Genomic DNA, 53,997 nt, shown 5'->3' with positions numbered 1-53,997 from the left:
GAGGCCAAGAAGGACGCGCCTGTTCTCGCCGCGCTGCGCGCCAAGATGGCGCTGGCCGCGCAAGCGGCGGAACTGGGCAATCCGGCCGAGTTCGAGCGCCGCCTGGCCGAAAACCCCAAGGACCATCAGGCGCGTTTCGACCTGGCCATGATCCAGAATGCCAGGGGCGAACGCACGGCGGCAGCCGACAACCTGCTGGCCATCATCAAGGCCGACCGCGGCTGGAACGAGGATGGCGCCAGGACGCAATTGCTGCAGTTTTTCGAAGCCTGGGGCATGACCGACGAGGCGACGCTGGCCGCGCGGCGCAAATTGTCGGCGCTGCTGTTTTCCTGAGCCGGCGGCTGTTTCGTCGCACGGGCTTGTGGTCGGCGGCGGCTGCGCCAGATTAGGAAGCTGACTTCGGCCAAGCCGACGATCCCGGCGGCGGGCGGCGAATGAAGTCGATCGGAGGAATGTGGTGCAAGCGGGAAACGCGCATTACCGGCTGGCCAAGGATCTGCCGTCGACGATCCCGATCTTTCCGCTCGAGGGCGCGCTTTTGCTGCCGGGCGGGCGCATGCCGCTCAACATCTTCGAACCGCGCTATCTGCAGATGGTGGACGAAGCGGTCGCCGGCTCGCGGCTGATCGGCGTCATCCAGCCCCGTCTGGACGGCGCGCTGCGCGAGGATGGCGAGCCGGAACTGTGCAATGTCGGCTGCGCCGGCCGCATCATCGCCTTCTCCGAAACCGGCGACGGCCGTTACCTGATTTCTCTGCAAGGCGTTTTCCGCTTCCGCATCGCTCATGAACTGACGGTCAAGACGCCGTTTCGCCAGGCAAAGCCGGCGCCCTTCCTCGCCGATCTCGATGACGATCCGGCGGCGAACGAGATCGACCGGCCGGCACTGCTCAAGGCGTTCCGCGCCTATCTGCAGGCCAATGACCTCGAGGCCGACTGGGAAAGCGTCAGCCGCGCCGAAAATGCCATGCTGGTCAACGCGCTGTCGATGATGGCGCCCTACGGCCCGGCCGAGAAACAGGCGCTGCTCGAAGCCGCCGACCTGAAGACGCGCGCCGAAACGCTGATCGCCATCACCGAAATGGCGCTGGCGCGCGAGAATGAGGACTTTGGCTCGAGCCTACAGTAAGATGTGCCGATATTCAGGTGATGCCGGCCTGCAAATGGCGGCTTCCTGCGCTTCCGGTGCTCACGTACGGAAAGTACGCTCCGCTCCGGTTCTCGGAAGCCACCATTTTCGACTCGGCCTGACCTGAATCTCAACACATCTTCAGATAGTCGGTCAGGAGGCAATAGAGTGGCGGCTGATGGGCGTGACGGAAAGAAGATCAATGTTGATCCCAAGCTGCTGGAACTCCTGGCCTGCCCGCTGACCAAGGGGCCGCTGGCCTGGGATCCAGAGCGCGGCGAACTGATCTCGCGGGTCGCCAAGCTCGCCTATCCGGTGCGCGACGGCATCCCGATCATGCTGCCCTCCGAGGCGCGGACGCTGTCGGCGGAGGATGTGCTGGCGCCGCCGAAGCTGAGTGGGCCGTCTTAGGGTATATCGATATTCAGGTTATGCCGGCCTGCAAACAATGGGTTGCTGGGCTTGCGGCCTTCGCCGGCCGAAGCACTCATAAGTAGCTTGTCAGTCAAGGCTACGGCCGGCGTAGGCCGGTGCTCACGGGGCCGGTGTAGGGGCGGTACCATTCATCGCGTCGTTATCCCAGGGCGGAGCAGCCGCGCAGCGGCGTCGCGGAGACCCTGGGATCCATGCCGTGACTTATGCGACGCGCGAAAGCGGGCCAGAACCAGGTGCCTTTCTTCCCACGGTGTAGAGACGCAATTCTGGACCGTGGCACTCTTCGGTTGATGTCGCGGAATGGATCCCTTGGGCTGCGGAGCAGCTCCTCGGGTCTGCGCGACGGAGCTTCGCTCCTGCTCCGCCCATGGATGACGAAGGTGCGTGTGGCGCTGCCTACTGAAAATTACGCCCCTTGGGCATGACGCTTTCCGCCTCTTCCGACAGCATCGCAATATCCTGCCCGACCGGCGCGTTGCGTATCGCGGGTCGGCTGTCGCGAATGGGAGCCTCAGCTTTCGCTGCTGGAGGGGAAGCGCCCGGCGCTCCGGCCCCGCTGACCTTCTCCAGAAGCACGGTCAGCCAGGGCGTCAGATCCTCGATCTTTTCGGCGACGATATGGATGACACCGGATTCCGACTGCAATTTGCCGGTGACCTTGACGAAGCGCGCGCCCATGACGATCGGCCGGAAGCGGTTAAAGGTCCGCTCCCAGAAGATGACGTTGGCGACCGCCTTGTCGTCCTCCAGCGTCAGGAAGATCGCATTGCCCTTGCCGGGACGCTGCCGCACCAGGACGAGGCCGGCGACGGAAACCCGCCTGCCGTCGCGTACCGAAGGCAGGTTGGCATTGGGCGTGACCCCGGCGCGGTCGAGCCGCTCGCGCAGGAAGGCGACCGGATGCGCCTTCAGCGACAGGCCGAGCGAGCGGTAGTCGTGGATGACATGCTCGCCGAGCGGCATTTTCGGCAACTTCGTCTCCGGCTCCAGCTCGCGCAGGCGCAGCGCCGGCTGGTCGAACAGCGGCAGCTTTTCGGCCGCACTCCTGGCGCCCAGCGCGCGCACTTCCCACAGCGCGGCACGGCGGTCGAGGCCGACCGAACGAAAGGCATCGGCCTGCGCCAGCCGCTCGATCTCGTCGACATCGAGGCCGGAGCGCAGCCAGACGTCACGGACGGTTTCGTAACCTGAACCCCGCCGCTTTACGAAATCCTCCATGCGTTCCTTGGAAAGGCCCTTGATCTGCCGGAAGCCGAGCCGCACCGCATGGTTCGTCTCGATGACCCCGCGCATATCGGCATGGCGCGGCAGGATGCGGGCCGGATCGAACGGCGCTTTTTCCAGGGTGCAGTCCCAGACGGAATAATTGACGTCGACCTCGCGGATGTCGACGCCATGGTCGCGCGCGTCGCGCACCAGCTGCGCCGGCTGGTAAAACCCCATCGGCTGCGAATTCAGGATCGCGGCGCAGAACACGTCGGGATAGAAGGTCTTGAACCAGCAGGAGGCATAGACCAGCAAGGCAAAGGAGGCGGCGTGGCTTTCGGGAAAGCCATATTCGCCAAAACCCTCGATCTGCTTGAAGCAGCGCTCGGCGAAATCCTTGGTGTAGCCCTTGCCGACCATGCCGTCGATCATGCGCTGGCGGTAATTGCCGATGGTGCCGGTGCGCTTGAAGGTGGCCATGGCGCGGCGCAGTTCGTCGGCCTCGCCCGGCCTGAAGCCGCCGGCGACGATGGCGATCTTCATCGCCTGTTCCTGGAACAGCGGCACGCCCAGCGTCTTGCCGAGAATCGCCTCGAGCTCCGGTTTCTGATATTCGGGTTTTTCCTTGCCTTGCCGGCGGCGCAGATAGGGGTGCACCATATCGCCCTGGATCGGGCCCGGCCGCACGATCGCCACCTCGATGACAAGGTCATAGAAATCCTTTGGCTTGAGCCTTGGCAGCATCGACATCTGGGCGCGCGATTCGATCTGGAAGACGCCGAGCGTGTCGGCGCGGCCGATCATGTCGTAGACGCGCCTGTCTTCCGGCGGCAAGGTGGCCAGCACATAGGGTTGGCCATAGGGATCCCGGGCTTTTGGATAGTGGTCCGTAAGCAGAGTGAAGGCGCGCTGCAGGCAGGTCAGCATGCCGAGCGCCAGAATGTCCACCTTAAGGATCTTCACCGAGTCGAGATCGTCCTTGTCCCATTCGACCATCTTGCGTTCGTCCATCGCCGTCTTGACGATGGGGACGATCTCGTCGAGCCGGTCCCTGGTGATGACGAAGCCGCCGACATGCTGGGAGAGGTGGCGGGGGAAGCCCATGATCTCATTGGCCCGTTCCATCACATGGCGCGATGTGGGGTCGCTCCGGTCGAGGCCGCCGGCGCGGGCTTCCTTCTCGCCGACCTCGGAGGTCGACCAGCCCCAGATCGAGCCGGACAGGGACGCCCGGACATCCTCCGACAGGCCCATCGCCTTCGACACTTCGCCCAGCGCCGAACGGCCGCGATAGCTGATGACGGCGGCGGCGAGCGCGGTGCGCTTGGAGCTGTATTTCTCGTAGATGTACTGGATGACGGTCTCGCGCTTCTCATGCTCGAAGTCGACATCGATGTCGGGCGGCTCGTTCCTCTCCTCGGAAATGAAGCGTTCGAACAGCGTGTCGATCCGGTCCGGCCCGACTTCGGTGATGCCGATGCAGAAGCAGACGATCGAATTGGCGGCCGAACCGCGCCCCTGGCAGAGAATGTCCTGGCTGCGGGCGTATTTGACGATGTCGTAGACCGTCAGGAAGTAGCGGGCGTAGTTGAGGCGCTCGATCAGGGCGAGCTCTTCCTCGATGCGCTTGATCACCGAATGAGGCACGCCTGAGGGATAGCGCCTGGCCGCCCCCTCCCGCGCCAGTCTTTCCAGCTCTGCCTGCGGCCCGAGACCGGATTCCGTCGGCTCGTCGGGGTAATTGTACTGGAGGTCGCTGAGCGAGAAGGCCAGCTCTTGCGCGAACAGCAGCGTCTCGGCCAGCGCCTGCGGATGCCTGCGGAACAGGCGGGCCATTTCCAGCGGCGGCTTCATATGGCGTTCGGCATTGGCGCTGAGTTCCAGCCCGACCTCGGCGACCGGCGTGTTGAGGCGGATCGCGGTCAGCACGTCCTGCAGCGGGCGGCGTTCGGCGGTGTGGTAGAGGACATCGTTGGTCGCCATCAGCGGGATGCCGGTGCTCTGGGCAAGCGCCGCTGCCTGCTCGATCCGGAAACGGTCATTGCCCGCATAACAGGGCGAGACGCCAAGCCGCAGGGCCCTGCCGAAGCGGTCCTTGAGCTGGCCAAGCAAGGCAAGACTGTCCTGCGCGCCCGCCGCCAGATCGGGCATGACCGCCAGCGAAATCAGATCCCCCCATTCGAGCAGGTCGCCGCGCTGGAGAAGGGTGGCGCCCTTTTCGGTCTCGTCGCGCAGATTGGCCTGGGTGAGCATGCGGCACAGATGCCCCCAGCCTGCCCGGTTCCTGGGATAGGCGAGAATGTCCGGCGTGCCGTCGCCAAAAACCAGCCGGCAGCCAGGGTGATAGGCAAGCTTTTCGACCTTGGCCTGCTGCCAGGCGCGCACCACGCCGGCCACCGTGTTGCGGTCGGCAAGGCCGATTGCCGAGAAACCCATGAGCTTGGCCGCGACCACCAGCTCCTCCGGCTTGGAGGCGCCGCGCAGGAAGGAGAAGTTCGACTGGATGCCGAACTCGGCATAGGGAATGACGGTCAGCGCGTTCATGCGAAGACCCCGTGCATGAACCAGCGCGGCGCGGCTTGCGAGCCGCCGTAAAGCCCTTGCCGGTAGAGCCAGTAGCGGCGGCCGTCGGCATCCTCGATGCGGAAATAGTCGCGTGTCGATGCCGCGGCGTCGCCTGGCGCCTGGCGCCACCATTCGGCGGCGATGCGTTCGGGACCCTCGGCGCGGGCGACGCGGTAGAGCGCGCGCCGCCAGCGGAAATGCAGCGGCGGACCCTCCGGCATTTCGGTGGCCGGCACCTCGATGGGCTCGGGCGCGCGAAACAGCCGGATCGGCCGTTCCGGCGGAAAGATGGTTGTGGGCGCCCGCACCCTGTCCGGTCTCTTCGGCGGCGTGGTCCGGCGCGGCGCTTCGCTGAAGGGGACGATGGCGACGGCGCGCTCCGGCAGATGGCTTTCAACCGCGACCGGCTGCAGCACGGCGCCCTCGCCGAGCCGGGCGCGGATGCGGTCGGCGAACAGCGCGATGTCGGCGCCGTCATCGGTCACCTCGCCCGTCAGATCGGCCTGCGCCATGTCGAAGGCGGCGGCCGCCAGCACCGAAAGCCGCACCAGATCGAAGCCGTAGCCTGCGTCGATGTCCTGCTCGAGGGCGGCCAGCCTTTCATGGAACAGTTTCTGGATCAGCCGGGGATCGCGCATCGGCCGCGAGGTGCCGAGCGCGATGCGGCTGACGGCGCCGTCGACGCGGAAGAGCAGCAGCGCCAGCCTCCGCGCGCCCTCGCCGCGGCGTTCGAGATCGGTCTTCAAGGTCGTCGCCAGCAGGCCGACCAGCCGCTCGATGTCCTCGGTCAGGGTGACGGGTTCGGCGAGATGCCGCTCGACCGAAAGCGGCGCCACGGGAAGGCGCGGCGAGACCGCTTCGTCGAGACGGCCGAGCGCCTGGTCGAGGCGCAGCAGCAAGGTGGCTCCGAAGCGGCGGGCAAGCGGCGCGCGCGGTGCTGCCATGACGGCGCCCGCCGTGCGCAGGCCGACACTTTCCAGGCTGGCGCGGGTTTCCGGCGCTATGCGCAGTGCGGCGAGCGGCAGAGGCGCCAGCAGCGCTTCCTCCTCGCCTGAAACAACGATGCGGTCGCCGCAAAAGCGAGCCGCCGCCCAGGCCGCGCCCGGCGTCGGGGCAAGGCCGGCGCGGACATCGAACCCCTGATGGAAGAAGCGCGACAGGATGTCGTCCAGCATGGCGCGTTCGCCGCCGAACAGATGGGTGCAGCCGGTGACGTCGAGAAACAGTCCGTCCGCCCCATCCAGCGCCACCAGCGGGGTGTAGCGGTCGCACCAGTCGGCAAGGCCTTCGAGCAGGCGCCGGTCTGCCTCCGGATCGGCCTCGACGATGTCGATCGACGGATGCATGGCACGCGCGTCGGCAATGCCCATGTCGCGCTTCAGGTGCAGCGCCTCAGCCCGCTCGTCGAGGGCTGAGATGCGCTGCGCGTTGCCCTGGCGGTGGCTGATCACCAGTGGCGGATGAGATGGCGTAGGGTGATCTTGGGGCCGGGAACGCCAGGACCGCCCCAGGCGCTGCCGCAGGATCCTTTCGGCCGCCAGATAGGGAAACCACAGGGACAGGATTCTTTGCCCGGCCTGTCCGTCCTTCCTCGCCCCTTCTTTCGTCGAATACGCGTTCATCGGGGTTCCACTCCAGTGTGAATTGTCCAGGCAAGGCCGTGCGGCTCTTGCCGATGCTGATGGTGAAGGCCGGGCGGCCGATCGATCCGGCGAGCGGCCCGGCGACGGTTTCGCGCGGCACGGCCGGCGCCGGCGAGACGATGAGGCGGACGGGCGCCGCCGTCGGTTCCGGCTCGGCCGCCTGCCGCAGCAGGAATACGGGGCGGCCGGCACTTTGCGCCCTCGCATGCAGCCGGCGCGTCGCGGTCAGGTCGAGCCGCAGCGGGTTGCCGCGGATTTCGAGGATGACGGCGGCGAGCGCCGTCATCCGCGCTGCTTCCTCGGCGACCCATAGCGCATCGACGAGTTTCGGCGCCTCGGAAAACAGCAATTGCTCAGGCCCGATGCCGAAGCAGGCCTGCAGTCCCCTGGCATAGGGAAAGCCCGCCTCGCGGAAGATTTCCGTGGTGCCGATCCACAACACCGGCAGCCCTTGCGCCTGCTTGAGGATCAGGCTGGCGAGCGACAGGGCAAAGCCGGCGACGGCTCCGGCATCGCGGGTTTCCAGGCCATGGATTTCGCTGAGCGCCGCCTTCGGTAGCCCACCGCTCAGGGCGGCATCGAGAGGGTCGACGCCGATCGGCAGGAAGGCATCCGGCAAGGCCGCGGCAAGACCGCGCCGGACGATCGTGAGATCGGCGCTGGCGTCGGCATCAAGCGGCGCGCCAGCCGGCGCCTGCAGGCGCTCGGGCAGCGTTCCCTCGATCTTCGCGATCTGGCGGCGCAGGGCAAAAACAGTCTCCCGCGCCACGGCTGATATCGCCATGACGGTCAGTGTCCACTCACAATTGTTCCTGTTATGTTCCTATTGATTCCAGAGGGTGACGGAAGAGTCAAGCAGAGTCACAAGGAATTTATTCCTGCAAACGCGCTTCAGCGCTGGCCGCCGAAAGCCAGTCGTGCGGCCAGGCCCGCGAATACGGTTCCCAGCAGGATCTGCGGCGCCCGCCGGAACCGCGTGCGTTTTGATAAGGCGGCTCCGATCCGGCTGGCGGTCAGGATGACCAGGCCGTTGACCATCAGCCCGATCAGATTGAGCACGGTCGCCAGCAGCAGGATCTGGCCGGCGACGGAACCGGTCTCGGGGCGCACGAATTGCGGGAACAGCGCCAGCACGAACAGCGCCATCTTCGGGTTGAGCAGATTGGTCAGCAGGCCTTGCCGGAAAATCCGGCTTCGCGAATAGCGCGGCAGGCCGGCGACCGGGGCAAATGCCGTTCCGTCGGAACGGAACGCCTTCCAGGCGAGATAGGCAAGGTAGGCCGCGCCGGCATAGCGCACGATGTCGTAGGCGATGGGCGCTGCCAGGAACAGTTGCGACAGGCCGAAGGCGGCGGCCAGCGCGTGGCAATAGGTGCCGGCGGCGATGCCGGCATAGGTCGCCAGGCCCGAGGCGCGCCCCTGGCTGGCGCTGCGGGAGGCGATCAGCAGCATGTCCGGCCCTGGCGTCGCGGTCAAAGCGAGGCAGGCAATGGCGAAAAGTCCGATGGTGGAAAGGTCCGGCATGAGAACTCCCCAGGAGATGGCCGGAACCGACCCCTACGCGATTCCTCGGCATCGGCAAAGGTGCCGCGGCAGGAATTGCCGCTTCATTTGCCTCGCCCGGTGCGAAAGCCTATATGCCGGATCAAAGGACAAAGCATGGCCCGCATCTACAAGACCCGCACCTGGCATGGCGAACTCGCCCCCTCGATGGAGGAGATAGAGTTCCTGGCGCTGGAGGCCTACGCCCATCTGCCGGAAGATTTTCGCAAGCTGACGGGCGAGATAGTCATCCAGATTGCCGAGTTCCCGACCGACGAGATCATGGACGACCTGTCGCTGGAAACGCCGTTCGACCTGCTCGGCCTGTTCGAGGGCCGCGGCATCGCCGAGCGCTGGAACCCGCAGACCGGCGAAGGCCCGAACCGCGTCACGCTCTACCGCCGCGCAATGCTCGACTACTGGGCCGAAAACGAGGAGACGCTCGGCGACATCGTCACCCATGTGCTGATCCACGAGATCGGCCACCATTTCGGCCTGTCGGACGATGATATGGAGCGGATCGAAGAAGCGGCTGAGTAGAGCCCACACTTCGTCATCCTAGGGTCTGCGCCGCGTCGCTTCGCTCCTTGCTTCGCCCTAGGATGACGAAGAGAAGGAAGGCCTCAGCGCCTGGCCCTACCAGTCGCTGAGCTTGGTATCCGGCCCATATTCCTGGCCGTCGACATCCTTCACCACCGCCTGGCCGCAGCGCATGGTCTTGGCCTCCTTGTCATAGGCATAGGTCGGCGAGCCGAACAGGTGCCAGCCCTTGTTCAGCGCCGCCGTCACCTTGTGGCAGAAGCTGGCGTCGTCCGGGCCGGTGAGAAAGCGGTAGAGTTTCATGTCCCAAGTCCTGTCGTAAGTGCCCATAGCCCGCGAGCATGGGGCTATATCATGCGCCGATGGCGGCCGCCTTCGCCAGCAGTTTTTCGGCCTGTGCCAGATGCAACCGCTCGACCATCTTGCCGTTCAGCGCGATCACGCCTCTGTCTGTGTTTTCCGTGAGCGCAAAGGCATCTTTCACCGCGCGTGCCTCGGCGATCGCCTCCGGCGAGGGCGCGAAGGCGCGGTTCGCGGCGTCGATCTGGGCCGGATGGATCAGCGTCTTGCCGTCGAAGCCCATGGCGGCCCCCTCCGCGCACTCACGGGCAAAGGCGTCGAGGTCGCGAAAATCATTGGCGACGCCGTCGAGCATGTCGAGGCCTCCGGCGCGCGCGGCCAGCACCATCTGCATCAGCCATGGCACGAGGTAGCGCCGGTCCGGCGTCACGTGCACACCGGTGTCCTTGGCCAGATCATTCGTTCCGGCAACGAAACAAGTGAGCCGGGAGGCCGGGTCGCGGCCCAGTTCGGCAATGGCGCCGATGTTGAGCAGGGCCTTCGGCGTCTCGATCATCGCCCAGAGTTTCACGCTATCGGGGGCAAAATTGTCGTCGAGCACGTCGCCGACTTCGAGGATGTCGCGCGGCGTGGCGACCTTGGCCAGCAGGATGCCGTCGGGCTCGACTTTCGCCACGGCCAGGAGGTCGTCGTCGCCCCATTCGCTGGCCAGCGCATTGACGCGCACCACCATCTCGCAGCGGTGGCCGAGATGGTTGGCAGCCGGGCGGCCGGCGAAGATGGCGGGCAGCTTTTCGCGGGCGGCAATCTTGTCGGCCGGCGCGACGGCGTCCTCGAGGTCGATGATGATTGCGTCGCAGGACAGAAGCGTGATCTTGGCCAGCGCCTTGTCGTTGGAGGCCGGGACGTAGAGCACCGAGCGGCGCGGACGGTAGGATTCGGTCATATCCGATCTATGCCGCCTGGGGTCGGTCGAGGCAAGCGTTGGGGCTGTGCGGCCACCCTCTCCCTTGTGGGGAGGGTCGCTGCGAAGCAGCGGGGTGGGGTCCGGCGCCGCACCCCCACCCGGACCTTCGGTCCGACCTCCCCACAAAGGGAGGTAGAAGCTCAGCGCCCTTCCGCAACGGCTGCGGAAGCGGGCCTTTCCTCTCCCCCGTCGATCGGGCGAGAGGTGTCGAGCGAAGCTCGACGGAGTGGGGGTCGACCCTTGGGCGCAAGGCGAGGCAATGCTTGCGCCCTTCCTATGTCCGTTCGCGGCGGTTGCCAGGTGGTTCCTCCACTCCGTCTCGGCTTCGCCGAGCCACCTCTCCCCCCTCCGGAGGGAGAGGAAAGGAGCCTGGCTGGGGCGACACACCAGCCCTGGCGCGCGACCCTGCACGAAAACTGCACAGGCCTGCGGAAAAGCTCCTCGGATCCGCCCTGCCATCTCCCTGCCGGCCTGCGAAACAGGCGGCATGCACAAGCGAGCAAAACCCCGTTGGTCCGTGCCACAGCGCCTGCGCAGCGAAGGCTGGTGGCTGGTCGATCCGCCACGCGCGAATCCCATGGCGATTCTCATCCCTTTCGCCCGCAAGTGTCCGCCGACCTTCCGGCTGGACACCATCGGGAGGATCAGGTCGTGACAGCGTTCTTCTCTGCCGCGCCAAGTTATTGCAGCCGCTTCGGTGTTGCCGTGCTGCTGGTCGTGCTGGCGGATTTCCTGTTCTACGGCCAGCCCGCCGGCATCACCGCCTTCCTGTTCGCCATCCTGATCGCCGCCGCGGTCGTGGCCGTGCATCCCACGGCCTTCAGCGACATCAGGGTCTGGCTCAAGCCCGCCGCCTTGCTTGTCGCACTGCTGCCGCTCGCCGAGAATGTCAGCCTCCTGTCCGTCTCGATCGCGCTCGCGGCGCTGGTCGTGTTCGCGCTTTCGTTGAGCGGTCGCTTGCGGCACGGCATGGCGCGCATTGCCGGCCAGATCGCGTTGTTCGGGCTGGCGGCGCCGTTCCGCTTCGTCCGCGATTTCATCCGCTGGCGCAAGACTGCGCGCCGGTTTGACGGGCGACGTGTGCGGCTGGCGGCGATCGCCGTCTGGGTGATGCCGCTGACACTGGGCGCCGTGTTCCTGGCACTGTTCGGCGCCGCCAATCCGGTCATCGACTACTGGCTGTCGCTGATCGACCTGATGAAGCTGCTCGACCTCATCCAGCTGGCGCGCGTCGCCTTCTGGCTGTTCGCGCTCGCCGGCGTCTGGGCCTTTCTGCGGCCGCGCCTGCCGCGCTTTTCGCGGCGCGGCCCCCGGCCACCCCTTGCCGCGGCTCAACCGGCGATCAATCCGCAAAGCCACGTCGTCGAGGACATCGTGTTCGGCAAGGCCGCCATCCTGCGCGCCCTGATCGTCTTCAACGTGCTGTTTGCGCTGCAGACCGGGCTCGATGCCACCTATCTGTGGGGCGGGGCAGCCCTTCCCGACGGTCTGAGCTACGCGGCCTACGCGCATCGTGGCGCCTATCCCCTTGTTGTCACCGCACTGCTCGCCGCCGGGTTCGTGCTGGCGGCGCTCAGGCCGGGCAGCGAAACATCGGGGGATCCCGTCATCCGCCGGCTGGTCTATGCTTGGGTGGCGCAGAACATCATGCTGGTCATCTCTCGATCCTGCGGCTCGACCTCTATGTCGGCATCTATGCGCTGACCTACTGGCGCATCGCCGCCTTTGTCTGGATGGGGCTGGTGGCGGCAGGCCTTGCGCTGATCATCGCCCGCATCGCGCTCGGAAAATCCAATGAATGGCTCTCCTCCGCCAATCTTCTGACGTTATCCCTGACGCTTTATGCCTGCTGTTTCATCAATTTCGCCGCGACGATCGCCAATTACAATGTCGACCATTCCTTCGAAATGACCGGCCAGGGCATCCCCCTCGACGCCTGGTATCTGCGCTCGCTCGGCCCGGGCGCGTTTCCAGCACTCGACCGTTTCTTCGATCATCAGGGAAAGACCGCCGAGGCCGGCGCCGCACGCGAACTTGTGAGACTGCGTGGCATCGACGAGGGTTGGTACCGAACCGTCCAGGCAAACTGGCGGGCCTGGAGCTTTCGCGACTGGCGCCTGCTTGCCTATCTCGACAGCAAGGGGTCGCTCGTGCTTCCTCAGCCTTCGCAACCTTCCTTGCCGGGCCGCTGACCGATGCCGCATCACATCCTCGTCGCCGACGATGACCCGCATATCCGCGAAGTGATCTGCTTCGCGCTGGAAAAGGCCGGCATGAAGACGCTTGGGGTGGCCGACGGCGCCGCCGCCTTGCAGGAAATCGGACGCCGGGCGCCCGACCTGGTCGTGCTCGACATCGGCATGCCGGAGATGGACGGACTGGAGGTCTGCCGGCGGCTGCGCCACACATCGGATGTGCCGGTGCTGTTCCTGTCCGCGCGCGACGAGGAGATCGACCGCATACTCGGGCTCGAAATGGGCGGCGACGACTATGTGACGAAGCCGTTCAGCCCGCGCGAGCTGGTCGCCCGCGTCAACGTCATCCTGCGCCGCGCCCGCCCGGCGCCGGCCGCAGCGGCCGACGACCGGCAGTTTTCGCATGGCAAGCTCACTCTGGCGCCGGCCAGCCACGCTGCCGCCTTCGACGGCAAGCCGCTTGCCCTGACGGGGATAGAGTTCTCGATTCTGAAAGGGTTTTTGGCGCGGCCGGCGCATGTGCTCGACCGTGACGCGGTGATGGCAAACGCCTACGCCGGCAAGATCCATGTCGCCGACCGCACCGTCGACAGCCATATCCGCAACATCCGCGCCAAGCTGGCGGCGGTGGGCTGCCTGGACGCCATCGAGACCGTGCATGGCGTCGGCTTCCGGCTCGGCCGATGCGGCTGACGACGTCCAGCAAATGGATCGGCCGCAAATGGCGGCCAAGGCTTGCCACGGTCGTCGTCGCCATCCTGATCATGGTAATGGCCTTGCCGCTGGTCGGCCTGTTCTTCTTCCGCCTCTACGAGAACCAGCTGATCCGCCAGACCGAGGCGGAGCTGATCGCGCAAGGGGCGGCCATTGCCGCCATCTATGCGCAGGAGGTGCGCGACGCCGGCATTCCCCCGGACAAACTCGGCGCGCCGATGCCGCAGGCCAATGGCAGCGCCAGCCGAGCCGCCAATCCCGACGGACCGTACCGGCCGATCGAGCCGCGCCTCGATCTCGCCTCCGACGCCGTGCTTCCGACCCGGCCGGCCGCCATGTCCGTCACCGCCGATCCGGCCTTCGCCGCGATCGGCGCGCGCCTGTCCGGCATTCTCGACGCCACGCAGAAAACCACGCTGGCCGGCTTCCGGCTGCTCGATCCCCGGGGCGTCGTCATTGCCGGGCGCGGCGAGGTCGGGCAGTCGCTTGGCGAGGTCGATGAAGTGCGAACCGCCCTTGGTGGCCACTATGCCAGCACGCTCAGGCTGCGCATTCCCGACCAGCCGACGCCACCGCTCTATTCGGTCAGCCGCGGCACCAAGGTACGGGTCTTCGTCGCCCTGCCGGTGGCCGTCGATGGCAAGCTCGCCGGCGTGGTCTATGTCTCGCGGACACCCAACAACATCATCAAGCATCTCTATGGCGAACGCGGCAAGGTGACCCTGGCGGCGATCGCCATCCTCGGCGGCACGCTGCTCATCGGCCTGGTGTTCCTGCGCACCGTCAGCCGGCCGATCTATGCGCTGATCGACCGCACCCAGCGCATCGCCGCCGGCGAGCGCGACGCGATCCGGCCGCTCGACCATCATGGCACCTACGAAATGGCCGAGCTGTCCGCCGCTTTCCTCGACATGGCCGAAAGACTGCAGGCGCGATCGGACTCGATCCAGACCTTCGCCACCCATGTCTCGCACGAGCTCAAATCGCCGCTGACGGCGATCCAGGGCGCGGCCGAATTGCTGCGCGATTCCGGCAGCGCGATGGATGATGAGGAGCGGCGGCGCTTCTCCAACAACATCGTCACCGATGCCGGGCGGCTCAATCTGCTGGTGCGGCGGCTGCTCGATCTGGCCAAGGCCGAAAATCTTGCACCGAGCGGCGAAAGCACCTCGATCGGTGCCGCGCTGGCGCTGCTGCCCGCCGACACCAGGCTGATGGTCCGCGTCGAGGCGGGCGGCGATCTCGCCTTGCGCATCTCGGCCGAGAACGCGGCAATCGTGCTTGCCAATCTCATCGACAATTCCGCCAGGCATGGCGCGACGCTGGTTTCGATCACCGCGACAAGCGCCGGCGGCAAGGCGACAGTTCTGGTCGGCGATGACGGCGCCGGCATTTCGCCGAGCAACCGGGCGCGCATCTTCGAGCCGTTCTTCACCACGCGGCGCTCCACCGGCGGCACCGGCATGGGCCTCGGCATCGTGCTGGCCCTCCTGAAAGCGCATGATGGCATGATCCGGCTGGTTGACAGCGAGCGCGGCACGCGCTTCGAGATCACACTGCCGGCGGCATAGACAGGCCGCCGGCTCGGATCGGAGAGAAAATGCGCTACGACATCGTCATCATCGGCGGGGCCATCGTCGGGTCGTCCATTGCCTATTATCTGCGCGAGGAAGGGTTTTCCGGCTCCATCGCGCTCATCGAGCGCGACCCGCAATTCGCCCATGCGGCGACGACGCTGTCCATGGCCTCGATCCGCCAGCAATTTTCCATTCCGGAAAACATCCGCCTGTCGCAATTCACGCTGAACCTGTTCCGGCGGCTGAAGGAGACGTTCGGCGCCGATGCCGATATCGGTTTCCGCGAGGGCGGCTATCTCATCCTGGCCGGAGAGAACGGCCTGCCGGTGCTCAAGGCAAACCATGATGCGCAGGTCGCCGAAGGCGCCGACATCGTGCTCGAGGACGCCGAGCAGCTGACGCGGCGCTTTGCCTGGCTGTCGGCCGAGGGTATTTCCGCCGGCGCCTATGGCCGGACCGGCGAAGGCTGGTTCGACGCGCATGCGATGCTGACGCTGTTCCGCAAGGCGCTGCGCGACAAGAAGATTGACTTCATCGCCGCTTCCGTCACCGGCATTGCGCGCGACGGCAACCGCGTCACCGGCGTCTCGCTCGACAATGGCCAGACCTTAGAGGCCGGCATCGTCGTCAACGCCGCCGGGCCGAATGCCGGCAAGGTCGCGGCTCTTGCCGGGCTGGCGCTGCCGGTCGAGCCGCGCAAGCGCAACGTCTTCGTGTTCGAAGCGCGCGAGAAATATGCCGACATGCCGCTGCTGGTCGATCCCTCCGGCATCTATGTGCGGCCGGAAGGCTCGGTCTACCTCACCGGCGGCGCCGAGCCGGAAGAGGGCGACGGCCCGGCTGACCCCAGCGATTTCGAGGTCGACTGGCCGCTGTTCGAAGAGGTGATCTGGCCGGTGCTGGCGACCCGCATTCCCGCCTTCGAGGCAATCAAGGCGACCCGCGCCTGGGCCGGGCACTACGACTACAACACGCTCGACCAGAACGCGGTGATCGGGCCGCATCCAGAAGTCGGCAATTTCCTCTTCGCCAACGGCTTTTCCGGCCACGGCCTGCAGCAGGCGCCGGCGGTCGGCAAGGCGCTGGCCGAGTTCCTGGTGCATGGCGGGTACCGGACGATCGACTGCTCGGCGTTCGGCTATGAGCGGGTGGCCCAGGGACGGGCGTTCCGGGAATTGAACGTGATTTGAGAAGCGGCCGGTCCCTTCTCCCACAAGGGGAGAAGGAAGAGGCGCCTAAGCCGCCGCCAGTCTCCCGGCCTCGACATAAGCCTGCAGCCAGGCCAGCACCCGGCCCCAGTCCTCGGCATGCTCGGCCGCCGCATCGCTCAGGCCGGCAAAACCGCCATGGCAGACGGTGAGGCGCGTACCCTTGGCGGTCGGCTCAAGCAGCCACGCGACCGTGGTTTGCCGCCGGCCAAGCGTCGGATGGTCCCAGGCATAGGCCCGTGTCTGCACGATCCGGCGTGGCGCTTCGATCTCGAGGAACTCGCCGCCGGCCGGCAGGTCCCTGCCGTCGGCCGTGCGGACGACGACAGTCCAGCGGCCGCCGACGCGAAGGTCGGCCGACCAGTCGGCCATTCGGTAGGTGTCGGCGGTCCCCCACCATTGCTCTATCTCGCTCGTGACCAGCGCGCGAAAAATGCGTTCCGCGGGCGCTTCGATCTCGGCCGACGCCATGATCGTCTCGCCATTGGTCATGCTCTGTACCCCGAGGATGTGCATCATCGATGCCTCCGTTTTGTTTCGGTATCGAAACGAGCCCTTCACCCTTTCGTTGGCGGGCGCTCGAAACCCTTGCCGGTCTCGAGCAGGCTCTTGAGACTGGCCAGCACCAGCGGCCAGCCCTTGGAGACATTCGGGATCAGCCGGTGCGGGCCGTCGGCCTCGTGGGTGACGGCAAGCTTCATCAGTTCGCCGTCCTGTTCGATGGCGAAGGTGCAGCGCGTGTAGCCGTCTTCCTTGACCTCCGGCAGCCATTCATTGCGCCATTTGATGACCAGGCGCTTGGGCGGGTCGATCTCGAGGATCTCGCCCGAATCGGCGACGCGGCCGTCGGGGAAGATCAGTTTCCAGCTGGAGCCGACCTTCCACTCGCTTTCCTGATAGGAGCAGAGGAAGAACTGCCGGTTGAACTGCGGGTCGGTGAGCGCCTCCCAGAGTTTTTCGGGCGTGGTGCGGATGTAGGTCACGTAAACGAAGCTGTTGCTCATCAGTCTTCCCTTTCGAGGCGTTTCTTCAGATCACTCAATGCATCCAGCCGATGGCGCTCGAACTTGCCGATCCAGCGCTCGGCGATCTCGTTGATCGGAACCGGGTTCAGGTAGTGCTGCTTCTCGCGTCCCTTGCGCAGCGCGGTGACGAGGTTGGCCTCCTCCAGGATCGCCAAATGCTTGGTCACCGCCTGGCGTGTCATGTCCATCTCCGCGCACAGCGCGTTCAGCGTCTGCCCGTTCCGGGCATGGAGGTTGTCCAGCAATTGCCGGCGTGTCGGGTCGGCCAAGGCGCGAAAGACTGCATCCATGCTCATGGCTTTAATATGCAACCATTTGGTTGCATGTCAAGCGGCAAGATCGTGCGCCGTCGGCGGCTGGGCGCGGCCACGGGAGAAAAAGTCAGCCCTTGCGGGAAAACCAGAAGGCTTCGGCCATGCGTTTCATGCCGATGCGTTCGTAAAAGCCGACCGCATCGGGCACGGAAATCAGGCTGATGGCGACCGACGGCCCGAGCTGCCGCCGCGCCTCGTCCATCAGGCCCTTGCCGATGCCGAGCCCCTGCGCCGATCGGGAGACGGCGAGCTCCGAGATGTAGCAGACCCACGAGAAAGTCGGTGACTGCGCGGGCCACGCCGATCAGCGGCTTGCCTTCGATGTCGAGGCGCGCGGTCAGCACAAGATTGGCGCCGGACAGCATGGCGCAGCCTGGCGGGATCATCGACAGGCCGTGTCTCGCCGAGGCCGGACTCCACCAGCACGCGGCGGAATTCGGCGATGTCGAGCGCGGGCTCGCTTGCGTAGACGACATGGGGGTTTTCAGCCATGGCCGCCAGACTGCATCAGCGGGCTAGAATTTCGAAGCCATTTTTGAGGTGGCTCATTTGCAGCGTGCGGCATGGTACAGCCACTACGGCAGCCCGTAGCTCAGGGGAAGAGCGCCAGCTACATGCTGGAGGCCCCCGGTCGAGACGGGGCGGGTCGTCGCAGATTTCAAATTGGCCTTGCGCCGCCATAGGCGATGCAGCGCGCACGAACAGTTGCCTTTTATTTGCCCTCGGCTTTGTGTAAACGGGGCGTCAGCAAATCCCCCGCAACGAAAACACGGGCAAAAGCCATGGAAAAATTCACCAAGCTCACCGGCGTCGCCGCTCCGATGCCGATCGTCAATGTCGACACCGACATGATCATCCCGAAGGATTATCTCAAGACGATCAAGCGCACCGGCCTCGGCACCGGCCTGTTCGCCGAGATGCGCTACAATGACGACGGTTCGGAAAATCCGGATTTCGTGCTCAACAAGCCGGCCTACCGCAAGGCGCAGATCCTGGTCGCCGGCGACAATTTCGGCTGCGGCTCGAGCCGCGAGCACGCGCCCTGGGCGCTGCTCGACTTCGGCATTCGCTGCGTCATCTCGACCTCTTTCGCCGACATCTTCTACAACAACTGCTTCAAGAACGGCGTGCTGCCGATCACCGTCAGCCCCGAGGATCTCGAGAAGCTGATGGACGACGCCTCGCGCGGCTCCAACGCCACTTTGTCGATCGACCTCGAAGCCAAGGAAATCCGCGGCCCGGATGGCGGCGTGGTCAAGTTCGACCTCGACGACTTCAAGCGGCACTGCATGCTCAACGGGCTCGACGATATCGGCCTGACCATGGAGAAGGCCGGCGCCATCGCCTCGTTCGAGAAGAAGAACGCCGAACAGCGTCCCTGGGCCTGAGCGGCACCGTCCGACGATAGGCCCGGCCGGGTTCAGGCCGGGTTTGGTGGCGACTGAAGGGAGGGACAGTCATGGCACGTTCGCTTCTTGCCGGCGTTTGCGGCTTGGCCTTGTTGCTGGTGCCCAGCGTGAGCGCCTTTGCGCAGACGCAGACGCCAGCTGCAGCCCAGAAGCCGGCCGGCCAGCCGGCGACCGACCAGGGATCGTCGAGCACCAGCGACGCGGCGCCCGCCGACGACGACAAGCAGGCGCCGATACCGTTCGAGGGCGGCCAACTGACCATCACGCAGCCCGAGCAGGACGGCGAGAAGGTGCTCGCCTATGATGGCAAGCAGCTGGCCAGCAACTACGATGTCTTCTTCGACAGGATCGTGAAGATCGGCGACGTCAACGTGGCGCTGGTCGATGTCGGCGACGGCGGCAATCAATGCGGCCCGGCCAAGGTGATCGTCTGGAAGCCGAAGGACGGCGAGATCAAGACCACGATGGTCGAGCAGGACGAATGCGGCGCGCCGCCGGCGGCGATCTCCGACAGCGCCATCTATTTCGTGCCCTATCTGCTGCCGGGCGATCAGAAGCCGGCCCTGCAGTGGTCGCCGACATCGGGACTGACCACCTCCGGCAATTTGACCTACATGCCGGAACCCGGGACCGACTGGAAAGACATCGACCCGTCGACCTACGACAACATCATCGACGCCTTCCACAATGAGGCGGTCTACAAGGAAGCCGAAAAGCTGCTCGGCAAGGACATGCCCGACATGGCGACCAGCCTGCTGGTCGGCGGCGGCACGGAAAAGACCGCGTCGGGCGCCTTCTATGCCAGTGGCTGCGTGCCGCATGATTGCGGCGGCAATGACGGCTTCATGGCCGTCGATCCGGCCAAGCACAAGCTCTACTTCGCCCGCCGCGGCGACAATGGCCAGCCGAACGCCTGGCCGGCGGTGGCGACATGGCCGGCCGACGTGAAAGAAGCGCTGGATAAGGCGCTGTCGTCGGCGAATTAGGGCGTCCATATGTCTGCGCAGCGCTTTCGTCATCCACGGGCGGAGCGACGCGCAGCTGCGTCGCTACGCTCCTTGCTTCGCCATAGGATGACGACGGGAGGGAGGCAGCACTTCGCCGCATCGTGACAATGGTCCGCTCGGCTTGGCCCACGACCGGATCGTCCTCCTCTGCTAGACGGACGCTCAGCAAATCCAAGGAGGCCCCCAATGCGCAAACTGATCTCCACCGGTTCGCCCTTCGAGAAGACCGCCGGCTATTCGCGCGCGGTGGTGCAGGGCGACTGGTGCTTCGTGTCCGGGACGACCGGCTATGATTACACGTCGATGACGATGCCGGAGACGGTCGAGGCGCAGACGCGCAACTGCCTGGCGACGATCGGCAAGGCGCTGGCCGATGGCGGCTTCGAGATATCAGACGTGGTGCGGGCGCATTACTACATCACCGACCAGGCCTTTGTGGACGTGGTCTTCCCTATCCTGGGCGAGACCTTCGGCGACATCAGGCCGGCGGCGACGATGATCGTGTGCCAGCTCAACAAGCCGGAAATGAAGATCGAGATCGAGGTCACGGCGCTGCGACGCTCGGCTCCGGGGCGCTGAGACCATGAAGGTCCGGCGCATCGTGGCCAATATCGAGACGCGGGATGCGGCGGCGGCGAAGCGCTTCTACCATGATGTGCTTGGCCTCGACGTGCTGATGGACCAGGGCTGGATCGCCACTTACGGCTCCGAGGAAAAGATGCAGGTGCAGGTCTCCTTCATGGCGCAAGGCGGCTCCGGCACGCCGGTGCCGGACCTGTCGATCGAGGTCGACGATGTCGAGGCGGCACTCGAAGGCATGAAGGCCGCCGGCTTCGCCATCGAATACGGCCCGGCCGACGAACCGTGGGGCGTGCGGCGCTTCTATGTGCGCGATCCCCTGGGCCGGCTGGTCAACATTCTCTCACATCGGTGATCGCGGTTGTGAACCGCAGGCTTGCGCCGCCAGCGCTTGGCGTTTAGCAAGGCCGCGGTTCAAATCTTTCTGGGACGGTTTTTCCATGGCAACGAAGCATCTTTTCCTGCTCCCCGGCGACGGCATCGGCCCCGAGGCCATGGCCGAGGTCAAGAAGCTGATATCGGCCATGAACGAAAAGCTCGGCAGCGGCTTCGCCACCGATGAGGGCCTGGTCGGCGGATGCGCCTACGACGCGCATGGCGCGGCGATTTCCGATGCCGACATGGCCAAGGCGATGGCGGCGGACGCGGTGCTGTTCGGCGCCGTCGGCGGACCGAAATGGGATGCCGTGCCTTACGAGGTGCGCCCCGAGGCCGGCCTGCTGCGGCTGCGCAAGGACATGGAGCTGTTCGCCAACCTGCGCCCCGCCATCTGCTATCCGGCGCTCGCCGCGTCCTCCTCGCTCAAGCAGGAGGTGGTCGAAGGCCTCGACATCCTCATCGTGCGCGAGCTGACCGGCGGCGTCTATTTCGGCGAACCCAAGCAGATCATCGATCTCGGCAACGGCCAGAAGCGCGGCATCGACACGCAGGTCTACGACACGTTCGAGATCGAGCGCATTTCGGGCGTCGCCTTCGAGCTCGCGCGGACGCGTCGCAATCATGTGACCTCGATGGAAAAGCGCAACGTCATGAAGTCGGGCGTGCTGTGGAACGAGGTGGTCACCCAGACGCACAAGGCGCGCTACTCCGACGTCAAGCTCGACCACATGCTGGCCGATGCCGGCGGCATGCAGCTGGTGCGCTGGCCAAAACAGTTCGACGTCATCGTCACCGACAATCTGTTCGGCGATATGCTGTCCGACATCGCCGCCATGCTGACCGGCTCGATCGGCATGCTGCCGTCCGCCTCGCTCGGCGCGCCAGACGTCAAGACCAAGAAGCGCAAGGCGCTCTACGAGCCCGTGCACGGATCGGCGCCCGACATCGCCGGCAAGGGCATCGCCAACCCGATCGCCATGATCGCTTCCTTCGCCATGTGCCTGCGCTATTCCTTCGGCATGGTCGATGAAGCCGACAGGCTGGAGGGCGCGATCGCCGCCGTGCTCGATCAGGGCCTGCGGACGAAGGACATTTTCTCGCCGGGCATGACCGAAGTCGGCACGGTCGAGATGGGCGACGCGATCATCGCCAAGTTCCTGGGTTAACCCGCTCAGTTAGAGCGTTTCACCGTTTCATGGAAACGGCGAACCGCTCTAACTCTTTGTTTTGACACAATTCCCAAGGGAAAGCGCTATGCGCTTTTCCCGGGAAAACCGCTCACACGTTTCCTGGAATTGCTCTAGCGTATTTCGCCGGCCAGCTGCTGCAGCAGGCCGACGAGTTGCGCTTCGTCCACCGGTTCGAAAAAGGCCGCGTCGGCGGTCTCCACGGCAACGATGGCGCGCTGCGCGGCGGCGGCCCCGGCCGGGGTGACGCGGATCACCTTGGCACGCGAATCCCTGGGGTCGGCTTCCCGCGCGATCAAACCCTTGGCCTCGAGCCGGGCAACGACGTCCGAGGTCATCTTCACCTCGGTGCCGGCCTGGGCGGCGAGCTGCACCTGGTTGGGCGGCTCCCCATTGCGGCCGAGCCACATGGCGGAGGCCAGGAGCACGAACTGGACATGTGTCAGGTCGAGCGGCGCCAATGCCGCGGTCATGACGCGCTGCCAGCGCATGGTGGTTCGCCACAACAACAAGCCGGGGCTCTCCGAAGGTCCGCTGAAGCGCGTCTTCAAATCCCGTCCATCAGCCACCGTTCGCCAACTCCTTTGCCTGCTCGAACAATTTAGCCATCGATACGTCGAAATCGCCGCTGATCTGCGGGCCGAGCTCGGGTCCGACCTCGGCTGCCGAGGGGCCGGAAATTTCCAGCCGGTGCGTCACCTGCGTGCCGCCCTCGACCGGCACCAGCGTGTGCCGGAACAGCAATTTCGTGTCACCGAACGAAGTCTCGTCGGCATAGGTGACGTTATCGACGAGATCGACGATGGTCGGTTCGAACGTGTCCTGCCCGACCGGCGTCACCGAGACGCGGGTGCCCTTGGCGAACGGGCCGTGCAGCACGAAAGTGTCGGACCCTTGATAGGTGAGGCGGCCCTCGTGCAACGCCTTCAGCGCGTTCCAGATGGCTGCTGAGGGAAGGGAGGAAATCGCGGTGTATTCATTGCTCCACATTGTCCTGGCTCCATTCGTCTTGGTCGATCGATCATTCGGTCTGTGCACAGACTATCTGTGCGCGGATTAAATTGCAAGAGGAATCTTCAGCCGTGACGACGTTCGGCCGAACGACCGCTTTTGGGAGTGAATTCCCCCTTTTGTCGGGAAAACCGGCGATTAAACTCCGACCCCTGCGGGCGCCGGCCCCCAGGCGTTCTTGCCCGCCTGGGATGGCACAAGCCCGAAGACCAGCACGGCTACGCCACCGATGCCTGGGATGAAGCAGAGCAAGACAAACCAGCCGCTCCGGCCGAAGTCGTGAAGACGTCGCACGGCAAGCGCGATCCAGGGCAGGTTGAGTGCCAAAGCGAAAATAAAGAAGGGCAGGAATCCGATCGCATTCCTGCTCGGAACGTCGCGGAAACCGTTGATGGCAAGATCCACGAGTATCCCGAAACCCAGCATGGCAAACACCAGGACGGTCGAGCACAGCCAGAAGGCCCAATATTCCTTGCGACGGGCGCGTCCGTTGAAATTGAAAAAATCCACACTGACCGTGCACAGGAAGTATGCCCACAGTCCTGTGGAACGAGTGGGCCGGGTTTCAGTGGCAAGGCCAGGCTGGCCAGGGGTCGCCGACGGTGCGGGCGAACTCGCGGCGACGATGTTGCGCGCAGTTCCGTCGTCCGGCTGGAATTCGACAAGACGGCCTCTGACGAGGGCTATCTCCTGGCTCAGATCCGTCCGTGTGAAAAAATAGCGCTTGCCGTCAGCGCCGTCGATGTAACCGTAGTCTTGATCCGCGTCGTAGTGAAACACCGTACCGCGCATTGCTTTCCCCCTGCATCGCCTCGCCAGCATGCTACCCAGGGTTGTTCACAAGTGCAATATGCACGCCACGCTAAACTCTGACCCCCGCCGGCACTGGCCCCCACTGGTTTTCGCGCCCCTGTGTCGGGATCAATGCGAAGACGAGAATGATCAGGCTGCCGAAGGTCGGGATCAGGATGAGCAGGCAGAGCCAGCCGGTCAGGCCGAGGTCGTGCAGGCGGCGCACGATCATGCCGAGGCTGGGCAGGAAGGTGGCCAGCAGGAACATGCCGAAAAGCCCCACTGTCATCGCCGGCAGCTCGGCGTTGTCGAAATTGCCTATCTCGGCATCGGTGAAAACGCCGATGCCGACGACCACCAGCAACGCGATCGTCCAGAACAGGCAATAGCCCCAATATTCCTTGCGCCGGGCGCGGCCGGCGAAATTGAAGTAGTTCCGGGTCACACCGCTCCAGAAATAGGACCAGAGATCGGTGGGCTCTGCCGGCTCGGCCGTCCGGCCGAAATGCTGCGCCGGCGCTGCGACGGCCGCGGGTACGGGATTGGCCTGAGCCGGTGCGGGGTTTATGCCGGCGGCCGGGCTTGCGGCCTGGGTGGCGATCGAGAAAACGTCACGCGCCTGGCCGCCGCCCGGCTGGAATTCCACCGCCGTCCCCTTGGCCATCGCGGTTTGCCGGCGAAGGTTTTCGCGGGTGAATGTGTAGCGGTTGCCGTCGGCTCCGGTGATGAAGCCGAAACCCTGGTCCTCGTCATAGTGAAGCACTTCGCCACGCATCACCCACCCCCCTTGTCGCCGCGTCCCCGCCAAGATGTGGCACAGGGCCGAGCCCACGGGCAAGACCGTGCGGCATGGCTACCATATTAGCGGCAAATCGAGCATAAGGCTTGACGTGCAGCCGTCTTCACCGAAGCAGACCATGACAGTCGAGCATTCCGATGCCAGCGCCGGGACCGAGGAAGGGCAGGCCGCAAGGCCGGCGAGGCTTGCCCCTGCACTGGCCATCGATGCGACCGGCCTGATGTTCTGGCCGCCCGGCAAGGGCCTGGCGGGCATTCCACGGGTGGAGAGCTTTCTCGTCAACGCGGCGTTGGCGGATCCCGACCCCGACGTGGAGGTGGTGGCGTTCAGGCCAGGCGAAGGCCGGTTCCGGCCGCTTGCGCCTTTCGAACAGGACCACGTCGCGGCCGGCGAGATTTCACCGCATCGTGTCAAGCGGTGGCCGGGGAGACGCGCGGCGCTGTCGCGGGCTTTCGAGGCGGTGCGGCAGCAGCCCTGGGACAAGCGTGACGCGGACCGCCATCTGGCCAGGACGGTGACCAATGGCGGCATGGGGATCGCCTGGCAGGCGACGCGGCTGTCGATCCGCGCCTATCGCCTGTACCAGCGGGCGCGGATCCGCCTTGGTTTGCGAGAGGCCCCGGCCCGGCCGGCCGAGACGGAGCCCGCCCTTGTGCTGATCAGCCATCACATCCTGACCCAGGAAGACCGGTTCGCCGTTTCGGGCGGCGCCGGCAAGGTTGCCTTCCTGTGTCACGACATCATCCCGGCATTGCGCCCCGACCTGATCGGCTTGAGCGCCGGCGAGCGCCGTTTCGGCTCCGATCTCGAGCAGCTCGTGCGCGCCGGTGCGCCGGCATTCTGCGCCTCCGACGAGGTCGGCGCGACGCTGACCGAATATATGCGCAAGGCCGGCATCGGCGCGCCGGAGGTGTACCGGTTTCCGATGCCTTCCATCCTGCACGAGACGGCATCGCGCATCGGCGCGACCTCGCGCATCGAGGCCGGCGAGCCGTTCGTGTTCTATTGCTCGACCATCGAAGTGCGCAAGAACCACATATTGCTGGCGCGGATCTGGCAGCAGGCGCGGGAAGAGGGCGTCAAGCTGCCAAGGCTTGTCTGCGCCGGGCGCTGGGGCTGGATGATCGAACCGCTGCGCGCTTTTCTCAAGGCGCATCCCGAACTGCTCCAGTCGGTCACCTTCACCGGACTGGTCAGCGATGAGCAGCTCATCGGCTATTATCGCAGCGCCACCTTCGGCGTTTTTCCCTCGCATATAGAGGGCTGGGGCTACGGCGCCTCGGAATGTCTCGATTTCGGCGTTCCGGTCATCGTGTCGACGGCGCCGTCGCTGATCGAGGCGAGCGGCGGGCTGATGCCGGCGATCGATTCCGAAGACCAGGCCGGCTGGTACGCCGCCATCCGCAGGATGGCTGAGGATCATGCCTGGCGTTCCTCATTGGCGGAGCGCATCGCCCAAAACCATCGGCCGACGCCGGCGGCCGCCAGCTGGTCGGCCATCAAGGCCGGCCTGAAAGAGAGCGCGTCCCGGCGTTCGTAGGGTTACGAAGGCCGCTTCTTCGGCTTCTTGTGCTTCGGCGGGCCGGCATTGTCGAACTTCGGCTTGCCCGGCTTTTTCGCCCACGGCTTTGCCTCATGCGCGGCTGCCGGGCGCTGGTCGACGGAGGCCGGTGCGCGCTTCTCGAATTTGCGCTTCGGCGCGTTCGGGTCGAATGGCGCCTTGCCGCGATGCGGCTTCTTGTCGGGGCTGGGCGGCTGATAGCCGGCCCGCGACAGGTCCGGCGTGCCGTCGAGCCGCTTGACCACGATATTGCCCTGCAGTTTGCGGTCGGGCCCGATGGCGGCGAGAAAACGGTCGGCCCAGTCCGCGGCGATCTGCACGAAGGTCTCTTCCGGCTGCATCTTGATGGCGCCGATCTCGCGCTTCGAGATGCTGCCGGTGCGGCACAGCATCGGGATCAGCCAGCGCGGCTCGGCATTCTGCCTGCGTCCGACCGACAGCGAGAACCAGACGCTGGCGCCGAAATCGTCACGGCGGCTCGGCGCCTCGTCGCGCTGGGCGAAATTTTCGCCGCCCGGTCTTTCGCGCGCCAGTCTTTCACGCGAAGGCGTGAACGGGGCGACGTCCATGAGATCCTCGGGCGCCGAGCGGCTGGCGCGGCACTGGCGCACGAAGGCGGCCGCCACCTGTTCGGGGCCATGCTTGGCGAGAAGCGCGTCGATGAAAGCGCGCTCTTCGTCCTTCACCGGCTCGTCGAAGGCCGGATCGGCGAGGATGCGCTCGTCGTCGCGGCGCATCACATCGTCGGCGGAGGGCGGGCTCGCCCAGGTCGCCTTGAGGCCGGCGTTCTGCAACAGCCGCTCGGTGCGCCTGCGGGCGCTGCCCGGCACGATCAGTGCGCTGACGCCCTTGCGCCCGGCGCGGCCGGTGCGGCCGCTGCGGTGCAGCAGCGTTTCGGGATTGGTCGGCAGGTCGGCGTGGATGACCAGTTCGAGGTTGGGCAGGTCGATGCCGCGCGCCGCGACGTCGGTGGCGATGCAGACTTTTGCGCGGCCGTCGCGCATCGCCTGCAGCGCGTGGCTGCGCTCGTTCTGGCTGAGCTCGCCCGAAAGGGCGACGACGGAAAAATTGCGGTTGTTGAAGCGTGCGGTCAGGTGATTGACGGCGGCGCGCGTGTTGCAGAACACCAGCGCGTTCTTGGCCTCGTAGAAACGCAGCACGTTGATGATGGCGTTCTCGCGGTCGGCCTGGGCGACGTTGAGCGCCCGGTATTCGATGTCGAGATGCTGCTTTTCCTCGCCGGCGGCGGAGATGCGCACGGCATCGCGCTGGTAGCCCTGCGCCAGCGTGGCGATCGAACGCGGCACGGTGGCCGAGAACATCAGCGTGCGGCGCTCTGCCGGCGCGGCATCGAGGATGAATTCGAGGTCCTCGCGAAAACCGAGATCGAGCATCTCGTCGGCCTCGTCGAGCACCACCGCCTTCAGCCCCGACATGTCGAGCGAGTTGCGGGTGATGTGGTCGCGCAGGCGGCCGGGCGTGCCGACGACGATATGGGCGCCACGCTCCAGCGCGCGCCGCTCGGTGCGCATGTCCATGCCGCCGACGCAGGACGCCACCGTGGCGCCGGTCGGCTCGTAAAGCCATTCGAGTTCCCGTGTCACCTGCAGCGCAAGCTCGCGCGTCGGCGCCACCGCCAAGGCCAGCGGCGCCGTGGCCGGGCCAAAACGCTCGGCGCCGTCGAGAAGCGTCGGCGCCATGGCAAGGCCGAAGGCCACGGTCTTGCCGGAGCCGGTCTGCGCCGACACCAGCGCATCGGCCTGGCCGAGTTCCAGCACCGCCTTCTGCACCGGCGTCAGTTCGGAATAGCCGCGTTTTTCCAGCGCCTGTGCCAGCGCCGGGACGATACCTTCAAAGTTGGACATCTCGCTCTTTCGGAATTCAGGGTTCTGCGCTCATCATGGAGCACATCGGGGCCGGCGCCGCGCCAGCCCAACAATCTTGGCCGTTCGTACTTCCTGCCGCCGCTCTTGTACAGGGCGCGCCATGAAGGCCATGCGCCGCGCCGCGCATTGACTCCTGCCGCAAACCGCGTAAAAGCCCGCTTCGAACGGGATCGTTTTTTCGATGCGCGGCCTTTTGATGGCTCTTCTTGCATTCGATGCCCCCAGCCGCAATGCGAACCATTGGGCCGGGCGCGTCGGCGCGTCCCCTCGTTCCAGCAAAACCACGGCCAAGAAAACCACCACCAAAACGTTGTGATTCCCTTGGCCTAACCACCCTCTCCCGGGTCCGGCCCGGGGGACGGAACCCGCATTGGCCGGCGGGTTTTCTCCAAAAACCAAGCGGAGAGGGACAGGAGATCTTTATGAGTTTCAAGGTTGCAGTCGTCGGCGCCACGGGCAATGTGGGCCGGGAAATGCTCAATATACTGGAAGAGCGCGGTTTTCCGGTAAGCGAAGTGGTGGCGCTGGCGTCGCGGCGCAGCCAGGGCACGGAAGTGTCGTTCGGCGACCGCACGCTGAAGGTCAAGGCGCTGGACCAGTATGATTTTTCCGACACCGACATCTGCGTCATGTCGGCCGGCGGCAATGTCTCCAAGGAATGGTCGCCGAAGATCGGCAAGCAGGGCTGCGTCGTCATCGATAATTCGTCGGCCTTCCGCTACGACCAGGACGTGCCGCTGATCGTGCCGGAAGTGAACCCGGACGCGATCTCGCTGTTCACGCGCAAGAACATCATCGCCAACCCGAACTGCTCGACCGCGCAGCTGGTCGTGGCACTGAAGCCGCTGCATGATTTCGCCACCATCAAGCGCGTCGTCGTCGCCACCTACCAGTCGGTGTCGGGCGCCGGCAAGCAAGGCATGGACGAGCTTTTCACCCAGACCCGTGCGGTGTTCGTCGCCGACCAGGTCGACGTCAAGAAGTTCACCAAGCGCATCGCCTTCAACGTCATTCCGCATATCGACGTCTTCCTCGACGACGGCTTCACCAAGGAAGAGTGGAAGATGGTCGCCGAGACCAAGAAGATGCTCGACCCCAAGATCAAGCTGACGGCGACCTGCGTGCGCGTGCCGGTGTTCATCGGCCATTCGGAAGCGGTCAACATCGAGTTCGAGAAGCCGATCACCGCCGACGAGGCACGCGACATCCTGCGCGACGCGCCGGGCTGCCAGGTCTTGGACAAGCGCGAGGACGGCGGCTACATCACGCCGCTGGAATCGGCCGGCGAGGACGCCACCTTCATCTCGCGCATCCGCGAGGATTCCACCGTCGACAACGGCCTGTCGATGTGGGTCGTCTCCGACAATCTGCGCAAGGGCGCGGCGCTCAACGCGGTGCAGATCGCCGAGCTCCTCGTCGAACGCGGCCTGATCCAGCCGAAGAAGAAGGCGGCCTGACGGCGGTTCTTTTCTCGCTCACGGGCCGTATCGCCGCTGCCGCGGCTGGCCCTGCGCGGGCGCGCCGGACGACCGGCGGTCGCGGGCTTAGGGCACCTTTTCCTTCTCCCACACGGGGAGAAGGGAAAGCCCGCACCTGCCCCTCGGATTGAGCTTACTCTATGAACGGTGCTCGGCCTGTCACGCTGCGCCCGGCCACCGGCTCAGATGCCGCTGCCATTGCCCGGCTTATGCGAGCGTCGCTCAACGCTTTCGACTGGATGCCGGTCATCCATACGCCGGCCGAGGACCTCGCCTTCCTCCGCGACATCGTGCTGCCACGGCAGCAGGTGACGGTCGCCGAAGCCGGCAGCGAGATTGTCGGCTTCATTGCCGTCAGCGGCGATTGGGTCGAGCAGCTCTATCTCGACCCGGCCTGGGCGGGGCAAGCCATTGGCAGCCGGCTGCTGATCGGCGCGACCGCTGCTTTGCCGGTCGCGAAACTCCATTCCTTCCAGGCCAACACCGGCGCCCGGCGCTTCTATGAGCGCCATGGGTTCCGCGCGGAAGCGTTCAGCGACGGCACCACCAACGAAGAAGGCCTGCCGGATATTCTGTATGTACGCGGGCGTTGATTTCAGCCGGCACGGTCCTTGGCCAGCTGATGAAGCAGCCCGAGCGCCTCCTCCGCCCGATCGGCGGGAACGAACAGATGGTCATGGTAGAACGCCGAGACCGGATTGATGCCCATGCCGGCGGCGGCGAGCCGCGTGGTGATGGCGGCGAGGAAGCCGACGGCTTCCAGCGATGAGTGGATGTTCAGCGTGATCATCCGGCAGCGGAACGAGGCGGCCAGTCCGGCTGCCTTTGCCGCGTCCTCGGTCACGATCAGCGTCGTGCCCTCGCGCTCGCGAAACACCATCACCGGATCGAGGTTCTTCGGCTGGGAAACTCCAGGCGCCAGCGTGGCGAAGACATGGATGCCGTCGAGCAATTCCGGCGTCATCGACGCCAACAATGTCTTCAGATCGGTCTCGCCGGTCATCTTTCTCGCCTGAACTGGGACGGACAACAGGCTTCTCAATATCCGCAACCGGCACATGCCGATAGTCCGCACCGCGCACGACATGGCGATGTCGCTGGCGGCCGGGCTTGCGGATCTGTCGCATTGCACAATAGAGCAGCTCAGGGCCGATGCCGGCCCGTGAAAGGCCGTCCATGATCGTTCGCCCGCGCCCCAACTTCCTGCAGCTGTTCTTCATCATGCGCGGCTCCGTGGTGCCGCGCATCCTGCCGCAGATCTTCGGCTTCGCCGTCTATTCGGCGGTCATCCTGGTCCTGGCGCGATGGTTCGAGCTCGATCTCGGCGTCTTCAACATCACGCCGTTCGGACTGGTCGGCGTGACGCTGTCCATCTATCTGTCGTTCCGCAACAACGCCGCCTATGATCGCTGGTGGGAAGCGCGCAAGCTGTGGGGCACGCTGGTCTTCGAGATCCGTAACCTGGCGCGCGCCACGACCAGCCTCATTCCCGATCCGGCCGAACAGCGCGCCATGCTGATGGAGGCGCTGGCCTTCTGCCATTTCCTGCGCGGCCAGCTGCGCAAGACCGACAGCAGCAAGGACGCCCGCGCGTTCATCGACGCCGAGGCGGAGGCGGTCGCAGCCTTTGCCAATCCGGCCGACGAGATGGTCCGGCGCATGGGCCGGCGCGCCAATGCGCAGCGCCGGGCGGGCGACGTCGATCCGATCGGCTTCCGCATTCTCGATGAAAGGCTGGCGTCGATCGCCGCCATCCAGGCCGGCTGCGAGCGGATCGCCGGCACGCCCTTGCCCTTCGCCTATACGCTGCTGGTGCACCGCACGGCCTATATCGTCTGCCTGCTGCTGCCGATCGGGCTGATCTCGACCACCGGCTGGGCGACGCCACTGTTCACGGCGCTGATCGCCTACACCTTCTTCGGCCTCGATGCGCTTTCGGAGGAACTCGAGGACCCGTTCGGCACCGAAGCCAACGACCTCGCTCTCGACGGCTTGTGCCGCGTCTGCGAGATCTCGGTGTTCGAGGCGCTGGGGGAAGCGCCGCCGAAGATGCTCCCGGCCGAGAAGTTTTATTTCTCCTAGAATCCGGTTCGGCTTGCCTGCCGGCCAAAGGACGGATCGAAAAAACCCAGCCCTCTGTAGGATTGCCGCCTCGTGCCGCGTCCTTGGTTCGACCCCGGCGAAAGGGGTTCGAACCATCAGGGAGGAACACCGATGAGCATTTCCGAAACCGCGCCTGCCTCGTCCGGCGCCTTGTGGACCGGCCGCGTGCTCAGCGGCCTCATCATCCTGTTCATGATCTTCGACGGCGCCATCAAGCTGCCGCCGCTCGACATCGTCACCCAGACCATGGTGCCGCTCGGCTGGCCGGCCGACGCCAATGTCGCGCGCCTGCTCGGCGTCATCGGCCTGGTCTCGACGGCGCTCTACGCCTGGCCGCGCACTTCGGTGCTCGGCGCCATCCTGCTCACCGCCTATATGGGCGGCGCCATCGCTACAAAGCTGCGCATCGATAGCCCGCTGTTCTCCCACACACTGTTCGGCGTCTATCTCGGCATCATCCTGTGGGGCGGTCTCTATCTGCGCGACCCCAAGGTGCGCGCACTGATCCCGTTCAGCCGATAGTCTCATTGTTCTGACGCAATTCCGGAGGGAAACCGCTTCACACTTTTCCTGAAATTGCTTTGAGGAGAGAAAAATGTTCAGCACCATCCTCATCATCCTGGTCGTCTTCATCGCCGCCGTCCTCATCTACGCCGCGACACGGCCCAATGATTTCGTCACCACCCGCACGGCCACCATCAAGGCTGCGCCGGAGGCGATCTTCCCGCTGATCAACGATCTCAGCCGCTGGCCGACATGGTCGCCCTACGAAAAGCTCGACCCCAACATGAAGCGCACGGTCTCGGGCGCGCAAAGCGGCAAGGGCGCCGTCTATGCCTGGGAAGGCAATGGCAAGGCCGGCAAGGGGCGCATGGAGATCGTCAATTCGGTGCCGTCCTCGCAGGTCGCGCTCAAGCTCGATTTCGAGAAGCCGTTCCGCGCCAACAACAGCGTCGACTTCACCTTGACGCCATCGGGCGACAGCACCGCTGTCACCTGGGCGATGCGCGGCGCAAGACCGTTCATCGCCAAGCTGATGGCCCTATTCATGGACTTCGACAAGCTGATCGGCAAGGATTTCGAGGCCGGCCTGGCCAATCTGAAGCAGACAACGGAGCAACAAAGACTAACAATTTCAAAATCTTGATCGCAAGTGCCGAAACCGTCGTCGACGCTAAGCCGGCCAATCGTCACTCTCCCAGGGATCAAATCAGCCGCACGCGAGTTAACGAAATGGCGGCGAGGACGGCGATCCGCGTGAGAGAGAGGATTTCATAATGAAGAAGGCGATTACCATTCTGGTGCTGACGATGGCGTTGGGCGCGTGCTCGCAGACGGAAAAAGGCGCTGCTGTAGGCGGCCTTGGTGGCGCCGCGGTCGGCGCGGCCGTGGCTGGGGATCCGGTCCAGGGCGCTGTCGTCGGAGGCGCGGTCGGCGCCGTGGCGGGTGCCCTGATCGGCCACGCCAGCGAAAGTGGCCAGTGCCGCTACCGCGACCGCAATGGCCGTGTCTATGTCGACCGCTGCCCAAGCGGCTATTGAGCGGCGGGCAGCACTGAAGACAGCAAAACGGCGGGCGCAGGCTCGCCGTTTTCGTCTGAAAATGCCTACAACAGGTCCCGGATCAATTCCCAGGCGTCGCGGCCGAGACGCGCATCGGCCTGATCATTGCCGCCATGGGCGTGCAATGCGGACCGTGGGGTGGTTTCACCCGGCAAGAGAATGCGGTGGCCGGCATCGGGGTTTGAGACGAGGCGGGTGGCCTTTCCGGCATCTTCTCGACGCCGAACAATCGATCGGGCAAAGTCGAGCGAGGGCCACAGCGCGTCGTCGCCGCCCGCGACCAGCACAAGCTGCGCCGAGACAGCCTCGACGGGAATGGCGGCCTTGTCGGCCTCCTGCTTGAAGCTTGCCAGGCAATGCTCGAATAGCCCCCTGTAGGACACAAGGCCATCGACATGGCTCGCGCGCCAGTTCGGCTCGGTCGGAACGAACGGGAGCGGCACCCCCTTCAGCGTCCATGACGATCGCTCGGGCCAGCTGGTGCCGTCGCGGCCCGGCCCGATATTGCCCCACACCACCGATGTCGGGCTGATCGCGGCCACGGCGTCGATGCGCGGGTCGTGCGCCGCCGCAAGCAAGGCCGCCTCGGCGCCTTTGGACGTGCCGACATAGACGATGCGCCGGCAGCCCAGCCCGACAAAATGGTCGGTCGCGGCGAAAAAAATCTCCAGAGGGATTTCACATATGCCGGGGACCTGGCCTTCGCCGCCGAACCACTGCAGCGCTAGAGCGGATGCGCCCTCGCCGGCAAACAGCCGTGCGCGGGCGACGTCGACACGGCCGCTGGATCCGCTCAGCACCACGACGCCCGTCGTGGCGTCGGCGCATCGCAGCAGCGTTCCGGCAACGCGGCCGGACAGGATTTCTTCCGTGACTGGCCGTTCGCCCATCCGTTCCATCCGATACCGCCATGGCACGGGCGCACAATAGCAAAACGGCGGGCACCGGCCCGCCGTTTTGTCGATGCGATGAAGCGATCTTTATTCGGCGGTGGCGGCTTCCGCCTCGGCCGGCGCGGCTGAAGCCGCCGCAACGGCGGCGGCAGCGTCTTCCTGCGCCTTCTTCAGCAAAGCGGCGCGTTCCTGCGCCTTCTTGCCCGGCTCGGCCTTCTTCGGGTTGGAGCGGGCGTCGCGCTTGGCAAGGCCGGCCTCGTCGAGGAAGCGCAGCACGCGGTCGGTCGGCTGGGCGCCGTGCGACAGCCAGTGCTTGACGCGGTCGGCGTCGACCTTGACGCGCTCGCCGTCCTTCGGCAGCAGCGGGTTCCACGAGCCGAGCGACTCGATGAACCGGCCGTCACGCGGCGAACGGGCGTCGGCGACGACGACGTGGTAGTAAGGACGCTTCTTCGAGCCCGCACGGGCCAGTCTGATCTTCAGTGCCATTTCTTATCTCCTAAAAGCTCTGATTTCGTTGATATGGTTCGGCTAAATCTTTGTTTTCAGCCGGTTTTCGTCACGCCGTTGGCAGCGGCGATCTGTTCGTGGTGGCGGATCACTTCGCGGACGACGAAGTTGAGGAATTTCTCCGCGAAATCGGGATCGAGATGCGCGTCGTTGGCCAGCTGGCGCAGACGGGCGATCTGCTGCTGCTCGCGCGCCGGGTCGGCCGGCGGCAAACCATGCTCGGCCTTCAGCACGCCGACCGCCTTGGTGCAGCGGAAGCGCTCGGCCAGCATGTGGATGAGGGCGGCGTCGATGTTGTCGATCGATGCGCGATAGCCGGCCAGGATGGTGCGGGCGTCGGCCATGTCCTTTTCTTCGTTCATCCGTATTCTCACTTCTTCTTGCCAAGGCCCGGCAGTCCGCCTCCGCCGAGGCCGGGAAGCCCCGGAAGTTTCATGCCGCCGGGCAGGCCTGGCAGGCCACCGCCAGGAAGTCCGCCGGGCATGCCCTTCATGCCGCCGAGGCCGGCGGCCTGCGCCTGCTTCTGCAGGGCTTCGAGCTGCTTGGGGTCCATCTTGGAGAGATCGGGCATGCCGCCCATGCCGCCGGGCATCACGCCGCCCCCCAAACCACCAAGCCCCATCTTGGAGGCAAGGCCGCCCATCATGCCGCGCATCAGGCCGCCGCCTTTGCCCTTGCCGCCCATCGCCTTCATCATGTCGGCCATGCCGCGATGCATCTTCAACAGCTTGTTGATCTCGGCGGCGTCGGTGCCGGAGCCGGCGGCGATGCGCTTCTTGCGCGAGTGTTTGAGCATATCGGGATTGGCGCGCTCGGCCTTGGTCATCGAGGAGATGATGGCGAGCTGGCGGCCGAACATCCTGTCGTCGAGGCCGGCGGCAGCCATCTGGTCCTTCATCTTGCCCATGCCGGGCATCATGCCCATGATGCCACCCATGCCGCCCATTTTCGACATCTGCTGAAGCTGCTGGGCGAGGTCGTTCAGGTCGAACTTGCCCGACTGCATCTTCTTGGCCATCGCCGCCGCCTGCTCGGCGTCGATGTTCTCGGCGGCCTTCTCGACCAGGCTGACGATGTCGCCCATGCCGAGGATGCGGTCGGCGATGCGCTTGGGGTGGAATTCCTCCAGCCCGTCCATCTTTTCGCCGGTGCCGATCAGCTTGATCGGCTTGCCGGTGACGGCGCGCATCGAAAGCGCGGCACCGCCGCGGCCATCGCCGTCCATGCGGGTCAACACCAGGCCGGTGATGCCGACGCGCTCGTCGAAGCTTTTCGCCAGGTTGACGGCGTCCTGGCCGGTCAGCGAATCGGCGACCAGCAGGATCTCGTGCGGGCTCGACACCTTCTTGATGTCGGCCATCTCGACCATCAGCGGCTCGTCGATATGGGTGCGGCCGGCGGTGTCGAGGATGACGACGTCATGGCCACCGAGCTTGGCGGCCTGCACGGCGCGCTTGGCGATGTCGACGGGGTTCTGGCCAGCAATGATCGGCAGCGTCGCGACCTTGGTCTGCTCGCCGAGCTGGCGCAGCTGCTCCTGCGCGGCGGGCCGCCGCGTGTCGAGCGAGGCCATCAGAACCTTCTTGTTCTGGCGCTCGGTCAGCCGCTTGGCGATCTTGGCCGAAGTGGTCGTCTTGCCGGAGCCCTGCAGGCCGACCATCATGATAACGACCGGGGCCGGCGCATTGAGGTCGATGGCGACGCCCTCGGCGCCCAGCATGTCGACCAACTCGTCATGGACGATCTTGACCACCATCTGGCCGGGCTTGATCGACTTCAGCACCGCGGCGCCGACAGCCTTCTCGCGCACCTTGTCGGTGAAGGAGCGCACCACTTCGAGCGCCACGTCGGCCTCGAGCAGCGCACGGCGCACCTCGCGCAGCGCCGCCGAGACATCAGCCTCGGAAAGCGCGCCGCGGCCGGTCAGGCCGTTCAGGATGGAGCCAAGACGCTCCTGCAGCGATTCAAACATATTGCGTCCTTCGATCTCGGTTCATTCGACCCGAGAGGTAATGCGTTCGCGCCAACTGTCCAAGCAAAAGCAAAGCCCAAAACCAAAAAGCACCCGGGGGCGCATTGCGCTGCCGGGTGTTGGCCTCCAGGATCTCTTTACAGCACCACCTCAAAGAGGCTTCGGCGTCCTGGTCGGCTTGCTCGGAGGGATACTCGTCGCGGAATTCGAGGCGTGTAGACAGGAAATCGGCGGCGGAGTCAAGACAAGGGCCGGGTCGCGCTGTTGCTTTTGTCGCAATCAGGCGGCGCTTTTGGCGGAACCTCGGCGCAGCCCCTCATCTGCCTGCCGGCATCTTCTCCCCGTATAGTGACGGGGAGAAGGACCCCGTCGCAAAGGGTGGCGCTTCCCAATACAGGCAACCTGTTGCCGCGACCGCGACCGCCGTCAACGCACCACGTACATGATGCGCCGCGTCTGCGGGTCGATCAGCGCCGGCTGACCGTTCACATAGACATAGCGGTAGTTGTAGTCCGGAATCTCGCGCAGCTCGACCGTGTCGGGCAGGGTCGCGCCGGTCACCACCTCGCCGTCGAGATAGACGGGGTCGAGGCGATGGGTGTCGACATAGGTGCGGACCTCGGCCGGAGGCGGAGGAAAGGCGTCCTCGGCCGGCTGGCCGGCGACAATCGCCCCGGTATAGTCGGTCGAATAATTGCCGATGTCTTCCGGCGGCGAGACGATTGCCACGCTGGAGCTGTGCGGACGCTGCGTCAGGATCACCCGGCTGCCGCTGAAATCGGCCGTTACATAGTCGGAATAGACCCAGCCCTGGCCGCCGGCTTCGGCGATGGTGCACCATTTGCTGTTTTCGATACAGCCATTGAGCGTCGCGGACTGGCCGGCGGCGAGCACGCCGATGACAGGATATTGCGGACCGGGCCCGGCGCGCACGTTGAGATCGGTGACGGCCGAGACGGCGGTGTCGGCAAAGGCGGCGCCCGACAACACGGTCATCATCCCGGCGATTGCGGGCAACAAGACGGATTTCATGGTCTCACTCCGTTTTCATGGTCCCTCGGCGGTGAAAACGGGGCAGCGGCGCATGCGTTCCGGCTAAAACGCCCGCGCCAACTCACGATTTGTTCCCGCGCCTTTCGGCAATCCGGTCAAAAGCTCGTGAACGAAGGCCAGTTTTCGCGCCGTCACGTCCGAAATGACGAAGGGATACAGGTCGGGCAGGCCCATGCAGCGGTTGATCGAATTGGAGGCTTCCGACAGCACCAGCCAGCGGGCAAGGATCTTTTCGAAGGGCTCGGGCGCGTTGGCAGGTTCCGAAGGGGCCGCCTGCAGTTCGCCGCCGGTGTCGCCTCGCGGCAAATCATTGGCTTCCACCGTCTCCAGCCGGCCGAGCGGGAAGTTCAGCGCGTGGACCATCTCCAGCGTGTCGGTGATGTGCAGATGGTGGGCCCAGGTCTCGGCCCAGTCCTCCCAGGGATGCGAGGTGGCGTAGGCCGAGATGTGGTTCTGCTGCCAGTCGGGCGCGGCACCGTTGGCGTAATAGGTCTTCAGCGCCTGTTCGTAATCGGCGCGATCGTCGCCGAACAAAGTGCGGAAAGCGTCCAGCCTTTGCGGATCGTCACGGATCAGGCGATCCCAGTAATAGTGGCCGAGCTCGTGGCGGAAATGGCCGAGCAGCGTCCGGTAATTCTCACCCATCTCGACGCGACGCTTCTCGCGCTCGGCTGAATCGGCCTCGGCGACGTTGAGCGTTATCAGGCCATTGTCATGGCCGGTCAGGATGCGTTCGCCGCCCGGCCCGCCGCCGATCGGATCGGCGAGGAAGTCGAAGGCGAGGCCCACCTCGTCCGCAGGCGCCTGTTTGGGCGCCACCGGCAGGCCGAAGGCGAGCAGCGAATAGATGGCGCGCTTCTTGGCCGCCTCGACCCGGATCCAGCGTCGGCGGTTGCCGTCGACGGAAAGATCGGGGATCAGCTGGTTCAGCCCGCAGGCGCGGCAAAACCCATGTCCCGGTTCGGCCATCCAGTTGCAGGCGCATTCATCGGCATTGGTGCACTGGAAGATGCCGTCGGCGCCCGACAGGGCGAAGCGGGCATGCTCGGGATCGTAGAGCACGAGGCTGGAGCAATTCAGGCACTGCGCATTCTCGAAGTAGAGACGATGGCCGCAATGCGGGCAGTCGAACAGTTTCATGTCGGCCTCAAAACCTCAGAGCCAGCGGGCGGCAGGTGCCCAACGCCGAGCGCCGGCCGCCGTTCCGCCTATGTCGATGATGTTTCGCCGCATGCGGCCCATGGCACGCAGGGTCCTGGCCGTGGCAAGCCCCGCCGCGCCGTCGCCGATGATCACGCCGCCTATGCCGAAAGGCACACCGAAATGCCGGGCGCTGGCACAGGCACGGCCGCCGATGCGACATCAACGTCTTCCATGGTTATTTCGACCCCGCCACAATAATCACTTGATCGTAGGCAAATTCCCCGGCATTCGCCAGCATCGTGCCGCGGACGGTGACAAATGCACGTTTCGCTGGCAAATTCGCTGATGGGACGTGAATCAGGCAACCAGGAGAACAAAATGGCATTTCTTGCCAAGGGTAGGATTTTAGCGGCCGCGGTGGTGGCGGTGCTTGGGCTGGCGACGGGCGCACAGGCGGCGGCGAGCTGTGGCAGCACCGGTGCCGGCTTCGACGCCTGGAAACCGGGCTTCGCCGCACAGGCCAAGTCCGAAGGTGTCGGCGCCAAGGGTCTGGCCGCTTTGGCTGGCGCCACTTACGCGACAAAGACAATCTCCGTCGATCGCGGTATCCACAAGGCGTTCAGCGGCTCGGTGGATGCCTTCATGAAGCGCCGTGGCGGCGAGGCGATCATTTCCAAGGGCCGTTCGCTGAAAAAGGCGAACGCGGCGCTGTTCAGCCAGATCGAAAGCAATTACGGCGTGTCGCCCGGTGTGTTGCTGGCCATCTGGGGCATGGAGACCGGCTTCGGTTCGTCCATGGGCAACCAGAATACGGTCTCGGCCATTTTGACGCTTGCCTATGATTGCCGCCGCCCGGAATTCTTTCATCCGCATGCCATTGCGGCGCTGAAGCTGGTGGATCGCGGCGCCTTGAGCGCCTCGTCGGTTGGCGCCGCGCATGGCGAGATCGGCCACACGCAGTTCCTGCCCGGGAATGTCCTGAAATATGGCGTGGGCAGCGGCAACCTGCGCGACAAGGCCACCGCGCTGGCGTCCACCGCCAACTTCCTCAAGGCCCATGGCTGGCGGCGGGGCGCGAGCGCGGCGGACAATGTCGGCGCAATTGCCGGCTGGAACGACGCCAACGTCTACCAGCAGGCCATCGTGCGCATCGCCACGGCGATCGACGGCGACTGATTGAAGTCCAACTCTTTGTTTTGAGGCAATTCCGGACGGAAAACCACTTCACGCTTTTCCTGAGGGTGCTCTGTTCGACAAAAGCCCGGCCATGCGCCGGGCTTTTGTGTTGGTGGAAGTCCCCAACTTCGTCATCAACTCTGAGGAATGGCGGCGTCCCTGAGCCTAGCGTTTAAGGTGACGACGATCTTTCGCATGACGGCAGCGATGGCCACCATTGGCTTTTTGCCGTTGGTGATGAGGCGTTTGTAGAAGGTTGCGAACTCACCCCTTCCGGCAGCGGCGTGCAATGCGGGCATGTAGAGCATGCTCCTGATCTCGGGTCGATATCAGCCCTTGCGGTTGCGCGCGGCCAGCGTGCGCAGCCTCAGCGCATTGAGGCGGATGAAGCCGGCGGCATCCTTCTGGTCATAGGCGCCGCGGTCATCCTCGAAGGTGACCAGCGCGTCCGAATAGAGGGTCTTCTTCGACTTGCGGCCGGTGACCATGACGTTGCCCTTGTAGAGCTTCAGCCGCACCGTGCCTTCGACGTCTTCCTGGCTCTTGTCGATCATCGCCTGCAGCATCAGGCGTTCGGGCGCGAACCAGAAGCCGTTGTAGATGAGCTCGGCATAGCGCGGCATGAACTCGTCCTTGAGGTGCGCGGCGCCGCGGTCGAGCGTGATCGATTCGATGGCGCGGTGGGCCACGATCAGGATGGCGCCGCCGGGCGTCTCGTAGACGCCGCGCGATTTCATGCCGACGAAGCGGTTCTCGACCAGGTCGAGCCGGCCGATGCCGTTGTCGCGGCCAAGATCGTTGAGAGCGGCCATCATGGTCGCCGGCGACAGCTTCTTGCCGTTGAGCGCGATCGGATCGCCCTTCAGGAATTCGATCTCGATCTCGGTGACCTTGTCCGGCGCGTCCATCGGCGAGACGGTGCGCTGGTGGACGAATTCCGGCGGCTCGCTCCAGGGATCTTCCAGCACCTTGCCTTCGGAAGAGGAGTGCAGCAGGTTGGCGTCGACCGAGAACGGCGCCTCGCCCCTTTTGTCCTTGGCCACCGGGATCTGGTGCTGCTCGGCGAAGTTGATCAGGTCGGTGCGCGACTTGAACGACCAGTCGCGCCACGGCGCGATGACCTTGATGTCGGGGTTCAGCGCATAGGCCGACAGCTCGAAACGCACCTGGTCGTTGCCCTTGCCGGTGGCGCCATGCGCGATCGCATCGGCGCCGGTTTCCCTGGCGATCTCGACGAGGTGCTTGGAGATCAGCGGCCGCGCGATCGAGGTGCCGAGCAGATAGGTGCCTTCGTAGACGGTGTTGGCGCGGAACATCGGGAAGACGAAATCGGCGACGAATTCCTCGCGCACATCGACGATGCGGATGTCCTTGATGCCCATCATCTCGGCCTTCTTGCGTGCCGGCTCCAGCTCGCCGCCCTGGCCGAGATCGGCGGTGAAGGTGACGACTTCGGCACCGAGTTCGGTCTGCAGCCATTTCAGGATGATGGATGTGTCGAGGCCGCCGGAATAGGCGAGCACGACTTTCTTGACGTCTTTGGTCTTGGACATTTCTGCTCCGTCGGTGGCGGACGCCTGGGCAAGGGTGTCACGCATTGTCGGAGCGCCTTTTAGCAGGAACGGCGAAGCGAGCAAGCAGGCGCGGCGCCAGACTGCTGATCCAGCGCGCGGCGAGGGCATGGAACCGCATCAGGCTTTTCGCCAGCGCGGTCCTCAGTTCGCGACCAAGCCCCGGGAAAACAACCTGCTACAATCATGGGCTGCATTTATGCGCCGGATTTAAGCAAGTTTTCACGTCCTGCCGCTAAAGCAGCGACACGGAACTGCCCTGGCCACGCAACGGGTGGCCAAGCGGCTTTTGCCTGCTCATTGCGGGTGTCTCGGGCTTGGACCATTCCTGATGCGCGTCATATCATGCATCGTCACGGAGCATAATCTGTGGCTCGTCCTGCTGGCGGCGCTGATGTGCGTCACCGGCTGCTGGGTGACGATCGGCCTGCTGGACCGCGCTAGGAGAACCGTCGGCGTGCAGATGCGGGGATGGCTTTTCCTGACCGCGGTCGCGGCCGGTTCCTCGATCTGGTGCACGCATTTCATCGCCATGCTGGCCTATCAGCCCGGCGCGCCGATCACCTTCGATCCGGCGCTCACCATGATCTCCCTGGTCATCGCCATGGTCGGCACCGGGGTGGGCTTCGGCCTTGCGCTCGACAAAGGCCGCGGCCTGGCGCCGGAATGGGGCGGATGCCTTGTCGGGCTGGCGATCTCGGCCATGCACTATACCGGCATGATGGCCTATCACGTGGCCGGCATCGTCGAATGGGACGCCGGCTACGTCGTCGCTTCGGTGCTGATCGCGATGGCATTCTCCTCTGTGGCGGTCGGCCATGCGATGCGCCGGCCGTACCGCTGGTCGCACTATGTCGGCATCGGCCTTCTGGTGCTGGCGATCGTCGGCCTGCATTTCACGGCAATGGCGGCGGTGGCGGTGACGCCGCTTTCCTTCATCACCACGGGCACCAATCCCGACATCCTGGAAGCCATGGCCGTCGCGGTCGCCGTGGTCGGCCTGATCGTCGCCGCCACCGGGTTCGCCAGCTATCTGATCGACGAACGCGGCCGGCTCGAAAGCTTCGAGCGGCTGCAGCATCTTGCCCTCAACGACTCGCTCACCGGCCTTGCCAACCGGGTCTCCTTCAACGACCGCCTCGACCATGAGATCGAGCGGGCGCGCGAGGAACGGGACACGATGACCGCCGTGATCGTCATCGACCTCGACCGGTTCAAGGAAATCAACGACCTCAGGGGACACGCGGCCGGCGACCAGGCGCTCAAGATCATTGCCCGCAGGCTGGCGAAGCTGGCCGGCGACGGCGAGTTCGTCGCCCGGCTCGGCGGCGACGAATTTGCCGCCATCAAGCGCTTCAAGGACCAGAACGACCTGCTCGGCCTGGTGTCGCGGCTGGAGAAATCATTGTTCGAGCCGTTGCGGATCGACGATTTCGAGAGCGTTACCGGCGCCAGCATCGGGGTTGCCGTCTATCCGCGCGACGGGGCCGACCGGGAGAGGCTGGTCAGCAATGCGGATCTGGCCATGTACCGGGCCAAGAACGACGTGACGCGGGCCGTCTGCTTTTACGAATCGGCGATGGACGAGACGGCGCGGGCGCGCCGGGCGCTGGCGACCGACCTTCGTCAGGCGATCGACCATGGCGAGCTCTCGCTGCACTACCAGGTGCAGACCTCGGTGCAGACCGGCGCCACGTGCGGCTACGAGGCGTTGCTGCGCTGGACCCATCCCGTGCACGGCATGGTTCCGCCCGCCGAATTCATTCCGATCGCCGAGGAGAACGGTTCCATCCTGGCGATCGGCGAATGGGTGCTGCGCACCGCATGCCGCCAGGCCGCCTCCTGGGACAATGGCCACAAGATCGCGGTCAATCTGTCGCCGGTGCAGTTCGCCCATGCCGATCTCGCCACGCTCGTCCACCAAATCCTGGTCGAGACCGGCCTGTCGCCGAAGCGTCTCGAGCTCGAGCTGACCGAATCGACGATCGTCGCCGACAAGGTGCGCACGCTGCACGTGCTGCGCCAGATCAAGGCGCTGGGCGTGACGATCGCGATCGACGATTTCGGCACCGGCTATTCCTCGCTCGACACGCTGCGCTCGTTCCCGTTCGACAAGATCAAGCTCGATCGCTCCTTCATGGCCGATGTCGAGCGCAGCCCGCAGGCCAAGGCGATCATCCGCGCGGTGCTGGCGCTGGGGCGCAGCCTCGACATTCCCGTGCTTGCCGAAGGCGTCGAGACCGATGTCCAGCTCAGCATCCTGCAGGTCGAGGGCTGCAACGAGGCGCAAGGCTATTTCCTCGGCCGCCCCAAGCCGATCGATCAGATCGTGCTCATCGGCAGGCTTGACGGCCAGGACGGCCCGCCCACCTTCGAGGTGCCTGTCAGGGTGAGGACAGCCACCGGCTGACGCTCGCCGCCACGAGCGGGAACTGTCATTGCGGAAAGCGATTGCCTTGCTGGATCAACGCTTTATCTGGCGCCGGCACGGCGCATGCTGTATAGGCCTATGCGTTTCCTGGGGCCTGCCATGTCCTTCATTCCCGACACCGCCACGCTGATCCAGTTCGCCATCGCCACCGTGATCCTGGCGATCACGCCCGGGCCCGACATGACCCTGTTCGTCTCGCGCACGCTGAGCCAGGGGCGCGCCACCGGCTTTGCCTCGATGGCCGGCGCGCTGTGCGGCACGCTGATCCACACCACGCTGGTGGTGGTCGGCGTCTCGGCGCTGATCGTCGCCTCGCCGATGGCCTTTTTCGTGCTGAAGATCTTTGGCGCCGGCTATCTCGTCTTCCTGGCCTGGCAGGCCATCGCCAAGGGCTCGGCCTTTTCGCCGGAAAAGAAGATAGGCCCGCAGATCTCGCTGCTGCGCAGCTGGGCGGCCGGGCTCGGCGTCAATTTGCTCAATCCCAAGATCATCCTGTTCTTCATGACCTTCCTGCCGCAGTTCGTCTCCGCGCATGACCCGAACGCGCCGGGAAAGCTGTTCTTCCTGGGCTCGATGTTCATCGTGCTGTCGATCCCGGTGACGGTGCCGATGGTGCTGGCGGCGGAGAAATTTTCCGCGGCGATGAAGGCCAGCCCGCGCGTCACGCGGGTGGTCGACTATCTCTTCGCCGGCGTGTTCTCGGCCTTCGCGCTCAAGATCCTGACGGCCCAGGCGAAGTAGGCGCGTTCGCCTCTTTCCACCAGTTTCCGGCCCAGCGCCCGGCGCTCAGCCAGTAGAAGATACCGCCGACCATGCCGCCGCCGATCACCGCCATGATGGCGCTGGCGTCGGTGATCGCGAAGGTGGACTCTTGGGCGTGGTCGACCAGGCCGAGGAAAACGCCCGCCACCACCGCGCCCGCCAGCGCGTAGTACAGCCAGTCGCGCCGGCCGAGGATTTCGGCAAGCAGGATGACGATCACCGCCGGCAGGAAAGCGAAATAGGCGACGAACAGAGCGACGAAGGGGATCGAGAAATACAGCGACGCCGTCGCCGTCGGGTATGTGTGGTCAGGCGTATAGCCGAGCGAGGCCAGGAACAGCACGTTGAGGAAAGCGCTCGCCGCCAGCGAGGCGACGGCATAGCCGAACAGGATCATGGCAAAGCGCACGAGATAGGCGACGAGACGGGTCATCCGGGATCCCGCGGCGTCAGACGGCCGGACTCGCGCCCGGCCAACAGCCAGTAGACCGAACCGGCGGCGGTGCCGGCCGTGGCCAGGAAGCCGAGAAAGCCTGGATTGAACACAAAGCCTCCGGCCGAGCCTGGGACAAGGACGCCAAAGGCGATGGAGGTGATCGCGCCCGTGACCGCGAAATAGAACCATCCCCGCAGCGAAAACCATTCGGCGACCAGGATCGCGGGCCCGACGATCAGCAGCGCGCAGACCGCCACGGTCAGCACGGCGAGCGGAAACGACCGCAGCCAGTCGAAGGTGAAGACCAGCGACCAGTTGCCGTACTCGATACCTTCCAGCAGCGTGATCAGCAGCACCGGCACCAGGATCGAGGTCAGCACACCGGCGATGTAACCGACGGCTATCATGGCGATACGTTTGAGCCCGACGACGAGACGGCTCACGCCTCCCCGTGCCCCGCGATCATCATGGCTTCCAGCGCCAGCCGGTCCACTTTTCGCATGCGCTCGGATTCCGATTTCAGCTGGCCGCAGGCGGCGAGGATGTCGCGGCCGCGCGGTGTGCGGATCGGCGAGGCATAGCCGGCATTGTTGATGTAGTCTGCGAATTTCTCGATCGTCTCCCAGTCCGAGCACTGGTAGTTGGTGCCCGGCCACGGGTTGAACGGGATCAGATTGATCTTGGCCGGAATGCCCTTGAGCAGCTTGATCAGGCCCTTGGCATCCTCGATGGAATCGTTGACGTCCTTCAGCATCACATATTCGAAAGTGATGCGCTTGGCGTTCGACAGGCCGGGATAGGCGCGGCAGGCGGCGATCAGTTCCTTCAGCGGATACTTCTTGTTGATCGGCACCAAGAGGTCGCGCAGATCGTCATTGGTGGCATGCAGCGAGATCGCCAGCATGACGCCGATCTCCTCGCCGGTGCGGAAGATTTCCGGCACGACGCCGGAGGTCGACAGCGTGATGCGCCGCTTCGACAGGGAAAGCCCGTCGCCGTCGGAAGCGATCAGCAGCGCCTTCTTCACAGCCTCGAAATTGTAGAGCGGCTCGCCCATGCCCATCATGACGATGTTGGACACTTTGCGGCCCTCGGCCGGCACGATGGCGCCGTCCGGCGTGTCGCGGTCGGGGAAATCGCCGAGCCGGTCGCGCGCGGTGAGCAGCTGGGCGAGAATCTCTTCCGCCGTCAAATTGCGCACCAGCTTCTGCGTGCCGGTGTGGCAGAAGGAGCAGGTCAGCGTGCAGCCGACCTGCGAGGAGATGCAAAGCGTGCCGCGGCCTTCCTCGGGAATATAGACGGTCTCGATCTCGACCGGCCGGCCGGCGCCGCGCGCCGGAAAGCGGAACAGCCATTTGCGGGTACCGTCGGAAGAAATCTGCTCCTCGACGATCTCGGGACGCGCGACGGTGAAATGCTTGTCGAGCTCGGCGCGCAGGTCCTTGGAGATGTTGAACATGCCGGCGAAGTCGGAGACGCCGCGCACATACATCCAGTGCCAGAGCTGCTGGGCGCGCATCCTTGCCTGGCGCTCCGGCACGATACCGGACGCGACGAGCGCCTCCGCGAGCTCGGCCCGCGTCAGGCCGATCAGCGACGGCTTCTCGGGCGCGGCGCGGGCGCGCAACGCGTCACGGGCACCTTCAGTGGTGAGGTCGAAGGAAAGGGTCATGGTCGCACTGATATAAGCGTTTTGCGGCCGATTTCATTCATCGTGCCGGGAACTGAAGCGCGGCGCATAGCACAGGTTGAGCGCGGAGTCATGCAGTGCGCTTCATTGTATGATCGCCTGACCTTGAAGGTCGGCGCTGGCCTTCATTGCCCTGCCGGGCTTTTCTCCTCCTGTGCAGGGTTATGCCTGTCTTGCGGCGGCGGCGCGATTGACGAGCGGCTTCCCCCACTCCGTCGCTGCTTCGCAGCGCCACCTCTCCCCCCTCCGGAGGGAGAGGAAAGGCGCTGGCTGGAATCATTTCGCGCCCTTCCTCTGCCCCGTCGATCGGGGGAGAGGTGGCGAGCGAAGCTCGACGGAGTGGGGGTCGACCTTGCACCGAAGCAATGCTTCCGCCTGATTGGAGGGCAGCCCCTATTGACCGATCACATGATCGTGTTCGCGTAACGATTCCCATCGCGCCTGCGAAGTCTGAATGGGGCAACTATGCCTCTACAAAATGGGAGTATGCAGAATGAACTCTATCAAGTTCGCCGTCATTGCCGGCCTCGTCGGCCTTTCCGCCTCGCAGGCATTTGCCGAAGACGCGATGGGCACGATGACCATGATGAAGGGTGGAGAAGTGATGGCGATCATGCCGGACGGGCATATGGGCACCATGATGCCGGATGCAAAGATGGGCGCCGAGATGATGAAGATGGCAAAGCCGATCAAGCACTGCATGATGATGATGACCGACGCCAAGGGCAAAGCCTACATGATCGATACGTCGACCAAGAAGGCTCAGGCCGAATGTGAAAAAATGGCCATGTGAGCCAGCCCGGATCCCGCCGGTGTACGCCGGCGGGATCCGACGCGTGGATCAGCCCCACAGGCTTGATCGGCTCCGTGGGTGTGCTAGGCCGGGCCACCACAATGAGGCGCGGATGGCCGGCATATCGCGAAAATACCCGATGTTGCGGCGCTCACAGGCTATGTGGGCCTCGCGGCGTGTCTGGCAGCCGCGGCTGGTGTTCTGGGCCGGCGCGGTCTCGATCGGCGTCATCAGCGTGCTGTTCGCGGTGCTGGCCGACCGGGCGCAAGCGCTGTTTCACCTCGTCACCGGCAACGGTGGCGGCTGGCGTTTCTACCTGCCGTTGATCATAACGCCGCTCGGCTTCGTGCTCTGCGCCTGGCTTGCCCAGGCCTTTTTCCCCGGATCGCAGGGCAGCGGGATTCCGCAGGCGATCGCCGCTCGCCATTTGCGCGACGACGAGGATCGCGGTCATCTCCTTTCGCTTCGCCTGGCGGCAGGCAAGATCGCGCTTACCGTCATCGGCCTGTTCTGCGGCGCTTCGATCGGCCGCGAGGGTCCGACCGTGCAGGTCGGCGCCTCGCTGATGCTGCAGGCGGCGCGCTGGGGCGGCATGGCGCAGGCGCGCGGCCTGATCCTGGCCGGCTCGGCCGCCGGCATTGCCGCCGCCTTCAACACGCCGCTCGCCGGCATCGTCTTCGCTATCGAGGAGATGGGCCGCACCTATGAGGCGCGCACCAACGGGCTGGTGCTGACGGCAGTGATCCTGGCCGGCCTCGCCTCGCTCGGCCTGCTCGGCAATTACACCTATTTCGGCGTCTCGAAGGAAACCATCGCCTTTGCCGCCGACTGGCCGCTGGTGCTTGGCTGCGGCGTCATCGGCGGCGGCTTCGGCGCGCTGTTCTCGCTGCTGGCGCTGAAGATCACGCGGCGGATCCGGCGCTGGCACACGCAGCAGCCTTTGGCTCGCGCACTGCTGGTGGCGGCTGTCTGCGGGCTTGGCGTGGCGGCGATCGGCATCGCCTCCGGCGGGCTGACCTTCGGCACCGGCTACGCACAGGCGCGCGGCGCTGTCGAAGGCACGCCGCTGCCATGGTTCTTCTTTGCCGAAAAATTCCTGGCCGGCGTGTTGTCGATGGTCTCGGGCATTCCCGGCGGCATCTTCGCGCCGTCGCTGGCGGTCGGCGCCGGCATCGGCAGTTCGCTCGGGCTGCTATTTGGTTCCAGCGCTGGTGCCGCCGCGCTGCTCGGCATGGCCGGCTATTTCGCCGGCGTCGTGCAGGCGCCGATGACGGCCTTCGTCATCATCCTGGAAATGACCGGCAATCACGACAATGTCATCGCGCTGATGCTGGCCTCGATGCTGGGCTATGGCACTGCGCGCCTGATCTCGCACGAGCCGCTCTATCATGCGTTGTCGCGCGTCTTCATCGCCGAGGCGATCCGGCGGCGGCGGGCGGAGACAGTGCCGGAGCCAGGTCAGGGCTGAAAAAGCAAAGGCCCAGGCTTTGCAGCCCGGCCCATTCGCTTCAAAATGAAGGTTTGCCTATTTGCACTTGGCGATCGACGTCAGCGCCGCCGAAATGCCCTTCAGCGAGAAGACATAGGAGGTGGGGTTGCCGCGGCCGGACTTCGCCGTCACCTTCATGTCGGTGCCGGTCTTCATGGCGGCGATCAGCACCGGTTCCTCGGCGGCGTTCTCGACCCAGGCCGACTTGCCGCGCGTGAACATCGAGAAGGACTTCTTGTCGATGGTGACGGTGGCCTTGGAGCCTTCCTGGAAATTGTAGCCGGCGATGAATTGCGGCTCGTAGGACACCTGCTGGCCGGGACGCTGGCTGACGAAGAAGAACATGTCGCCATGGTCGAGCGTCGGCGGCTGCTTGTCGGTCGGCACGGTGAGCACGTAGCAGACCTTGCCGCCCGATGCCTGGTAGCTATAGGTGCCCCAGGCATTGTGCTGGCCGATCTTGGTCGCCTGCTGCGCCAGAACAGGCGCTGCCGAGGCCACCAGGACCAGACTCGAAACCAGTGCTATCAATCCGCGCATCGTCTTTCCCGTATTCCAAATGGTGCGGGGGCGGGCCGCATGGCGTCCAGCCGTCGCTTCATTTTGATTTAATCTGGGTTACCAAACGGTGAATTTCCCTCAAGAAAAGGACGCTCACCCCCGGAAACCGCCGCCATTCCCGCACCGCCGCCTTGTCAGCGGCCGGCGCGACGTCCCTTCGGCGACTTGGAGGCCACGAAAGCGGCAAGAGTTTGACTTTTCAGCAGGGCCTCCAAACGCCTCTGTCCACAGGCCAAGCGCCACGTGACGACGCTCAGCCCTTGTCGGCGATGGCGTCCTTGGCGGCCTGGCGATGTGCAGGCGTGATGTGGGCGCTGACGGCGGTGATCGCTGCGGTCAGCACCGCGATGTCGTCGGTGAAACCGAGGCCGACGACGAAGTCGGGGATGAGGTCCACCGGCAGGACGAAATAACCGAGCGCGGCCACCAATATGCCCTTGGCGCGCAGCGGCGTGTTCTTGTCCATGGCGCAGTAATAGGCGGCAACGACCTCTTCCATGAACGGGATCTGCCGCGCGGCCTTCTTGGCCGTGCGCCAGAATTTCTCGCGCACTTCGCCCTCGCCGCCCAGCCTGTCGCCAAAGCCGAAGAAATCAAAACCGGGTTGTCGCGCCATCAATCACTCCTTGCGGGTCTCATGCGCGTCCTGGCGCATGCCTCGCGGGCGAAAATGTGGTGAAAGCCGGACCCGGCTGCAAGATGCCGGTGCCGATTTGGGGTCACCGCTCACGGCCAGGCGTGCACTCAGCCGGCGAAATAGCGGTTCATCTTCTTTGCCAGCGCGATGTCGAGCGCCGTGACGCCGCCAGCGTCATGGGTGTTCAGCGTCACGTCGACGGTCTTGTAGACATTCGACCAGTCGGGATGATGGTCCATCTTTTCGGCCGCCAGCGCGACGCGGGTCATGAAGGCGAAGGCTTCGGAGAAATTCCTGAAGACGAAGCTGCGCTTGATCGAGCCACCGTCCGCGGCCAGCGACCAGTCGCCGAGTTCGGCAAGGGCGGCGGTGATGGCGTCCTTGCTGAGTTTTTCTCTCGTCATGATGATTTCCCGTGCTATTTCGAATTTGACCCTCACCATAGTGCAAGTCGCCCCGAAGTGCTGTGCGGTTTTGGGGTTCCAAATGCACAAACGGCGCATATCGAATGAGCATGAAGCCGATAAATTCCATTCTGTTCGTCTGCCTCGGCAACATCTGCCGCTCGCCACTGGCGGAAGGTGTTTTTCGCGCCGTCTGGGCCGAGCGCGGCCGGGGCCGCGACATGCTGCTCGATTCGGCCGCCACAAGCGGCTGGGAGGTCGGCTCGGCCCCCGATCCACGCTCGATCGCCGTCGCGATGCGTCACGGCATCGACATTTCCGGACAGAGAGCACGCAAGGTCCGGCGTGAGGATTTCTCCCGTTTCGACCTGATCCTCGGCATGGACCGCTCGAACGTCGCCGACCTCGAGGCGCTGGCGCCCGCACGGGACCGGGTGCACCTGTTTTTAGAGTTCGCGCATGGACAGGCGCGCGACGTGCCCGATCCCTATTATGACGGCGAAGATGCGTTCGCTTCGGTCTACCGCATGATCCGCGAAGCGTCGGAGGCGCTGGCGACGCGGCTGGCGGCGCGGGCATCGTTGCCGGACAGCGGCCAGGCCTCCTCGACGATGTAGGGGCCGCCGCCGACCGAATCGCGCGACGACATCAGGACGAAGCGGCCGATGCGGAACGGCAATGTCGAGAAATTGCCGCGTGCCGACAGATATTGCGCGACATCCAGCGGGCTCGAATTGCGCAGCCGCGCCAGTGTGACGTGCGGCATGAACTTGCGCGGATCGGCGGGGATGCCGAGCCGCTGGCAGATGCGCTCGATCTCGCCCTGAAGCGCTGCCAGATCTGGCGAGGCGGACGCGCCGGCCCATACGGCGTGCGGCTTTTTCTGACCGAAAGCGCCGACACCGGACAGTGTCAGCGAGAAGGAAGGGCGGTGCACGCGGTCCAGCGCGTTGGCGATCTCGTCGGCGACATGGCCTTCGACATCGCCGATGAAGCGCAGCGTCAGATGGTAGTTTTCGACATCGATCCAGCGGGCCCCCGGCAGGCCGCCCCGGAGCAGGGACAGCGAAAGGGCAGCATCACGCGGAATTTCGAGGGCGGTGAAAAGACGCGGCATGAAGAGCCTCCCTTCCTCGAATCGAACTGTCACCTATAGCGAATCATCGATAGGCTGATGGAGCAAGAGGTTTATTGGTCACAGGCTTTGCTAAAAACTTCCCTAACGGAAAGCGGTTCCGCCCGGCCTCACGCGCCTCCGGGCACCGCCGCGATGGCCTTCTCGACCGTCGGCAGGATGCGCTCGACCATCTGGTCGACCCCCTTGGCGCTCGGATGCAGGCCATCCTCGAGCTGCATGCCGGGCTGCCCGGCGACGCCGTCGAGGAAGAACGGGTAGAGCGTGACATCGTATTTTTTCGCCAGCTCCGGAAAGATGCGGTCGAAGGCGGCCTGGTAGTCGGCGCCGAGATTGGGCGCGGCGCGCATGCCGGCCAGGAGCACGGCGATGTTGCGCCGCTTGAGCCTGGCCAGCATCTCGTCGAGGTTGTTCCTAGGGATATCGGGCGAGACGCCGCGCAGCATGTCGTTGGCGCCGAGTTCGAGGATGACCAGCCGGGTTCCGTCCGGCACCGACCAGTCGAGCCGCGCCAGGCCGCCGCTGGTGGTGTCGCCGGAAACACCGGCATTGGCGACGGCCACGTCACGGCCCTTGGCGCGCAGGGCGGCCTGGAGCTTGTCGGTAAAACCCTCGCCAGGCCCGAGACCGTAACCCGCCATCAGGCTGTCACCGAAGCCGACGATCTTGAAGGGCTCGGCCCGCGCCGACGAAATGGCGCCGCAAAGGGCGAGGAAAAGGATCAAGCCTGCGGCTATCTGGCGTTTGAAAGACATGCGGCAGGCCCCATATGACCAAAAGATTCTTCCCGGCTTCCGGCAAACAGAGCCTTCACGTTCCATATAGGACACTTTCATTTTGACAGAAGCCGTCATCGCGCTGAAAGACGTATCGCTGACGCTCGGCGAGGGCGCTTCGTCTGTCCATGTGCTCAAGGACGTCAGCCTCGAAGTGGGGCGCGGCGAGGCGACCGGCATCGTCGGCCCTTCGGGGTCCGGCAAGTCGACACTGTTGATGGTGCTGGCAGGCCTGGAACGGGTCGATTCGGGCACGGTACGAATCGCCGGCGAGCTGCTCAACGGCAAAAGCGAGGACCAGATTGCTTCGTTTCGTGGCCGAAACATTGGCATCGTCTTCCAGTCCTTCCACCTCATCCCCAATATGACGGCGCTCGAGAATGTCGCGGTGCCGCTGGAGCTGGCCGGCCATGCCGATCCGTTTTCGGTGGCGGCACGCGAACTGGCGGCGGTGGGCCTGAGCGACCGCGTCACCCATTATCCCGGCGAACTCTCCGGCGGCGAGCAGCAGCGCGTGGCGATCGCCCGGGCGCTGGCGCCGTCGCCGCGCATCCTTATCGCCGACGAGCCGACCGGCAATCTCGACCAGGCGACCGGGCGGCAGGTCGCCGACCTGCTGTTCGCCAAGGCGGCCGAGCGCGGCATGACGCTGGTGCTGGTCACCCACGATCCGGCGCTGGCGGCGCGTTGTTCGCGCCAGGTTTCGATGCGTTCGGGCCGGATTGAAACACCGGCGCCCCTGAAGGTCACCGCCTGATGCCGCTGGCGCAGACGCTGAAACTCGCGGTCCGCTTCTCGCTGCGCGAAATGCGCGGCGGCCTGTCCGGCTTCCTGATCTTCCTTGCCTGCATCGCGCTCGGCGTCGCGGCGATCGGCGGCGTCAATTCGGTTGCCCGCTCGATCAGCGCCGGCGTCGCCGATCAGGGCCAGACGCTGCTTGGCGGCGATCTCCGCTTCCAGATCAATCAGCGCGACGCCAGCCAGGCCGAGCGCGGCTTCCTCGACGGGCTCGGCACCGTTTCGCGCACCGCCAGCATGCGCTCGATGGCGCGGCTGGCCGACGGCTCGGATCAGGCACTGGTCGAGGCCAAGGCGGTCGACGACGCCTATCCGCTCTATGGCGCGCTGGAGACCGAACCGAAGCTGTCGAAGCAGGAACTGTTCGGCGAAGAATTCGGCGTCTTCGGCGCGGCCGCCCCCGATCTGCTGTTCGAACGGCTGCATCTCAAGCCCGGCGACCGGCTGAAGCTCGGCACGGCGACCTTCGAATTGCGCGCCAGACTGATCACCGAGCCGGATGCCGTGTCCGACGGTTTCGGCTTCGCGCCGAGGCTGATGATCTCGGCCGAAGGTCTGGCCGCCACCGGGCTGGTGCAACCAGGCAGCCTGGTCGAAAACGCCTACAAGATCCGGCTGCCGGCCGGCGCCGGCGAGGCGGGGCTCAAGGCCA

General features: G+C 65.1%; 57 protein-coding genes and 3 pseudogenes (2 of these 60 only partly in view). 28 read left to right on the top strand and 32 right to left on the bottom strand.

Annotated features, from left to right (window positions below; genetic code table 11):
* The 3 genes from trxA to FJV83_RS23215 form a co-directional block, all read left to right on the top strand.
* A protein-coding gene (trxA, locus tag FJV83_RS23225) for a thioredoxin (protein ID WP_142878252.1) crosses the window boundary here: on the top strand, positions 1 to 336 show its end. It extends 672 nt beyond the left edge of the window; the window shows 336 of its 1,008 coding nt (coding positions 673-1,008); its start codon lies off the left edge, out of view; it ends in the stop codon at positions 334 to 336.
* Between the two features lie 124 nt (positions 337 to 460).
* Positions 461 to 1,132 carry an LON peptidase substrate-binding domain-containing protein gene (locus FJV83_RS23220; RefSeq protein WP_027047556.1) on the top strand — a complete coding sequence of 224 codons (672 nt, stop codon included), beginning with the start codon at positions 461 to 463 and terminating at the stop codon, positions 1,130 to 1,132.
* A gap of 168 nt (positions 1,133 to 1,300) precedes the next feature.
* On the top strand, positions 1,301 to 1,543 hold the full coding sequence (locus FJV83_RS23215; protein ID WP_095775566.1) for a Trm112 family protein: 243 nt from the start codon (positions 1,301 to 1,303) through the stop codon (positions 1,541 to 1,543).
* A 420-nt stretch (positions 1,544 to 1,963) separates the two neighbouring features.
* On the opposite strand, the gene FJV83_RS23210 is transcribed toward FJV83_RS23215, so the two are convergent.
* From FJV83_RS23210 to FJV83_RS23195, 4 genes are all read right to left on the bottom strand, one after another.
* On the bottom strand, positions 1,964 to 5,317 hold the full coding sequence (locus tag FJV83_RS23210; RefSeq protein WP_142887295.1) for an error-prone DNA polymerase: 3,354 nt from the start codon (positions 5,315 to 5,317) through the stop codon (positions 1,964 to 1,966).
* Positions 5,314 to 6,789, bottom strand: coding sequence for a DUF6504 family protein (locus FJV83_RS23205; protein ID WP_142887296.1), 1,476 nt, complete (start codon positions 6,787 to 6,789; stop codon positions 5,314 to 5,316). Before FJV83_RS23205 ends, FJV83_RS23210 begins: the two co-directional genes overlap by 4 nt.
* Entirely contained in the window at positions 6,731 to 7,765 is a 1,035-nt protein-coding gene (locus FJV83_RS37085) for an ImuA family protein (RefSeq protein WP_142887297.1), read from the bottom strand. The genes FJV83_RS23205 and FJV83_RS37085 overlap by 59 nt, the downstream gene beginning before the upstream one ends.
* A gap of 107 nt (positions 7,766 to 7,872) precedes the next feature.
* Positions 7,873 to 8,505: a LysE family translocator gene (locus FJV83_RS23195; RefSeq protein WP_095775562.1), complete on the bottom strand. Its 633-nt coding sequence runs from the start codon at positions 8,503 to 8,505 to the stop codon at positions 7,873 to 7,875.
* A gap of 135 nt (positions 8,506 to 8,640) precedes the next feature.
* Here FJV83_RS23195 and FJV83_RS23190 point away from each other — a divergent pair, with 135 nt between their 5' ends.
* On the top strand, positions 8,641 to 9,063 hold the full coding sequence (locus FJV83_RS23190) for a metallopeptidase family protein (RefSeq protein ID WP_095775561.1): 423 nt from the start codon (positions 8,641 to 8,643) through the stop codon (positions 9,061 to 9,063).
* Between the two features lie 96 nt (positions 9,064 to 9,159).
* Here the strand turns inward: FJV83_RS23190 and FJV83_RS23185 are convergent, their stop codons facing one another.
* Complete coding sequence (locus FJV83_RS23185) at positions 9,160 to 9,366, bottom strand: DUF1737 domain-containing protein (RefSeq protein ID WP_095774865.1); 207 nt, start codon at positions 9,364 to 9,366, stop codon at positions 9,160 to 9,162.
* Positions 9,367 to 9,415: 49 nt separating this feature from the next.
* On the bottom strand, positions 9,416 to 10,309 hold the full coding sequence (locus FJV83_RS23180) for a CoA ester lyase (RefSeq protein ID WP_095792304.1): 894 nt from the start codon (positions 10,307 to 10,309) through the stop codon (positions 9,416 to 9,418).
* Between the two features lie 9 nt (positions 10,310 to 10,318).
* Here FJV83_RS23180 and FJV83_RS23175 point away from each other — a divergent pair.
* The 4 genes and pseudogenes from FJV83_RS23175 (at position 10,319) to FJV83_RS23160 (ending at position 16,006) form a co-directional block, all read left to right on the top strand.
* Positions 10,319 to 12,522 (top strand): annotated as a pseudogene (locus FJV83_RS23175) (DUF4173 domain-containing protein).
* A gap of 3 nt (positions 12,523 to 12,525) precedes the next feature.
* Positions 12,526 to 13,218 carry a response regulator transcription factor gene (locus FJV83_RS23170; RefSeq protein ID WP_142878465.1) on the top strand — a complete coding sequence of 231 codons (693 nt, stop codon included), beginning with the start codon at positions 12,526 to 12,528 and terminating at the stop codon, positions 13,216 to 13,218.
* Positions 13,209 to 14,810 carry an ATP-binding protein gene (locus FJV83_RS23165; RefSeq protein ID WP_142886428.1) on the top strand — a complete coding sequence of 534 codons (1,602 nt, stop codon included), beginning with the start codon at positions 13,209 to 13,211 and terminating at the stop codon, positions 14,808 to 14,810. The genes FJV83_RS23170 and FJV83_RS23165 overlap by 10 nt, the downstream gene beginning before the upstream one ends.
* A gap of 29 nt (positions 14,811 to 14,839) precedes the next feature.
* Positions 14,840 to 16,006 carry an FAD-binding oxidoreductase gene (locus FJV83_RS23160; protein WP_095774860.1) on the top strand — a complete coding sequence of 389 codons (1,167 nt, stop codon included), beginning with the start codon at positions 14,840 to 14,842 and terminating at the stop codon, positions 16,004 to 16,006.
* A gap of 45 nt (positions 16,007 to 16,051) precedes the next feature.
* On the opposite strand, the gene FJV83_RS23155 is transcribed toward FJV83_RS23160, so the two are convergent.
* From FJV83_RS23155 to FJV83_RS23140, 4 genes and pseudogenes are all read right to left on the bottom strand, one after another.
* Complete coding sequence (locus tag FJV83_RS23155; RefSeq protein WP_142886429.1) at positions 16,052 to 16,543, bottom strand: SRPBCC domain-containing protein; 492 nt, start codon at positions 16,541 to 16,543, stop codon at positions 16,052 to 16,054.
* Between the two features lie 38 nt (positions 16,544 to 16,581).
* Complete coding sequence (locus FJV83_RS23150) at positions 16,582 to 17,028, bottom strand: SRPBCC family protein (RefSeq protein ID WP_142886430.1); 447 nt, start codon at positions 17,026 to 17,028, stop codon at positions 16,582 to 16,584.
* Entirely contained in the window at positions 17,028 to 17,339 is a 312-nt protein-coding gene (locus tag FJV83_RS23145; protein ID WP_210248228.1) for a metalloregulator ArsR/SmtB family transcription factor, read from the bottom strand. The genes FJV83_RS23150 and FJV83_RS23145 overlap by 1 nt, the downstream gene beginning before the upstream one ends.
* Positions 17,340 to 17,430: 91 nt before the next feature.
* A pseudogene (locus tag FJV83_RS23140) lies at positions 17,431 to 17,855 on the bottom strand (GNAT family N-acetyltransferase).
* Positions 17,856 to 18,145: 290 nt separating this feature from the next.
* Here FJV83_RS23140 and leuD point away from each other — a divergent pair.
* The 5 genes from leuD (at position 18,146) to leuB (ending at position 21,902) form a co-directional block, all read left to right on the top strand.
* Positions 18,146 to 18,751 (top strand): 3-isopropylmalate dehydratase small subunit, encoded by a 606-nt coding sequence (gene leuD, locus FJV83_RS23135; RefSeq protein ID WP_019862120.1) that lies wholly within the window; start codon positions 18,146 to 18,148, stop codon positions 18,749 to 18,751.
* Between the two features lie 71 nt (positions 18,752 to 18,822).
* Positions 18,823 to 19,758: a hypothetical protein gene (locus FJV83_RS23130; RefSeq protein ID WP_142886432.1), complete on the top strand. Its 936-nt coding sequence runs from the start codon at positions 18,823 to 18,825 to the stop codon at positions 19,756 to 19,758.
* A 207-nt stretch (positions 19,759 to 19,965) separates the two neighbouring features.
* Entirely contained in the window at positions 19,966 to 20,358 is a 393-nt protein-coding gene (locus FJV83_RS23125) for a RidA family protein (RefSeq protein WP_142886433.1), read from the top strand.
* Between the two features lie 4 nt (positions 20,359 to 20,362).
* Entirely contained in the window at positions 20,363 to 20,713 is a 351-nt protein-coding gene (locus tag FJV83_RS23120) for a VOC family protein (RefSeq protein WP_095792294.1), read from the top strand.
* Positions 20,714 to 20,798: 85 nt separating this feature from the next.
* On the top strand, positions 20,799 to 21,902 hold the full coding sequence (leuB, locus tag FJV83_RS23115) for a 3-isopropylmalate dehydrogenase (protein ID WP_142886434.1): 1,104 nt from the start codon (positions 20,799 to 20,801) through the stop codon (positions 21,900 to 21,902).
* A 134-nt stretch (positions 21,903 to 22,036) separates the two neighbouring features.
* On the opposite strand, the gene FJV83_RS23110 is transcribed toward leuB, so the two are convergent.
* The 4 genes from FJV83_RS23110 to FJV83_RS23095 all read right to left on the bottom strand — a co-directional run bounded on the left by FJV83_RS23110 (position 22,037) and on the right by FJV83_RS23095 (position 24,501).
* Positions 22,037 to 22,492 (bottom strand): MarR family winged helix-turn-helix transcriptional regulator, encoded by a 456-nt coding sequence (locus FJV83_RS23110; protein ID WP_142886435.1) that lies wholly within the window; start codon positions 22,490 to 22,492, stop codon positions 22,037 to 22,039.
* Positions 22,485 to 22,913 carry a polyketide cyclase gene (locus FJV83_RS23105; protein WP_142886436.1) on the bottom strand — a complete coding sequence of 143 codons (429 nt, stop codon included), beginning with the start codon at positions 22,911 to 22,913 and terminating at the stop codon, positions 22,485 to 22,487. Before FJV83_RS23105 ends, FJV83_RS23110 begins: the two co-directional genes overlap by 8 nt.
* A gap of 159 nt (positions 22,914 to 23,072) precedes the next feature.
* A complete protein-coding gene (locus tag FJV83_RS23100) occupies positions 23,073 to 23,726 on the bottom strand; it encodes a DUF805 domain-containing protein (protein ID WP_142886437.1) in 654 nt (217 codons plus the stop codon).
* Positions 23,727 to 23,796: 70 nt separating this feature from the next.
* Positions 23,797 to 24,501 (bottom strand): DUF805 domain-containing protein, encoded by a 705-nt coding sequence (locus FJV83_RS23095; protein WP_142886438.1) that lies wholly within the window; start codon positions 24,499 to 24,501, stop codon positions 23,797 to 23,799.
* A gap of 142 nt (positions 24,502 to 24,643) precedes the next feature.
* Here FJV83_RS23095 and FJV83_RS23090 point away from each other — a divergent pair, with 142 nt between their 5' ends.
* A complete protein-coding gene (locus tag FJV83_RS23090; RefSeq protein WP_185973423.1) occupies positions 24,644 to 26,065 on the top strand; it encodes a glycosyltransferase in 1,422 nt (473 codons plus the stop codon).
* A gap of 2 nt (positions 26,066 to 26,067) precedes the next feature.
* Here the strand turns inward: FJV83_RS23090 and FJV83_RS23085 are convergent, their stop codons facing one another.
* Positions 26,068 to 27,951, bottom strand: a complete 1,884-nt coding sequence (locus FJV83_RS23085) for a DEAD/DEAH box helicase (protein WP_142886440.1) — start codon at positions 27,949 to 27,951, stop codon at positions 26,068 to 26,070.
* A 443-nt stretch (positions 27,952 to 28,394) separates the two neighbouring features.
* On the opposite strand from FJV83_RS23085, the gene FJV83_RS23080 reads away from it, so the two are divergent.
* Positions 28,395 to 29,429 carry an aspartate-semialdehyde dehydrogenase gene (locus FJV83_RS23080; protein ID WP_142886441.1) on the top strand — a complete coding sequence of 345 codons (1,035 nt, stop codon included), beginning with the start codon at positions 28,395 to 28,397 and terminating at the stop codon, positions 29,427 to 29,429.
* Between the two features lie 161 nt (positions 29,430 to 29,590).
* Complete coding sequence (locus FJV83_RS23075; RefSeq protein ID WP_142886442.1) at positions 29,591 to 30,043, top strand: GNAT family N-acetyltransferase; 453 nt, start codon at positions 29,591 to 29,593, stop codon at positions 30,041 to 30,043.
* 2 nt (positions 30,044 to 30,045) lie between these two features.
* Here the strand turns inward: FJV83_RS23075 and FJV83_RS23070 are convergent, their stop codons facing one another.
* Positions 30,046 to 30,453, bottom strand: a complete 408-nt coding sequence (locus tag FJV83_RS23070) for an ACT domain-containing protein (RefSeq protein WP_142886443.1) — start codon at positions 30,451 to 30,453, stop codon at positions 30,046 to 30,048.
* 173 nt (positions 30,454 to 30,626) lie between these two features.
* Between FJV83_RS23070 and FJV83_RS23065 the strand changes: the two genes are divergently transcribed.
* From FJV83_RS23065 to FJV83_RS23050, 4 genes are all read left to right on the top strand, one after another.
* Positions 30,627 to 31,532, top strand: a complete 906-nt coding sequence (locus FJV83_RS23065; RefSeq protein WP_142886444.1) for a bestrophin family protein — start codon at positions 30,627 to 30,629, stop codon at positions 31,530 to 31,532.
* A 132-nt stretch (positions 31,533 to 31,664) separates the two neighbouring features.
* Positions 31,665 to 32,075, top strand: a complete 411-nt coding sequence (locus FJV83_RS23060; RefSeq protein WP_142886445.1) for a DoxX family protein — start codon at positions 31,665 to 31,667, stop codon at positions 32,073 to 32,075.
* Positions 32,076 to 32,148: 73 nt separating this feature from the next.
* The gene (locus tag FJV83_RS23055) at positions 32,149 to 32,700 is read left to right on the top strand and encodes an SRPBCC family protein (protein WP_142886446.1); all 552 of its coding nucleotides are present in this window, start codon (positions 32,149 to 32,151) and stop codon (positions 32,698 to 32,700) included.
* A gap of 130 nt (positions 32,701 to 32,830) precedes the next feature.
* On the top strand, positions 32,831 to 33,094 hold the full coding sequence (locus tag FJV83_RS23050; protein ID WP_095774843.1) for a YMGG-like glycine zipper-containing protein: 264 nt from the start codon (positions 32,831 to 32,833) through the stop codon (positions 33,092 to 33,094).
* A 65-nt stretch (positions 33,095 to 33,159) separates the two neighbouring features.
* Here the strand turns inward: FJV83_RS23050 and FJV83_RS23045 are convergent, their stop codons facing one another.
* The 6 genes from FJV83_RS23045 to FJV83_RS23020 all read right to left on the bottom strand — a co-directional run bounded on the left by FJV83_RS23045 (position 33,160) and on the right by FJV83_RS23020 (position 38,683).
* On the bottom strand, positions 33,160 to 34,005 hold the full coding sequence (locus tag FJV83_RS23045) for an acyl-CoA thioester hydrolase/BAAT C-terminal domain-containing protein (protein WP_142886447.1): 846 nt from the start codon (positions 34,003 to 34,005) through the stop codon (positions 33,160 to 33,162).
* 90 nt (positions 34,006 to 34,095) lie between these two features.
* Positions 34,096 to 34,497 (bottom strand): 30S ribosomal protein S16, encoded by a 402-nt coding sequence (rpsP, locus tag FJV83_RS23040; RefSeq protein WP_019862097.1) that lies wholly within the window; start codon positions 34,495 to 34,497, stop codon positions 34,096 to 34,098.
* A gap of 56 nt (positions 34,498 to 34,553) precedes the next feature.
* Positions 34,554 to 34,880, bottom strand: a complete 327-nt coding sequence (locus tag FJV83_RS23035) for a chorismate mutase (protein ID WP_095774841.1) — start codon at positions 34,878 to 34,880, stop codon at positions 34,554 to 34,556.
* 8 nt (positions 34,881 to 34,888) lie between these two features.
* On the bottom strand, positions 34,889 to 36,490 hold the full coding sequence (gene ffh / locus FJV83_RS23030) for a signal recognition particle protein (protein WP_142886448.1): 1,602 nt from the start codon (positions 36,488 to 36,490) through the stop codon (positions 34,889 to 34,891).
* Positions 36,491 to 36,916: 426 nt separating this feature from the next.
* Positions 36,917 to 37,522 carry a DUF1236 domain-containing protein gene (locus FJV83_RS23025; protein WP_142886449.1) on the bottom strand — a complete coding sequence of 202 codons (606 nt, stop codon included), beginning with the start codon at positions 37,520 to 37,522 and terminating at the stop codon, positions 36,917 to 36,919.
* 63 nt (positions 37,523 to 37,585) lie between these two features.
* Positions 37,586 to 38,683, bottom strand: a complete 1,098-nt coding sequence (locus FJV83_RS23020) for a putative zinc-binding metallopeptidase (RefSeq protein WP_142886450.1) — start codon at positions 38,681 to 38,683, stop codon at positions 37,586 to 37,588.
* A gap of 381 nt (positions 38,684 to 39,064) precedes the next feature.
* Here FJV83_RS23020 and FJV83_RS23015 point away from each other — a divergent pair, with 381 nt between their 5' ends.
* Entirely contained in the window at positions 39,065 to 39,862 is a 798-nt protein-coding gene (locus FJV83_RS23015) for a lytic transglycosylase domain-containing protein (protein ID WP_095774881.1), read from the top strand.
* 134 nt (positions 39,863 to 39,996) lie between these two features.
* Here FJV83_RS23015 and FJV83_RS36510 read toward each other — a convergent pair.
* Together FJV83_RS36510 and FJV83_RS23010 are read right to left on the bottom strand one after the other, a co-directional pair.
* Positions 39,997 to 40,116, bottom strand: a pseudogene (locus FJV83_RS36510) (IS110 family transposase); the annotation flags it as partial.
* A 75-nt stretch (positions 40,117 to 40,191) separates the two neighbouring features.
* Positions 40,192 to 41,415: an argininosuccinate synthase gene (locus FJV83_RS23010; protein ID WP_142886451.1), complete on the bottom strand. Its 1,224-nt coding sequence runs from the start codon at positions 41,413 to 41,415 to the stop codon at positions 40,192 to 40,194.
* 349 nt (positions 41,416 to 41,764) lie between these two features.
* On the opposite strand from FJV83_RS23010, the gene FJV83_RS23005 reads away from it, so the two are divergent.
* On the top strand, positions 41,765 to 43,843 hold the full coding sequence (locus tag FJV83_RS23005) for a bifunctional diguanylate cyclase/phosphodiesterase (RefSeq protein ID WP_246689052.1): 2,079 nt from the start codon (positions 41,765 to 41,767) through the stop codon (positions 43,841 to 43,843).
* 120 nt (positions 43,844 to 43,963) lie between these two features.
* On the top strand, positions 43,964 to 44,605 hold the full coding sequence (locus FJV83_RS23000) for a LysE family translocator (protein ID WP_095774836.1): 642 nt from the start codon (positions 43,964 to 43,966) through the stop codon (positions 44,603 to 44,605).
* Here FJV83_RS23000 and FJV83_RS22995 read toward each other — a convergent pair.
* Genes FJV83_RS22995 through rlmN form a run of 3 tightly spaced genes read right to left on the bottom strand, consistent with a single transcriptional unit; the run spans position 44,577 to position 46,734 of the window.
* Entirely contained in the window at positions 44,577 to 45,059 is a 483-nt protein-coding gene (locus tag FJV83_RS22995; protein WP_095788956.1) for a hypothetical protein, read from the bottom strand. The genes FJV83_RS23000 and FJV83_RS22995 overlap by 29 nt on opposite strands.
* Positions 45,056 to 45,505, bottom strand: coding sequence for a hypothetical protein (locus FJV83_RS22990; RefSeq protein WP_179295982.1), 450 nt, complete (start codon positions 45,503 to 45,505; stop codon positions 45,056 to 45,058). The genes FJV83_RS22995 and FJV83_RS22990 overlap by 4 nt, the downstream gene beginning before the upstream one ends.
* The gene (rlmN, locus tag FJV83_RS22985; RefSeq protein ID WP_095774834.1) at positions 45,502 to 46,734 is read right to left on the bottom strand and encodes a 23S rRNA (adenine(2503)-C(2))-methyltransferase RlmN; all 1,233 of its coding nucleotides are present in this window, start codon (positions 46,732 to 46,734) and stop codon (positions 45,502 to 45,504) included. Before rlmN ends, FJV83_RS22990 begins: the two co-directional genes overlap by 4 nt.
* A 511-nt stretch (positions 46,735 to 47,245) precedes the next feature.
* Here rlmN and FJV83_RS22975 point away from each other — a divergent pair.
* Together FJV83_RS22975 and FJV83_RS22970 are read left to right on the top strand one after the other, a co-directional pair.
* Positions 47,246 to 47,545: a hypothetical protein gene (locus FJV83_RS22975; protein ID WP_095774833.1), complete on the top strand. Its 300-nt coding sequence runs from the start codon at positions 47,246 to 47,248 to the stop codon at positions 47,543 to 47,545.
* Between the two features lie 112 nt (positions 47,546 to 47,657).
* Positions 47,658 to 49,013, top strand: a complete 1,356-nt coding sequence (locus tag FJV83_RS22970) for a chloride channel protein (protein WP_142886452.1) — start codon at positions 47,658 to 47,660, stop codon at positions 49,011 to 49,013.
* Between the two features lie 57 nt (positions 49,014 to 49,070).
* Here the strand turns inward: FJV83_RS22970 and FJV83_RS22965 are convergent, their stop codons facing one another.
* The 3 genes from FJV83_RS22965 to FJV83_RS22955 form a co-directional block, all read right to left on the bottom strand.
* Positions 49,071 to 49,574: an invasion associated locus B family protein gene (locus FJV83_RS22965; protein WP_095774831.1), complete on the bottom strand. Its 504-nt coding sequence runs from the start codon at positions 49,572 to 49,574 to the stop codon at positions 49,071 to 49,073.
* A gap of 274 nt (positions 49,575 to 49,848) precedes the next feature.
* Positions 49,849 to 50,211: a YkvA family protein gene (locus tag FJV83_RS22960; RefSeq protein WP_095774830.1), complete on the bottom strand. Its 363-nt coding sequence runs from the start codon at positions 50,209 to 50,211 to the stop codon at positions 49,849 to 49,851.
* Positions 50,212 to 50,339: 128 nt separating this feature from the next.
* Positions 50,340 to 50,636, bottom strand: a complete 297-nt coding sequence (locus tag FJV83_RS22955; protein WP_142886453.1) for a 4a-hydroxytetrahydrobiopterin dehydratase — start codon at positions 50,634 to 50,636, stop codon at positions 50,340 to 50,342.
* A 104-nt stretch (positions 50,637 to 50,740) separates the two neighbouring features.
* Between FJV83_RS22955 and FJV83_RS22950 the strand changes: the two genes are divergently transcribed.
* Entirely contained in the window at positions 50,741 to 51,253 is a 513-nt protein-coding gene (locus FJV83_RS22950; RefSeq protein ID WP_095774829.1) for a low molecular weight protein-tyrosine-phosphatase, read from the top strand.
* On the opposite strand, the gene thpR is transcribed toward FJV83_RS22950, so the two are convergent.
* Positions 51,157 to 51,753, bottom strand: a complete 597-nt coding sequence (gene thpR, locus FJV83_RS22945) for an RNA 2',3'-cyclic phosphodiesterase (protein WP_019862074.1) — start codon at positions 51,751 to 51,753, stop codon at positions 51,157 to 51,159. The two genes, FJV83_RS22950 and thpR, sit on opposite strands and share 97 nt — an antisense overlap.
* A gap of 128 nt (positions 51,754 to 51,881) precedes the next feature.
* The gene (locus tag FJV83_RS22940; RefSeq protein WP_142886454.1) at positions 51,882 to 52,526 is read right to left on the bottom strand and encodes an arylesterase; all 645 of its coding nucleotides are present in this window, start codon (positions 52,524 to 52,526) and stop codon (positions 51,882 to 51,884) included.
* A gap of 82 nt (positions 52,527 to 52,608) precedes the next feature.
* Here FJV83_RS22940 and FJV83_RS22935 point away from each other — a divergent pair, with 82 nt between their 5' ends.
* Positions 52,609 to 53,304, top strand: a complete 696-nt coding sequence (locus FJV83_RS22935; RefSeq protein WP_095788953.1) for an ABC transporter ATP-binding protein — start codon at positions 52,609 to 52,611, stop codon at positions 53,302 to 53,304.
* A protein-coding gene (locus FJV83_RS22930) for an ABC transporter permease (protein ID WP_142886455.1) crosses the window boundary here: on the top strand, positions 53,304 to 53,997 show its beginning. 1,856 nt of this gene lie beyond the right edge of the window; 694 of the gene's 2,550 nt are visible here — the first part of the coding sequence; the start codon lies at positions 53,304 to 53,306; its stop codon lies off the right edge, out of view. Before FJV83_RS22935 ends, FJV83_RS22930 begins: the two co-directional genes overlap by 1 nt.

The sequence above is a fragment of the Mesorhizobium sp. WSM4307 genome (genome assembly GCF_007003945.1).
GTDB lineage: Bacteria > Pseudomonadota > Alphaproteobacteria > Rhizobiales > Rhizobiaceae > Mesorhizobium.
The sequence above is the reverse complement of the archived record's forward strand: the minus strand, read 5'-3'. Positions and strand labels throughout refer to the sequence as shown.

Bases quoted from the DNA above. Each gene is read 5' to 3' on its own strand.
- FJV83_RS23210 (WP_142887295.1), bottom strand. From the start codon at position 5,317: ATGAACGCGCTGACCGTCATTCCCTATGCCGAGTTCGGCATCCAGTCG.
- FJV83_RS37085 (WP_142887297.1), bottom strand. From the start codon at position 7,765: ATGGCGATATCAGCCGTGGCGCGGGAGACTGTTTTTGCCCTGCGCCGC.
- FJV83_RS23195 (WP_095775562.1), bottom strand. From the start codon at position 8,505: ATGCCGGACCTTTCCACCATCGGACTTTTCGCCATTGCCTGCCTCGCT.
- FJV83_RS23190 (WP_095775561.1), top strand. From the start codon at position 8,641: ATGGCCCGCATCTACAAGACCCGCACCTGGCATGGCGAACTCGCCCCC.
- FJV83_RS23185 (WP_095774865.1), bottom strand. From the start codon at position 9,366: ATGAAACTCTACCGCTTTCTCACCGGCCCGGACGACGCCAGCTTCTGC.
- FJV83_RS23180 (WP_095792304.1), bottom strand. From the start codon at position 10,309: ATGACCGAATCCTACCGTCCGCGCCGCTCGGTGCTCTACGTCCCGGCC.
- FJV83_RS23170 (WP_142878465.1), top strand. From the start codon at position 12,526: ATGCCGCATCACATCCTCGTCGCCGACGATGACCCGCATATCCGCGAA.
- FJV83_RS23165 (WP_142886428.1), top strand. From the start codon at position 13,209: ATGCGGCTGACGACGTCCAGCAAATGGATCGGCCGCAAATGGCGGCCA.
- FJV83_RS23160 (WP_095774860.1), top strand. From the start codon at position 14,840: ATGCGCTACGACATCGTCATCATCGGCGGGGCCATCGTCGGGTCGTCC.
- FJV83_RS23155 (WP_142886429.1), bottom strand. From the start codon at position 16,543: ATGATGCACATCCTCGGGGTACAGAGCATGACCAATGGCGAGACGATC.
- FJV83_RS23150 (WP_142886430.1), bottom strand. From the start codon at position 17,028: ATGAGCAACAGCTTCGTTTACGTGACCTACATCCGCACCACGCCCGAA.
- FJV83_RS23145 (WP_210248228.1), bottom strand. From the start codon at position 17,339: ATGGATGCAGTCTTTCGCGCCTTGGCCGACCCGACACGCCGGCAATTG.
- leuD (WP_019862120.1), top strand. From the start codon at position 18,146: ATGGAAAAATTCACCAAGCTCACCGGCGTCGCCGCTCCGATGCCGATC.
- FJV83_RS23130 (WP_142886432.1), top strand. From the start codon at position 18,823: ATGGCACGTTCGCTTCTTGCCGGCGTTTGCGGCTTGGCCTTGTTGCTG.
- FJV83_RS23125 (WP_142886433.1), top strand. From the start codon at position 19,966: ATGCGCAAACTGATCTCCACCGGTTCGCCCTTCGAGAAGACCGCCGGC.
- FJV83_RS23120 (WP_095792294.1), top strand. From the start codon at position 20,363: ATGAAGGTCCGGCGCATCGTGGCCAATATCGAGACGCGGGATGCGGCG.
- leuB (WP_142886434.1), top strand. From the start codon at position 20,799: ATGGCAACGAAGCATCTTTTCCTGCTCCCCGGCGACGGCATCGGCCCC.
- FJV83_RS23105 (WP_142886436.1), bottom strand. From the start codon at position 22,913: ATGTGGAGCAATGAATACACCGCGATTTCCTCCCTTCCCTCAGCAGCC.
- FJV83_RS23100 (WP_142886437.1), bottom strand. From the start codon at position 23,726: ATGCGCGGTACGGTGTTTCACTACGACGCGGATCAAGACTACGGTTAC.
- FJV83_RS23095 (WP_142886438.1), bottom strand. From the start codon at position 24,501: ATGCGTGGCGAAGTGCTTCACTATGACGAGGACCAGGGTTTCGGCTTC.
- FJV83_RS23090 (WP_185973423.1), top strand. From the start codon at position 24,644: ATGACAGTCGAGCATTCCGATGCCAGCGCCGGGACCGAGGAAGGGCAG.
- FJV83_RS23085 (WP_142886440.1), bottom strand. From the start codon at position 27,951: ATGTCCAACTTTGAAGGTATCGTCCCGGCGCTGGCACAGGCGCTGGAA.
- FJV83_RS23080 (WP_142886441.1), top strand. From the start codon at position 28,395: ATGAGTTTCAAGGTTGCAGTCGTCGGCGCCACGGGCAATGTGGGCCGG.
- FJV83_RS23075 (WP_142886442.1), top strand. From the start codon at position 29,591: ATGAACGGTGCTCGGCCTGTCACGCTGCGCCCGGCCACCGGCTCAGAT.
- FJV83_RS23070 (WP_142886443.1), bottom strand. From the start codon at position 30,453: ATGACCGGCGAGACCGATCTGAAGACATTGTTGGCGTCGATGACGCCG.
- FJV83_RS23065 (WP_142886444.1), top strand. From the start codon at position 30,627: ATGATCGTTCGCCCGCGCCCCAACTTCCTGCAGCTGTTCTTCATCATG.
- FJV83_RS23060 (WP_142886445.1), top strand. From the start codon at position 31,665: ATGAGCATTTCCGAAACCGCGCCTGCCTCGTCCGGCGCCTTGTGGACC.
- FJV83_RS23055 (WP_142886446.1), top strand. From the start codon at position 32,149: ATGTTCAGCACCATCCTCATCATCCTGGTCGTCTTCATCGCCGCCGTC.
- FJV83_RS23050 (WP_095774843.1), top strand. From the start codon at position 32,831: ATGAAGAAGGCGATTACCATTCTGGTGCTGACGATGGCGTTGGGCGCG.
- FJV83_RS23045 (WP_142886447.1), bottom strand. From the start codon at position 34,005: ATGGGCGAACGGCCAGTCACGGAAGAAATCCTGTCCGGCCGCGTTGCC.
- rpsP (WP_019862097.1), bottom strand. From the start codon at position 34,497: ATGGCACTGAAGATCAGACTGGCCCGTGCGGGCTCGAAGAAGCGTCCT.
- FJV83_RS23035 (WP_095774841.1), bottom strand. From the start codon at position 34,880: ATGAACGAAGAAAAGGACATGGCCGACGCCCGCACCATCCTGGCCGGC.
- ffh (WP_142886448.1), bottom strand. From the start codon at position 36,490: ATGTTTGAATCGCTGCAGGAGCGTCTTGGCTCCATCCTGAACGGCCTG.
- FJV83_RS23025 (WP_142886449.1), bottom strand. From the start codon at position 37,522: ATGAAATCCGTCTTGTTGCCCGCAATCGCCGGGATGATGACCGTGTTG.
- FJV83_RS23020 (WP_142886450.1), bottom strand. From the start codon at position 38,683: ATGAAACTGTTCGACTGCCCGCATTGCGGCCATCGTCTCTACTTCGAG.
- FJV83_RS23015 (WP_095774881.1), top strand. From the start codon at position 39,065: ATGGCATTTCTTGCCAAGGGTAGGATTTTAGCGGCCGCGGTGGTGGCG.
- FJV83_RS23010 (WP_142886451.1), bottom strand. From the start codon at position 41,415: ATGTCCAAGACCAAAGACGTCAAGAAAGTCGTGCTCGCCTATTCCGGC.
- FJV83_RS23005 (WP_246689052.1), top strand. From the start codon at position 41,765: ATGCGCGTCATATCATGCATCGTCACGGAGCATAATCTGTGGCTCGTC.
- FJV83_RS23000 (WP_095774836.1), top strand. From the start codon at position 43,964: ATGTCCTTCATTCCCGACACCGCCACGCTGATCCAGTTCGCCATCGCC.
- FJV83_RS22995 (WP_095788956.1), bottom strand. From the start codon at position 45,059: ATGACCCGTCTCGTCGCCTATCTCGTGCGCTTTGCCATGATCCTGTTC.
- rlmN (WP_095774834.1), bottom strand. From the start codon at position 46,734: ATGACCCTTTCCTTCGACCTCACCACTGAAGGTGCCCGTGACGCGTTG.
- FJV83_RS22975 (WP_095774833.1), top strand. From the start codon at position 47,246: ATGAACTCTATCAAGTTCGCCGTCATTGCCGGCCTCGTCGGCCTTTCC.
- FJV83_RS22970 (WP_142886452.1), top strand. From the start codon at position 47,658: ATGGCCGGCATATCGCGAAAATACCCGATGTTGCGGCGCTCACAGGCT.
- FJV83_RS22965 (WP_095774831.1), bottom strand. From the start codon at position 49,574: ATGCGCGGATTGATAGCACTGGTTTCGAGTCTGGTCCTGGTGGCCTCG.
- FJV83_RS22960 (WP_095774830.1), bottom strand. From the start codon at position 50,211: ATGGCGCGACAACCCGGTTTTGATTTCTTCGGCTTTGGCGACAGGCTG.
- FJV83_RS22955 (WP_142886453.1), bottom strand. From the start codon at position 50,636: ATGACGAGAGAAAAACTCAGCAAGGACGCCATCACCGCCGCCCTTGCC.
- FJV83_RS22950 (WP_095774829.1), top strand. From the start codon at position 50,741: ATGAGCATGAAGCCGATAAATTCCATTCTGTTCGTCTGCCTCGGCAAC.
- thpR (WP_019862074.1), bottom strand. From the start codon at position 51,753: ATGCCGCGTCTTTTCACCGCCCTCGAAATTCCGCGTGATGCTGCCCTT.
- FJV83_RS22940 (WP_142886454.1), bottom strand. From the start codon at position 52,526: ATGTCTTTCAAACGCCAGATAGCCGCAGGCTTGATCCTTTTCCTCGCC.